Source organism: Luteimonas fraxinea (genome assembly GCF_021233355.1).
GTDB lineage: Bacteria > Pseudomonadota > Gammaproteobacteria > Xanthomonadales > Xanthomonadaceae > Luteimonas > Luteimonas fraxinea.
The window spans coordinates 1,609,506-1,665,803 of record NZ_CP089507.1 but is presented as its reverse complement, the minus strand read 5'-3'; the positions used below and the strand labels follow the sequence as shown (position 1 = coordinate 1,665,803).

The window sequence follows — 56,298 nt, the reverse complement described above, 5'->3', positions numbered from 1 at the left end:
GCGCGCCTGGTTCGCCGGTGACGTCACCAGCACCGCGAGCAGCGGACGTTCTTCGTAGCTGCGCCCGATCTCCTCGACATGCACGCGGTCCGACAGCCGTTCGAGTTCACGCAGATAATCGACGATGCGGTCGTGACGCGTGTAGTGCGTGCCGATCGGATAGCCGAGGAACTGCTCGGGCGTGGGGATCGCGGGGTCGTGCGAATCCGGCGCAGCATCGGGGAAGTAGTAAGCGGTCTGTGCGGATACGGCGAACGGCAGCAGGAGCAACGCAGTCAGTAACAGGCGGCGCGAGGATGGAAATCGAAGCATCAGTGGTGTCCTGCAGAAAAGTGTGTCGCACGTCAGGATCGGAAGTCGCCGCGATTTAATTTCCCCGTCATTCCCGCGAAAGCGGGAATCCAGCGACTTGAGCCACCGAAGCCAGAGACACTGGATTCCCGCCTACGCGGGAATGACGGAATCAAAAAATTCCGCGATCCGAAAAAGCATGTTGGTTCGCAATTAAGGCGGACCTGCAAAACCATCAGAACCGGTAATCGAACCCCACCTGGAAATACCGCCCACGCAGGTCGTACTGGCTGAAGTCATACGGCGCGCGAATCCCGGGGAACGAGGCGTCGTGCGGCGGTTCTTCATCCAGGAGGTTGTCGACCTTGGCGTACAGCGTCAGGCCCTCGATGCCCGACCAGCCGGCGTAGAGATCGAGCTGGTCGTAGGCATCGACGCGCGACTGCACCGCGGTCGCCGCGACGCTCGCCTTCTGGTCATAGCCGCCGGTGCGGTACCAGGTCAGCGCGGTTTCGAAATCGCCGGTCGACCAGCCGAAGCGCGAGGTCAGCTTGTTGCGCGGCAGCGACGGGCCGAGGTTGCTGCCGGCGTAATCGACCAGCGGACCACCGACGACCTGCGGACGGCTGTAGTCGAGCACGTGGGTGTAGACGCTGGCGATCCTGAAGTCGCCCGCGCCGGTGCGGAAGGTCTGGTTGAACTCCGCGTCCAGGCCCGAGGTCTTGAGCGCGGTGAGGTTCTGGTAGCGGTTGTAGACGGCGACCAGCTTGCCGCGCGCGTCGCGGATCACATCGGCGGGATCGTTGTTCTGCACGATCGTCGTCGAATTGTTGGTGCCGATCAGGTTGTCGAGTTCGATGCGGTACCAGTCCAGCGACAGACTCGTGTCGGCCCAAGGCGAGACGACGAAGCCGACGTTGTAGGACTTCGTGCGTTCGGGATCGAGTTCGGTGTTGCCGACGGTGAAGAAGGTCGGGCTCTGGCGCGAGCCGGCGATGTCGGGATCGAAAGGATCGACGACGCTGCCGTAGGAGATGTTGGTCGAGGCCGAGTTCTCCGACAGCGACGGCGCGCGGAACCCACGCGACGCCGAGGCGCGCACCAGCAGGGTGTCGAGCGCCTGCCAGCGAATGCCGGCCTTGGGCGAGAAGGCGCTGCCGAAATCGCTGTAGTCGTCGCCGCGACCGGCGAGCTGCAGGTCCAGACCCTTGACGATCGGCACGTTGAACTCGGCGTAGAGCGCAGCGACGTCACGCTCGCCGTCGACCGCAGCGATCGCAGGACGCACCTGCAGGCCGGCGTCGATCTGCCATGGATTGCGTGAGGTCAGCGATTCGGTGCGCGCCTCGATGCCGGCGGCGAACCCGACCGGGCCGGCCGGCAGATCGAACAGATCACCGTTGAACTTGAAGTCGAAGCCGTGCAGCGACGACTGCGCCTCGCGCACCGTCGACAGGCGGATCGCATCGAGCACCGCCGGCGCGGTCGCGCCGGGCTCGTGCAGGTTCAAGGAACCATCGGCCAGCGACTGCGCCAGCGGCCAGCGGTTGGCGAAGCCGCCGGCGACGGTCTCCTCTTCGGTGCTCTTGGCGAAGAAGCCGGTGAATTCCCAGTCGAAGCGTTCGCCGCGGCCGCGCGCGCCGCCGAGGATGCGGAACGAATCGGAGCGGTTGGTCTTCAGCGACTGGCCGAGATCGAAGAACGTGTATTCGATCTGCGTCGGCACGCCGTAGGGGTTGTAGGGATTGCCGGCCGGCAGCAGGTTCGACACCGGCTCGGCGAGCCCGGTCTGCGCGTTGAGCGCGAAGCGGCCGCCTTCGAGGGTGAAGTACGGGCTGGAGCCGAAGATCGACGCGCCGCGGATCTGGCTGACCAGCGCTTCGCCGAACAGGTCGACGTCGTCGGTCAGGCGCACGGTGCCGTTGACGAAGGCCTGGTAGCGCTCGGTCGACGGAATCAGCGTGGTGTAGGGCGCGAGGTTGATCGCGCAGGTGTCGCCGGCGAGTCCGTCGATCGGCGCGCTCGGCGTCAGCGTCATGCCTTCGGGGCAGTTGCCCGCGGCGTCGAGGAACGGCACCGAGCGGCCGCCGACGAGGAAGCGCGCGCCCTTCGCCGACCAGCCGTTCCAGCGCCCGCCGGGCAGATCGCTGTAGATGCCGGACGCGGTGAGGTCGCGCTGGTCCTGGTCGAGGCGTTCGCGGTCGTAGGCTTCGACGCTGACCAGCAGGTTGTAGCCGTCGGTGTCGAGATCGCCGATGCCGCCGACCAGTCGTGCGCGGCGCGTGTCGAGGCCGCCTTCGTCCGACGTGCCGTAGCTGCCGCCGACTTCCAGCCCCTGGAAGTTCTGCCGGGTGATGATGTTGACCACGCCCGCGACCGCGTCCGATCCGTAGACCGCCGACGCGCCGTCCTTGAGCACTTCGATGCGCTCGACCGCGACCAGCGGCAACGCGTTGAGATTGACGAAGGTGTCCGACAGGCCGCCGGCCGGGAAGCCGTAGTTCGCCAGGCGCCGGCCGTTGAGCAGCACCAGCGTGTTCTTCTGCGACAGCCCGCGCAGGCCGATGCCCGCCGAGCCCGAGGCCCAGCCGCTGTTGCTGGTCTCGTTGGTCGCGTTGCCGGTGTTGGCCGAGATCGAGCGCAGCACGTCGGCGACGGTGACCTTGCCCGAGGTCGCCAGTTCCTCGGCGTCGATGACCTGCACCGGATTGCTGCCCTCGGCTTCCGCGCGGCGGATGTTGGAGCCGGTCACCGTGACCGTGTTGAGCGTGCGCGCCTCACCGGTCGCCGGCGTTTGCGCCGATACCGCAGCGGGGACAACGAGGGCCGCCAGAACGGCGGCGGCGAGACGCGAGGATCGTGGCATTTGCTGCACCGCAATAAGTCCGTGGGGCAGGCAGTGAGCCACGGGTGCCGCGTGTCAAAAAATGGTGATGTGGACTTGTGTCAGTCCGATCCGGACTGTCGACCGTTGAACGCCGGCAGCGGCAAATGCCGGCGAACCGCGCTGTGACCGCATCGCTGTGTCCGCGCCGCGATCGCCTGCGGACGGATCGGCATGTCCGGATCGTTCGATCCGGATGGACGGATATGTGCGGCGGGGCGGTCGGCGGTATGCGCCGGAGGCGTGATCTGCGCGTCGGCTGTGCCGGCTCGCGACTCAGCCGCGGTGTTCGCGGGCCAGGTATTCGGCGCTGCGCATCTCGATCAGGCGCGACGCGGTGCGCTCGAACGCGCCGGTCAGACGTTCGCCCGAGTACAACGCTGGCGGTTCGGCGGCCGCGGTGCAGACCAGATTGACGTGGCGGTCGTAGAGCTCGTCGATCAGGGTGACGAAGCGGCGCGCGGCGTCGTCGCGGGTGGCATCCATGTGCGGGATGCCGCCGAGCAGCACGGTGTGGAATTCGGTTGCGACCTGGATGTAGTCGCTGGCGCCGCACGGGCCTTCGCACAGCGCGTCGAAATCGAACCACGCCATGCCCGGCGTGCGTGCACGCACGCAGATGCGGCGACCGTCGATCTCGACGCCGGCATCGCGGTGCTCGTCGTCGCCGCCGAGTTCGTGCCAGCGCGTGTCGAGCCAACTGTCGGAGTCCGCATCGAGCGGCGTGCGGTAGACCGGCGAACGCGTCAGTGCGCGCATGCGGTAGTCGGTGTCGCTTTCCAGATACACCACGCGGGTGTGACGTTGCAGCAGCTCGATCGCCGGCATGAAGCGCGCGCGCTGCAGGCCATCCTTGTAGAGATCCTTGGGGTCGACGTTGGAACTGGTCACCAGCACGATGCCGTCGGCGAACATGCGGTCGAGCAGGCGCGCGAGCAGCATCGCGTCGCCGATGTCGCTGACGAAGAACTCGTCGAGCACCAGCACGCGCAGGCCTGCGTCGCGCCAGCCGCGAACGATCGCCGCGAGTGGATCGCGCTCGCCGCTGTGCGCGCGCAACGATTCGTGGACCTCGCGCATGAAGCGGTGGAAATGGGTGCGGCGTTTGCGGCCGAGTTTCGGATCGGGCGTCGCGTGACGCGCGGGATCCTTCACCGCCGGTGCGGGCGTCGCATCATCCGACGCCGCGGAGCGCATCGACTGCAGGGGCAATCCGTCATGGAACAGATCGATCATGAAGGTCTTGCCGCGACCCACGCCGCCCCACAGGTACAGACCGGCCGGCACGTCGGGCGCATCGCCGCTACCGAACAGGCGGCCGAGCATGCCGCGTCGCGCAGGCGGTTCGATCAGCGCGGCATGCAGGCGGTCGAGTTCGACCAGCGCCGGCTGCTGCGCGGGATCGGATTGCCAGTCGCCGCGGGAGACACCCGCTGCGTAGCGTTCGGAGGGTGTCGGCAGTGCGCTCATGCGCAGCGCGTCCGGCGCGCGTGCGCCCGAAGCGGCCACGCGCGCATCAACCCGCGGCCTGCGTCAGGTGCGGCGTGGCCCAGTGCTTCACCACGCCGCGCAGATCGATCATGCGGCGGTGGAAGAAGTGGCTCGTCTCGGGCATGCGCACGAGTTCGGCCTGCGCGCCGCTGTCGTCGAGCCAGTCGTACACGGCCTGCGGATCGACGATCTCGTCGGCCTCGCCCTGGATCACCAGCCACGGACAGGTCGGCAGCACGATCGACTCGAAATCCCAGCGCCCGGCTGGCGGCGCGACCGAGATCAGCACGTCCGGCTGCAAAGCATCGGCTGCGCGCAACGACACGTAGGCGCCGAAGCTGAAACCGGCGAGCCACAGCGCGTGGCCGGGTCGCTCGCGGCGGACCCATTCGACGACCGCAGTAAGGTCGTCGATCTCGCCGATGCCGTCGTCGTAGGTGCCATCGGACGTACCGGTGCCGCGGAAGTTGAAACGCACCGTCGCCGCGCCGAGTTCGCGCAGCGTGCGCGCGACCATCGTGACGACCTTGTTGTGCATCGTGCCGCCCTCGGTGGGCAGCGGATGGCAGACCACGGCGACGAACGGCAATGCCGCGACATCGGCATCGGGCAGATCGATCGCGGCTTCGAGGTCGCCGGCGGGACCGGGCAGCAGCAGCGGCCCGGATTGCGTGGGGAACGTGGGGGACGTCATGCGCCCATGATAACGGGGCGGTCGCGATGGGGCTGTGGGTGGGATCGAACCGCCTCGCGAAATCAACCCCTCCCCCGCTTGCGGGGGAAGGCTTTGATCAAGCGTCAGAGGGCCTCATTGGCTCAGCGACCGCGCAGCCGCAGCCCCACCACCAGCGGATCGTGATCCGAACTGCGCCACGGTCCGGCCGCTTCGCGTTCGCGGGTGTCGACGGGTTCGTCCGCGTTGCTGTGCCACTTCGCCGCGCCGGCCACGCGCGCGGCGAGGGACGGGCCGAGCAGCAGGTGGTCGAGGCGACCGGCCTGGCCGTCGAACACGAAGCTGTAGTGCGTGTCGCCGTCGCCGCCGGCGAACGGGTCGCGCCAGCCGGCGTCGGTGAACACGCGCACCGGGTCTTCCATCGCATAGGCGTTGAAGTCGCCGACCACCGCGACGCGATCGCCAGTGCCGGTGGGCGCAGTGGCCAGCCAGTCGCGCAGGCGCTGCGCGGAGTCGACGCGGGCCGCGTTCCAGCACGCCTGGCCGTCGCGCTGATCCAGATTCGGGCCTTCGGCTTCGCCGCAACCCTTGGACTTGAAGTGCACGGCGACGACGCTGAAATCGAGGCCGTTCGCGCGTCCATTGCGCAGCGGCACGAAGGCCTGCGCCAGCGGCACGCGGCTGAGTTCGGCGAACGGGCCGCCGTCGAGCGTCGCCGGCTGACCCTTCGTGCGCACGCGCGTGTCGCGGTAGATCAGGCCGACGCGGATCGCATTCGTCCCCGGACCTTCGCCTGCATCGACGAAGCGCCAGTCGTGCGCGGGGCCTTCGGCATTCAATGCGTCGACCAGCGCGGCGATGCTCGACTGGGCGTCGTAGCCGTCGTTCTCGAGTTCCATCAACGCGGCGACATCGACATCGAGCGCGGCGATCGTCGCGACCAGCCCTTCGATCTGGCGCGTCAGTTCCTCGGGCGTGCGCGCGCCGCGCGGGGTCGGGAAGCCACCGCCGCGGCCGTCGCCGTTGAACAGGTTCTGCAGATTGAACGCGGCGATGCGCACGTCGCCGCCGACCACCGGCGCTGGCGGACGCGAGGCCGGCTGCGGTTGCAGCGGCGCGGTGAGCTGCAGGCGCCAGGCGCCGTGGCGATGGTCGACCACGCCTTCGATGCCGGTCAGCACGCTGCCGCTGCGCAGGGCCTGCGCGGTGTCGGGCAGATACCAGAGCTGGCCATCGGTCGGTGCATCTTCGCGGCCGTCGTCGAGCAGCACGCGGCGACGCGCATTGTCGGAGGCGACGCGCGCGGCATCGGCGCCGGGGCGTGCGATCTCGGTCGGCGTGAAAAGCCGGCCGTCGAAACTCGCGGCCAGCGTGCCGCGACGCGCGCGCTCATGCTGGCCGGTCAACGTCAGCGGCGCGTCGATGCGCACCCAGGTGCCGGCGAGCGCTGACCAGTCCGCCGGCGGCGCATCGAGCACGCGCGCCGCGATCGCCGGCGCGGGCGTCGGCAGGACGTCCACACGCTGGGCGCGCAGATGCACGGTGTCGCCGTCTTCGCGGAGGCCGAGCGCGCGCACGTGCGCGCCCAGGGCCGGGAGCGGGAGACCGGTCGGCACCTGCACGAACACCGCATCGGGCGTCGTTGCATCGCCGTCACCGGCGTCCTGCACGAAGAAGCCGCCCAGACCTTCGAAGCCTGCGGTCACGCGGCCTTCGATCTGCGCAGGTCCCGCCATCGGCACGCGGTGCAGTTCGCCAATGGTGATGGTGGCGCTGCCCGGTGCGGGCGCGGTGGACTGGCAGGCGGCGAGCAGCGCGACGGCGAGCAGGGCGGCGGTCGGTCGGAACATCGGAACTCCATCGGCCCTTGGTGGCCTCACACGAAAACGCCGCCCGGAGAGGCGGCGTCTGGGACGGGCAACGTACCCGGCGAACGTTACTTGAGGTTGTCGACCATCCAGTCGACCGCGGCGTGCATCTGCTCGTCGTTGAGCGCCGGATTGCCGCCGCGAGCGGGCATCACGCCGGCCGCGCCGGTGAAGCCTTCGATCGAGTGGCGGTACAGCGTCTCGGTGCCCTGGGCGATGCGTGCATCCCAGTGCTGGTGATCGAGCGTTGGCGCGCCACCGGCGCCCGAGGTGTGGCAGCCCGCGCACAGGTTCTGGTAGATCACCGAACCGTCGGTGGTGCCGCCGTAGGCGACCTGCGCAGCTGCAGCCGCCGCGGCGGCGGCAGTGGCCGCTGCCTGCGACGCGGCACCGGTCGCACCAGCATAGACCGCGCCGACCGGCGCGATGCGCGCCTCGGTGCGCTTGGCGACATTCGGCGGCACATCCGTGGGCAGCGAGTTGTGCAGATACCAGGCACCCACCATCAGGCCCAGCGTCACGATGGTCAGAAAGCCCAACACCATCGAGAAGCGCTTGAGGAACTCGAGATCGTAATTACGCACGAAGCACCCTTGGCGACATGGCCCGCGGCCACAGCTGCGCCCGAGTATACGGGCAGGTTTTCAAGAATGCTGCGTCCGGCCGGCAGTGCCGGCATGGACCTTACATCCCTGCGTAGTTCGGACCGCCACCGCCCTGCGGTGCGACCCAGACGATGTTCTGGGTCGGATCCTTGATGTCGCAGGTCTTGCAGTGCACGCAGTTCTGCGCGTTGATCCGCAGGAACGGGCCGTCCGGGCCGTCGAGGAATTCGTAGACCGCGGCCGGGCAATAGCGCGCTTCGGGCCCGGCGTAGGTCGCCAGGTTCACGTCGACCGGCACCGAGGCGTCCTTCAACGTCAGATGCGCCGGCTGATCCTCGTCGTGGTTGGTGCTCGAGAGGTACACCGAACTCAGACGGTCGAAGGTCAGCGCGCCATCGGGCTTCGGGTACTCGATCTTCGTGTGCTGCGCGGCGGGCTCGAGGCACGCGTGGTCGGCCTTGTCGCGATGGATCGTCCACGGCGGCACGCGCATGCCGAGTTTGGGCAGCAGCCACTGCTCGATGCCGGTCATCAGCGTCGCGGTGGTGCGGCCCTTCTTGAACCACTGCTTGAAGTTCTTCGACTGCGACAGCTCGGCGTGCAGCCAGCTGGCCTCGAACGCGACCGGATACGCGGCCAGTTCGTCACCACTGCGGCTCTCGCCGAGCGCGGCGAATGCAGCCTCGGCGGCGAGCATGCCGGTCTTGATCGCGGCGTGGCTGCCCTTGATGCGGCTGGCATTGAGCGTGCCGGCCTCGCAGCCGACGAAGGCGCCGCCCGGGAACACGAGCTTCGGGATCGACAGCAGGCCGCCGGCGGTGATCGAACGCGCGCCGTAGCCGATGCGCTTGCCGCCTTCGAGATACTTGCGGATCGCTGGGTGCGTCTTGAAGCGCTGGAATTCCTCGAACGGGCTCAGCCAGGGGTTCCTGTAATCGAGGCCGACCACCAGACCGATCGCGAGCTTGCCGTCCTCGGCGTGATAGACGAACGAGCCGCCGTAGGTGTCGCCGTCGAGCGGCCAGCCGGCGGTGTGCACGACCAGGCCCGGCTCGTGCTTCGCCGGATCGATCTGCCACAGCTCCTTGATGCCGAGACCATAGCTCTGCGGGTCTCGGCCTTCGTCCAGCGCGAACTTCGCGATCAGTTCGCGACCGAGCTGGCCGCGCGAGCCTTCGGCGAAGATCGTGTACTTCGCGAGCAGTTCCATGCCGAGCTGGAATTCACCGGTCGGCTGTCCGTCCTTGCCGATGCCGAGGTTGCCGGTCGCGACGCCGCGCACGTGTCCGTCTTCGGCATACAACACTTCAGCGGCCGCGAAGCCGGGGAAGATTTCCACGCCCAGCGCTTCGGCCTGCGTGGCCAGCCAGCGCACCAGCGCGCCGAGGCTGATGATGTAGTTGCCGTGGTTCTTGAAGCAGTCGGGCAGGAAGAAATCCGGCGTCGACTTCTGGCCGGTCTCGTCGAGGAACAGGAACTCGTCGCGGGTGACCGCCTGCTTCAGCGGCGCGCCTTTCTCTTTCCAGTCCGGAATCAGTTCGGTCAGCGCACGCGGGTCGATGATCGCGCCCGACAGGATGTGCGCGCCCGGCTCGGAGCCCTTCTCCAGCACGCAGACCGACACCTCGCGGCCCGCTTCGGCGGCCAGCTGCTTGAGCCGGATCGCGGTCGCCAGTCCGCCGGGGCCTGCGCCCACGACGACGACGTCGTACTCCATCGATTCGCGTGGGCCGTGGGTGTCGAGCAGTGCCTGGGGAGTGGTCATCGTTGCCTTGGGCGGTACGCCTGGGTGACGGCGCGCGGGGCCAGCTTCGCAGCCGGCGCGCGACGGCCGCGTGGGCCGGCGAGTGTAACGCGGTGCCCCGGCGGGGCCGCGTCGTGCAGGGGTCAGCGCGGCCGCGCGGGCAGCGGAAACGGCGTGACCACGGCCTCGCCGGTGGACGCGTCGCGGATCGCCGACGGGCCTTTCTTCTCGACTTCCTCCACGCGGAGCACGCTCTGCATCGGCAGGTGCAGTGCGCGCGTGCCGGCGAACTCGTCGCGCAGGCGTTCCTCGGTCGGGTCGACGACGAGGCCGTCGTGGACATCGAACACCAGCTCGGACACTTCGACGAAGCCCCACAGCCGGCCGCTTTCGACCTGCCGCGCATACAGCGCGTAGACCTTGCCGTGGCTGAGGAACGTGACCCTGTAGAGCGTCTTGCCTGTCATGCGCCGATTATAGAGCGCCGCTCAATAGCCCTTGAGCCGCCGCAGCCGCTGGCCGATGGCGTGCCGCGAGATCAGCGCGAACACCACGCCGAACAGGAAGCCGGCCAGATGCGCGGTCCACGCCACGGCGCCGAAGGCCGGGCCGATGTAGGCGAAGATCACCTGCAGCACCGCCCACACGCCGATCAGCAGCGAAGCCGGCGCTCGCACAAATTCCAGGAACAGGCCCAGCGGCACCACCACGCCCAACCGCGCGCGCGGGAACAGCGCGAGGTACGCGCCGATCAAGGCCGACACCGCACCACTCGCGCCGATGATGAGCCGGTCCGGCGCGCCGATCGCCAGCACCGCCGACAGATTCGCCAGCGCCCCGCCGACGATGAAGAGCACCAGCAGCCGCCACGCGCCCATCAGGCGTTCCGCCGGCAGGCCGAAGATCAGCAGGAACACCAGGTTGCCGAGCAGGTGCGCCCAGTCCGCATGCAGGAACAGCGCGGTCACCAGGCGCAGCCACGGCCCGGCGTCGAGCCAGTTCACCAGGGTGCCGTCGGTCCCGACCGGCCCGCCATACAACGCGCCCCAGTCGAGCAGCAGCGTGTAGTGCTCGTTGGCCGAGCGCGTGCTCGCCCACAGGAATGCCAGCCACAGCAACGCGCACAGCATCGGCACCGCCCAGCGGAAGGGGGTGCGCGCATGCCGGTTGGGGATCGAGACGAACATCGGGCGACCATTGTCGAGGGCCGTCGCAGGGCCGGTAAAGCGGACGGGAAAACAGGCCCCGGGAATGCCGCATCGCAGCAAGTTTTCCACACGCAATCGTACGGTATAGTGCGCCCGCTACGCGCGTTCGGGAGGGGAATTCCGACAGGTGGTGGCGGACGGAGGGGGCCCCGTCCACGCCAGGCGCAGCATCACCACAACACCTGTTCGGGAGAGAACACGACACATGGCTACCACCCCCCGCTACACGCAGAACACCGTCCTCGCTGTCGGCATCGCCGCCGCGCTGGCGTTTGCAGGCCAGGCCAACGCGGCCGGCTTCCAGCTCAAGGAAAACAGCGTCAAGTCGCAGGGCAGCGCCTTCGCCGGCACCGCCGCCAAGACCGGCGACAGCTCGGTCGTGACCAACAACCCGGCGGTGATGACCCAGTTCACCGGCACCACGGTGCAGGCCGACCTGACCGTCATCGACCTCAACTACGAGTTCCAGGGCAGTGGCACCGACGCGCTCGGCCGTCCGCTCACGGGCAGCAACGGCGGCAACGCCGGCGACGTGACCCCGATCCCCGCGCTGTCGGTCGTGCACAAGCTCGACAACGGCGTCGCGCTCGGCGCGATGATCAGCGCGCCGTTCGGTCTGAAGACCGAATACGACGCGGGCTGGGTCGGCCGTTATGCCGCGCAGACCTCGGACGTGAAGATCGTCGACCTGACCCTGTCGGGCGCGATCGACATCACCGACCGCTTCTCGGTGGGTCTGGGCGTCATCGCCTCGCGCGCCGACGTCACCCTGTCGAAGGCCGTGGACTTCGGTTCGCTGCTGTTCGCCAACCCGCAGACCCGTCCGCTTCCGTTCGCGCGTCCGCAGGCTGCTGACGGCCTGGCCGACGTGCAGGGCGACGACAACGGCTTCGGTTACATCCTCGGCGCGAACCTGCGTCCGACCGACAATCTGTCGATCGGCGTGAGCTACCGCTCCGAGATCGATTACGAGCTGGAAGGCACCGTCGACTGGACCGTGCCGGGCAACGTGCAGGCCGTGCTGGCCAGCAGCCCCACCACGCGTCCGTTGTTCCAGAACGGCGCCGTCGCGGCCGAGCTGACCACCCCGTCGATCCTCAACGTCGGCGCCGCCTGGCAGGTCACCGATGCCCTGCAGCTGTCGGCCACGTACGCCCGGACCGACTGGTCCTCGCTGCGCGAAGTCCGCATCCAGTTCGACAACCCGGATCCGGATTCGGTCGAGCCCTTCGAGTGGAAGGACACGTACTTCGCCGCCGTCGGCGCCGAGTTCAAGCTCAACGACAGCTGGAAGCTGCGTGGCGGCGTCGCGTACGACGAAACCCCGACCAGCCTCGAGCACCGCACCCCGCGCCTGCCCGACGCGAACCGCATCTTCTACTCGGTCGGTGCGACCTGGGCGATGAGCGACGCGTTCGACGTCAACTTCGCGTACACGCACATCGCACCGCGCGATCCGAAGATCGACACCACCAGCGGCGGCAGCCGCGTGGCCGGCAACTTCGACGGCGACGCCAACCTGTTCGGCTTGTCGGCGCAGTACCGCTTCTGATCCAAGTGACATCGTGACAAGAGAAAGCCCCGCTTCGGCGGGGCTTTTTTTGTGGGCGTTCCGGCGTGCCTTCTGAAACAGTTCGCGCGGTTCCCCACTTTCGTAGGATGGGTAGAGCACAGCGAAACCCATCACCCGGCACCGTCGTCGTTACACGAACCGCCCCAGCACCCACGCCCACGCCGGCAACGTCACCAGCGACAGCAGGATTCCGTAACCGACCAGTGCTGCCGCGAGCCGCGGCGCCAGTCCCTGCGCGATCGCCAGCGCCGCGGCGGTGATCATGCTCGGCATCGCCGACTCCAGCACGTTCGCCTGCAGCATCGTCCCGGACATGCCGAACAGCAGCGACAGCGGCAGCGCGATCGCCGGCATCACCAGCAGTTTCAGCACCAGCCCGGCCGCCAGCGGGCGGATCTCGTCGCGCGGCATGCGCAGCTGGATCGACAGCCCCACCGCCAGCATCACCAGCGGCAACAGCGCGCCGGCCAGATTCTCCAGCGCCGAGGCGATCCAGGCCGGCGGCGCGGCCGGCATCAGCGTCAGGCCGAACGCGAGCGCCCACACCGGCGGAAACCGCACGATGCGCCGCGCGATGTCGCGCCAGCCCGGCGGCGTGTCGCCGCTGTAGCGCGCGAGGATCGTCAGGCCGAACGTCGACAGCAGCACGAAGGTGCCGAACTGGTCGTAGACCACCGCGTAGGCGACCGCGTCCTCGCCCAGCAACGCGGCGACCATCGGATAGCCGATGAAACTGCTGTTGCACAGCGCCACGCACAGCAGCAGCACGGCGGTCTCGTCGCGCCGGAACTTCAGCCAGCGCGCCAGCGGCAACACCAGCGCGAGCGTCGCGACCGCGAGCAGCCACGGCGTCGCCGCAACGCCGAGCAGCGTCGTATCGAAGCTCAGCTTCGGCACGTGCACCAGCACCGCGGCCGGCAGACAGACGTAGAGTACGACGAGGTTGAGCACCTCGGCGGCATTGGCCGGCATCACCCGCAAGCGGGCGAACAGCATGCCCAGCGCGAGCATCGCCAGGATCAGGGCAAAGGCATCGAAGGCCATCGGGGCCGTGAGGGATGAAGTGGGGAATGCAGAATCTTAGCCGCCGCGTGCGAACGCGTCGGCCTCGCGGCGCGCCTCAAGCCCCTCTCCCTCCGGGAGAGGGGTTGGGGTGAGGGCCGCTCACGATCAGAGCATTTTGCTGATCAAAAGATTTCACTCAGCGAGCAGCATTCCGGCCGAACGAATCGCGGCGAACTATCTGCCGCGACCAAAGCGCCGCTGACAGCCGAAGCGCAGCGGGCACTCATCATCGCGCGCGGCATGCCGCGCAAGCCGCGATTACTCGCCGAGCGTCAGCAGCGACGCGTTGCCACCCGCTGCCGTGGTGTTGATGGTCACGGTCTTTTCGGCGGTGAAACGCGGCAGGTAGTGCGAACCGCCGGCCTTGGGGCCGGTGCCCGACAGGCGCTGACCACCGAAGGGCTGCACGCCGACGACCGCGCCGATCTGGTTGCGGTTGACGTAGACGTTGCCGACGCGGGCGCGCGCGCTGATCTTCTCGACGGTCTCGTCGATGCGCGAATGGATGCCCAGCGTCAGGCCGTAGCCGGTGTTGTTGATCGCATCGATCACGGCGTCGAGCTGGTCGGCCTTCCAGCGGATCACGTGCAGCGCCGGGCCGAAGTTCTCGCGCTGCAGCTGGGTCAGCGACTGCAGTTCCCACGCGCGCGGCGCGAAGAAGGTGCCGTGGGCAACCTCGGGGCCGACCGGCGTGGTCGCGATCAGGCGCGCTTCGCTGGCCATGCGCTCGGCGTGCGCGTCGAGCATGCGCAACGCATCGGCATCGATCACCGGGCCGACGTCGGTCGACAGCAGCGCGGGATCGCCGACGGTGAGTTCCTGCATTGCGCCCGACAGCATGCCAATCACCTTGTCGGCGATGTCGTCCTGCACGAACAGCACGCGCGCGGCCGAGCAGCGCTGGCCTGCCGAGGTGAACGCCGAACCCAGTGCGTCCTTGACCAGCTGTTCGGGCAGCGCCGAGGAGTCGGCGATCAGCGCGTTCTGGCCGCCGGTCTCGGCGATCAGCGTGCCGATCGCGCCGTCGCGCGCGGCAAGCGCGCGGTTGATCGCCAATGCGGTTGCGTTGGAGCCGGTGAACACGACGCCGGCGACGCGTGGATCGGCAGTGAGCGCGGCGCCGACGCTGGCGCCATCGCCGGGCACGTACTGCAGCACGTGCGCCGGCACGCCGGCTTCGTGCAGCAGCTTCACCGCGGCGTGGCCGACCAGCGTGGTCTGCTCAGCGGCCTTGGCGATCACGGTATTGCCCGCGGCGAGCGCGGCGGCGATCTGGCCGGCGAAGATCGCCAGCGGGAAGTTCCACGGGCTGATGCACACGAACACGCCGCGGCCGGAGAGCTGCAGGCTGTTGGATTCGCCTGTCGGGCCGGGCAGCGCCTCGATGACGAACAGGCGGCGCGCCTCGGCGGCGTAGTAGCGCAGGAAATCCACCGCTTCGCGCACTTCGGCCACGCCGTCGGGAATCGTCTTGCCGGCTTCGCGCGTGCACATCGCGATGTAGTCGGGCGTGCGCGATTCCAGCAGGTCGGCGGCGTGCTCGAGGATCGCCGCACGCGACGCGGCCGGCACCGCATTCCAGTCCGCGTGCGCCTCGGTCGCATTGCGCAGCGCCTGTTCGACGGTCGCGCCGTCGGCGGCCTGCCACTGGCCCACGCGCACGCGGCGGTCGGCGGGGCTGGTGACCTCGACGGTCGCGCCGGCGCTGGTCGCGCCCGGCACCAGCGGGCCGGCGGTCCACGGACCGGTCGCGGCCTGGATCTGCGCGGCCAGCGTGGCGAGCTGTGCGTCGTTGGCGAGATTGACGCCCATGGAATTGCTCCTGTCTTGGAACTGGCTGCGGAAGAGATCGACCGGCAGCGGAATGCGGGGATGGGGAATGGATTCGAAACCGGCGACGACCTCGACCGGGTCGCGGATCAGATCGTCGATCGCGACATCCTCGTCGCTGATGCGGTTGACGAAGCTGGAGTTAGCGCCGTTCTCGAGCAGGCGACGTACCAGATACGGCAGCAGGTCCTCGTGCGAGCCGACCGGCGCATAGACGCGGCAGGGCACGTCGAGACGGTCGGCCGGGATGACCTCGGCGTACAGGTCGTCGCCCATGCCGTGGAGCTTCTGGAATTCGTAGGGCTTCGCGCCGGCGCCGTTGCGCAGCGTCATCCCCAGCCTGTGCACCGCCGCAATCGTGTGCGCGTTGTGCGTGGCGAACATCGGGTAGATCGCATCGGTCGCCGACAGCAGGCGGCGCGCGTTGGCGAGATAGCTGACGTCGGTATTCGGCTTGCGCGTGAACACCGGGTAGCCCGGATGGCCTTCGACCTGGGCGCGCTTGACCTCGCTGTCCCAGTACGCGCCCTTGACCAGGCGCACTGGAATGCGACGGCCGTGCGCGCGGGCCAGTGCGGCGATCCAGTCGATCACGAACGGCGCGCGCTTCTGGTAGGCCTGCACGACGATGCCGAAACCATGCCAGCCGGCCAGCGAGGCATCGGTGAGCGCGGCTTCGATGACGTCGAGCGACAGTTCCAGGCGATCGGCTTCCTCGGCGTCGACGGTCAGGCCGATGCGGTAGCTCTTCGCGCGCTGGGCGAGGTCGAGCACGCGCGGTGCGAGTTCGGCCAGCACGCGTGCGTGCTTGGCATGTTCGTAGCGGGGATGCAGCGCCGACAGCTTGACCGAGATCGACGGGGCGGTGATCTCGTCCTCGAACGGGCCGGTGCGGCCGATCGCGTCGATCGCATCGCGGTAGGCCTTCAGATACCGGTCGGCGTCGTGCTGGGTCAGCGCGGCCTCGCCGAGCATGTCGAACGAATAGCGGTAGGCGGCGTTGTCGCCCTTGCGCGAGCGCGTCAGCGCTTCGCCGATCGTGCGGCCCATGACGAACTGGTGGCCCATGATCCGCATCGCCTGGCGCACCGCGAGACGGATCACCGGCTCGCCGACGCGGCCGATCAGGCGCTGGAAGGCGTTGTGCACGTTGCGCTTGGTGTCGTCGGCCAGATCGACCAGACGCCCGGTCAGCATCAGGCCCCAGGTCGACGCATTGACCAGCACCGAATCCGACTGGCCCATGTGCTTGCGCCAGTTGGCTTCGCCCAGCTTGTCGCGGATCAGCGCATCGGCGGTGTCTTCGTCCGGAATGCGCAGCAGCGCTTCGGCCACGCACATCAGCAGCACGCCTTCCTCGCTGCCGAGGTCGTACTGCTGCATGAAGGCCTCGATCGCGCCGCGGTCCTGCGCGCGCAGGCGCACGCGGCGGACCAGATCGGCGGCCGTCGCCTGGATCGCGGCGCGGTCGGCGTCGGGCTGGCGTGCTTCGGCCAGCAGCGCATGGACGCGCTCGGTTTCATCGCCGGTCCAGGCGGCGGTGATCGCGTCGCGCTGCGGCTGAAGGGAGGCCGCAGGCGCGGCGGGCGACAGACTGGCGTTCAAGGCGTGACGACCGGCAGAGACAGAAGCGGAATTCTAGCCTGCCGGCCGGCTCCATCACTGTGCGAAACACGCCCGGAAACGGGCGTCGTGTTCAGGCGATGACGGGCGCGTCGTAGGTCCGCATCGCGAAGCGCACGCGGGCATGGGTGGCGGCCAGTGCGTTCAACGGCTGCAGCAGCCGCGGCATGCAGGCCGCCAGTTCGACCATCGCCGCGCCGTGCGCAGGCGGCAGCGTGCCCGCGCGCGGGTGCCAGTGGCCGCCGCAGAAAGTCTCCAGCGTCACGCTTTCGATCATCGGCGCGTCGCCGTGCGGCTGTTTCCATTCGATCAGCAGGCCGTTACCCCGGGCAGTGCCGCTGCGATCGAGCGGATCGAGGTACAGCCGTGTGCGATGCAGGCCGATCACCGATTCGGCCACGGCCAGGCACTGCGCGGCGGCGTCGGCGAAGCTGCCTTCGAGCAGGTCAGGTAGGCGCACGCGCGGGCCGTGCTCGCCATGCCGCCGCGCACCGGCGCCGAGAATGTCGTCAGCGGTGAAGCTGCCGCCCTGACCGTCGGCATCACGCAGGTCCAGCCGCAGCCGCTGGCGCGTGGGCAGCAGACCCCCGAAACCCCGGCGCGTGGCCGTGTTCGAGGCGGGCAGGGCGCGCAGGGTCTGCGACCGGCGCACACCGCCATCGACAGGCATCGGCGGAGAAACGGGAGAACGGTGGGCCATGGGGGTATCCTCGGGCTGCGTAAGACAGGCTATAGCCCGCGCCGGCGCCTCTCGACACCCGGGCCGACCCGAGGGGTCGCAGCGGTTGCGGCAGCGCGGCTTGCCCCTGCCGAACGCCGACAGCTACCATTCATGCGTTATTCGCAGCACGCCGCCGCTCCTGCGATATCTCCCGGCACCCATTGCCGGGCGAGGACGGACGCGTTCCCGCCAGCACCAAGGCCAGCTCAGGTATGGGGTCCGATGTGAAGCAAGGCGCTTGTTCCAACAGGTACGCGTCCAGACTGTGGATGGGGGGCGCTGCCGCGCTTCTGGCATCGACGAACGTTCTGGCGCAGTCCGCAGATCCCAAGCCGTGGCAGCTCAACATGGGCCGCGGTGTCACCACCTCCGCCCAGCACGCCTACGACGCGCACATGCTCGCGCTGTGGGTGTGCGTCGTGATCGGCGTGCTGGTGTTCGGTGCGATGGCGGTGGCGATGTTCCGCTTCCGCAAGTCGCGCGGGGTCACCGCGGCGCAGTTCACCCACAACACCACCGCCGAAGTCATCTGGACCGTCGTCCCGATCGTCATCCTGGTGCTGATGGCGGTGCCGGCGACGCAGAAGCTGATCGCGATGTACGACACCCGCGACGCGGCGATGACCGTCAAGGTCACCGGCGTGCAGTGGATGTGGAAGTACGAGTACATGGGCGAGGACGTGGTGCTGACCAGCCGCCTCGACCGCGAGAGCGACCGCCTGCGCCAGAGCCGCGACACCACGCGCGCTGAGCTCGATGCGCACGGCCACTACCTGCTCGACGTCGACAACCAGCTGGTGCTGCCCACCAACACCAAGATCCGCTTCGTTGTGACCGCTGACGACGTGATCCATTCCTGGTGGGTGCCGGCGTTCGGCTGGAAGCAGGACGCGATCCCGGGCCTGGTCAACGAAGCCTGGACCGAAATCCTCGAGCCGGGCGTCTACCGCGGCCAGTGCGCGGAACTGTGCGGCAAGGACCACGGTTTCATGCCGATCGTCGTGCGTGCCGTGTCGCCGGAGGAGTTCGGCACCTGGCTCGCCGCCGAGAAGGCGAAGAACGCGCCCGCCATCCCGACGCCGGGCGAGCCCGGCCCCGCCGACGCCGCACCCGCACCGTCGCCTGACGCCGCGCCTGCCGAGGCTGCCGCCTCCGCCACGCAGTCCCCGTCCGCCCCTGCCGCGCCCGCGGCCGGCTGATCGATCGAGGCACACCGCACATGTCGACGACGCACCCCGCCACCGCTGACGCGCACCACGACGATCACCATGCCCAACCGCAGGGGTTCGTCCAGCGCTGGTTCTTCTCCACGAACCACAAGGACATCGGCACGCTGTATCTGCTGTTCTCCTTCATGATGTTCGTCATCGGCGCGGCGATGAGCGTGATCATCCGCACCGAGCTCGCCGCACCGGGTCTGCAGCACGTCAGCCCGACGTTCTTCAACCAGATGACCACCATGCACGCGCTGGTGATGATCTTCGGCGGCGTGATGCCGGCCTTCGTGGGCCTCGCGAACTGGATGATTCCGCTGCAGATCGGCGCGCCGGACATGGCGCTGCCGCGCATGAACAACTGGTCGTTCTGGATCCTGCCGTTCGCGTTCACGCTGCTGCTGATGACGCTGTTCCTGCCCGGCGGTGGCCCGGCCGGTGGCTGGACGCTGTATCCGCCGCTGTCGTTGCAGGGCGGCAGCAGCGTGTCGCTGACGATCTTCGCCATCCACATGATGGGCATCAGCTCGATCATGGGCGCGATCAACGTCATCGCCACCATCCTCAACATGCGCGCCCCGGGCGTGGACCTGTTGAAGATGCCGATCTTCTGCTGGACCTGGCTGATCACCGCATTCCTGCTGATCGCGGTGATGCCGGTACTGGCCGGCGCGGTCACGATGCTGCTGACCGACAAGTTCTTCATGACCTCGTTCTTCAACGCGGCCGGCGGCGGCGACCCGGTGATGTACCAGCACATCTTCTGGTTCTTCGGGCATCCCGAGGTCTACATCATGATCCTGCCGGCGTTCGGCGTGGTCTCGGAAATCCTGCCGACGTTCTCGCGCAAGCCGCTGTTCGGCTACCAGGCGATGGTCTACGCGACCGCATCGATCGCGTTCCTGAGCTTCATCGTGTGGGCGCACCACATGTTCACCGTCGGCATGCCGCTGGGTGGCGAGATCTACTTCATGTTCGCGACGATGCTGATCGCGATTCCGACCGGCGTGAAGGTGTTCAACTGGGTGTCGACGATGTGGCGCGGCGCGATGACGTTCGAGGCGCCGATGCTGTGGGCGATCGCGTTCGTGATCCTGTTCACCATCGGCGGATTCTCGGGCCTGATGCTCGCGATCGTGCCGGCCGACTTCCAGTACCACGACACCTATTTCGTCGTCGCGCACTTCCACTACGTGCTGGTGACCGGCGCGCTGTTCTCGATCATCGCGGCCACGTACTACTGGTGGCCGAAGTGGACCGGGCGGATGTACAGCGAGTTCTGGGCGAAGGTGCATTTCTGGTGGACGATCATCTTCGTCAACCTGCTGTTCTTCCCGCAGCACTTCCTCGGTCTGGCCGGCATGCCGCGCCGCATTCCCGACTACAACGTCGTGTTCGCGGACTGGAACCTGATCAGCTCGATCGGCGCGTTCGGCATGTTCGCCACGCCCTTCATGATGTTCGCGATCCTGCTGCACTCGAAGCTGCGCGGTGCGCCCGCCGCGGCGCGTTCGTGGGAAGGCGCACGCGGTCTGGAGTGGACGGTGCCGTCGCCGGCCCCGCACCACACCTTCGCCAAGCCGCCGGTGATCAAGCCGGGCGATCTGGCCCACGACGACATCAGCCACTGATGCAGTTCGCGATGACCACGCCCGATCCCGGTTCCGATCTCGCTGTCCGCCGCCGCCGTGCGCGGCGTACCGCGGTGGTCGTCGGCGCGATCGCGGCGCTGGTGTACATCGGCTTCATCGCGCGCGGGGTGCTGCTGTCATGAGCGACGACCTGCGCACGCCGGACACGCGGACCGACACGCGGCCGAAGTCGGCGACCGTCGGCATCGGCAAGCTGGTCGGCATCTCGATCGTCGCATTCGCGTTCACGTTTTCGCTGGTGCCGCTGTACCGCATCGCCTGCGAAAAGGTGTTCGGCATCCGCCTGGAGAACAGCGCCGTCGCCGCGCCGGCGACGAGCGCGACGCCGGCCGAGCGCTGGGTCACGGTCGAGTTCGACGCGACCGTGAACTCGCATCTGCCGTGGTCGTTCCGTCCCAACGAAACCCGCATGCGCGTGCGCGTCGGCGAGCAGTACGAGACCACGTACTACGCGCACAACGACAGCATCGCGGCCGTCGTCGGCAGTGCCACGCCGTCGGTGGCGCCGGCGCGCGCGTCGGGCTTCTTCCAGAAGACCGAATGTTTCTGCTTCACCGCGCAGACGCTGCAGGCCGGTGAGACGCGCGACATGCCGGTGCGTTTCATCATCGACCCGTCGTTGCCGAAGGACGTCAACACGGTCACGCTGAGCTACACCTTCTTCAAGAACGATGTCCTCACTTCGCGTCTGACCGCCCATGCGGCGCCGGCACGCGGCAATCCCGGTGTGGCCGCGGCGCCCTGAGCCCGCAGCGCGCCTTCCGCCACCACGCATTCGACGATCCGGACACCGCCATGGCCCACGCCAAGCCCGAGCAGGACCCCGACCTCTATTTCGTGCCCCACGACAGCAAGTGGCCGGTGTTCGCGTCGGTCGCGCTGTTCGTCACGATGCTGGGCCTGGCCAGCTGGTTCAACGAACACACCTGGGGCCGGCCGATGTTCTTCGTCGGCATCGCGGTGCTGGCGCTGATCCTGTTCAAGTGGTTTGCCGACGTCGTGCTCGAATCGGTGTCGGGCTACTACAACAAGCAGGTCGACCTGTCGTTCCGCATGGGGATGGTGTGGTTCATCTTCTCGGAGATCATGTTCTTCGCCGCGTTCTTCGGCGCGCTGTTCTACGCGCGCACTTTGTCGCTGCCGTGGCTGGGCGGCGAAGGCTCGGGCGCGATGACCAATGCGGTGCTGTGGGACGGCTACAGCGCGGCGTGGCCGTCGGCCGGCCCCGGCGATATCGGCGGGGCGTTCCAGACGATTCCGGCCTGGGGTCTGCCGCTGCTCAATACGCTGATCCTGCTGGCGTCGGGTATCACGATCACGATCGCCCACCACGCGCTGCGCGCCGCGCACCGCACCCAGCTGCTGGTGTTCCTCGGCGCGACGATCCTGCTCGGCTGCGTGTTCCTGTTCTTCCAGATCGAGGAATACGTCCACGCCTACCGCGATCTGAACCTGACGATGGGCTCGGGCATCTACGGCTCGACGTTCTTCATGCTCACCGGCTTCCACGGCGCGCACGTGACGCTCGGCACGATCATGCTGATCGTGATCTGGCTGCGCTGTTATCGCGGCCACTTCACCAAGGAGAACCACTTCGCGTTCGAAGCGGTCGCCTGGTACTGGCACTTCGTGGACGTGGTCTGGCTGATCCTGTTCCTGTTCGTCTACGTCGTCTGACGACGCGTCGACGCCGGGCGGCGCTTCGTCGCCGCCCGCTTCCCACTTCCGGCCTCAGCCGTAAACGCCATGCGGCTTGATCCAGCCCATCCAGATCGCCAGCAGCACCAGCAGGATCAGTCCGACCGACAGGCCGATGCGGCGCGTGAGCGCTTTCACCGTGCGGTCGGTCGTGCCCTTGTCGGTCATCATGTAGAACAGCGCGCTGCCCAGGTTCCACAGGATCAGCAGCACGAAGGCGATGATCAGCAGCAACTTCAGCGAATCGTTCATCACCATCGCAGGCTCCGGAACACTGGGTGTGTCGGCCGATTATTGCAGTCCGCGGAGCGCCGCGCGTGAGTCTGCGTCGGACCCGCATCATCGGCTGGACGCTGGCGGTGCTGACGATCGCGGCCTTCGTGACGCTGGGCCAGTGGCAGCTGTCGCGGATGTCCCAGAAGCAGGCGATGCTCGACGCCGTCGCAGTGACGCTCGAGGCCCGCACGCCCGTGTCGCTGACCGCTGCCGGCGACGTCGCACGCGCCCGTGACTACGACTGGAGCGCGGGCCGCGGCCAGTTCGTCGACCGGCCGGCCTTCGTGCTCGACAACCAGATCCAGGCCGGCGTGCCCGGCCTGCGCGTGTATCGCCTGTTCGCGCCCGACGACGCACCGCCGCTGCTGGTCGATCTCGGCTGGACCGCACTCGTCGATCGCACGACGCGGCTGCCCGATGCCGCCATCGTGCGCGGCGACGGTCTGCTCGGTCGCGATCTCGACCTGCGCGGCCTGCTCGCACCGCCGCCGTCGCCCGGGCTCGCGCTCGGGCCGGCGCTCACGCCGGGCGACGCGGTGCTGATGACCCGCATCGACATCCCCGCGATCGCCGCCGAAACCGGCCTGCCGGCCTTGCCGCCACGCGTGCTGCGGCTCGATCCCGCGCTCGACGTCGGCTATCTCCGCGATCTGGATGTCCTGCCCAACACGCTCACGCCCGACAAGCACCTCGGCTACGCGGTGCAGTGGTTCGGGCTGGCCCTCGCGGTGCTCGTCATCGCCCTCGTGCTCACGTTCCGGACCCGTCGCCGATGAATCCGTCTCCCGCGCAGACGCTGCCGCCCGCGCAGCGCAACCGCAATCGCCTGCTGCTGGTGCTGATCGTGGTGCTGTTTCTCGGCAGCGCAGTCGTCGCTGGCGCCCTGCGCTTCTCCGGCTGGCGTCCGGCGGGCATGCAGAACAAGGGCGAGCTGCTCGATCCGCCGGGTGACCTGCGCACGCATCCGCTGCACCTCATCGATGGTGGCAGTTACGACTGGCGTCCGGCCGAGCGGCGCTGGCGGATTCTCGTCGCGCCGCCGCGCGACTGCGCGCAGACCTGCGTCGAACTGTCGCGGCAGCTCGATCTGGTGTGGCAGCTGTTCGGCCGCAACGCCGACCACGTCGACATCCTGTGGGCGGGCGCGGTGCCCGACGGCGCGATCCGCAATCCGGCGTGGCGGATCGTCGAAGCTGACCCGGCGCTGCGTGCGACATTACCGCGCGTCGACGGCGGGCCCGGCGAGGCGGACAATGGCGTTCCCGCCTATGTCGTGGACCCGAACGGGTTCGTCATCCTGCGCTACGCCCCGGGCTTCGATCCGGGCGATCTGCGCAGCGACATGGCCAAGCTGCTGAAACTCAAGTGATGACCCACACGCCCCCCGCGCGCGCGACATCGTTCCGTCCGTCGACCCACAAGCATTTCCACCGCATCGCCTGGCTCGCCACCGCGCTGACGCTGTGCGTGATCGTGTTCGGCGCGTTCGTGCGTCTGTCCGATGCCGGCCTGAGCTGCCCCGACTGGCCCACCTGCTACGGCCGCGCGGCATGGCCCAAGGCCGCCTCCGAGGTCGTCGACCACGCCGCGAGCGCGATTCGCGAGTTCGAATCGGACAAGGCCTGGCGCGAACAGGTCCACCGCCACTTGGCAGCAACACTCGGCGTGCTGGTGCTCGGTCTCGCGCTGCTGGCCGCACGCCGTCGCCGCTTCGGCATGCTGCAGATCATCGGCGCGTCCGCGCTGGTCGCGCTCGCGATACCGCTGTACATGCAGGGCCACGTCATGGCCGCGCTGGGCATCGCCGCGCTCGGCGAAGCGCTGCTGCTGATCGCCGCGCTGCGCTGGTCGAACATCGATCTCGCCCGCGCGGCCGCGCTGACGCTGGCGGTGGTGATCTTCCAGGCGCTGCTCGGCAAATGGACGGTCACCATGCTGCTCAAGCCGGTGATCGTCATGGGCCATCTGCTCGGCGGCATGCTGACGTTCTCGCTGCTGCTGTGGATGGCGTGGCGCGCGACGGTGCAGCCGATCGTGCTGGTCGACGCACCCACGCTGCGACGCTGGACGCTCGGCGCGATTGGCCTGGTCGGCGTGCAGATCGCACTCGGCGGCTGGGTCAGCGCGAACTACGCCGCACTCGCCTGCGGCGCCGGCGGCTGGGTCACCGATGCGCACCACTACGTCGATTTCCCGAAGTGCGTCGGCGAATGGTGGCCGCAGGCCGACTTCCGCGAAGGCTTCGTGCTGTGGCGCGGTGTGGGCGTGGATTACGAAGGTGGCGTGCTCGACGGCGCGGCGCGCGTGGCGATCCAGCTCGCCCACCGGGTCATGGCGATCGCGGTGTTCGCGTACCTGATCGCATTCGCCGCGCGTCTGCTGCGCACGCCGGGCCTGCGCGGCTGGGCGGTCGCGCTCGCGCTGCTGACCTGCGCGCAGGTCGCGCTGGGCATCTTCAACGTCAAGCTCGCGCTGCCGTTGCCGGTCGCGGTGATGCACAACGGCGGCGCCGCGTTGCTGCTGTTCGTGCTGGTGTCGCTGCTCGCCCGCCTGAAGCGGCCGGACTGACATGGCGATCCAGGCACGCGACTACTGGGCGCTGACCAAACCCCGCGTGGTGGCACTGATCGTGTTCACCGCGCTGGTCGGCATGTTCCTCGCCGTGCCCGGCCTGCCGCCGTGGAAGGAAACGGTGTTCGGCCTGCTCGGCATCTGGCTGGCCGCGGCATCGGCGGCGGCGATCAACCATCTGATCGACCAGCGCATCGACAAGGTCATGGCGCGCACCGCGCACCGGCCACTCGCGACCGGCGCGCTGCGCCCGGTGCAGGTGCTGGTGTTCGCGCTGGCGCTGGGCGCGCTGTCGATGGCGATCCTGGTGCTGCTGGTCAACATGCTGACCGCGCTGCTCACCTTCGCCTCGCTGATCGGTTACGCGGTGATCTACACCGGCTGGCTCAAGCGCGCGACGCCGCAGAACATCGTCATCGGCGGCATCGCCGGCGCGGCGCCGCCGCTGCTGGGCTGGGCCGCGGTGACCAACATGCAGGGCCAGTGGGACTGGGCGCACGCGCTGCTGCTGGTGCTGATCATCTTCGTGTGGACGCCGCCGCATTTCTGGGCGCTGGCGATCTTCCGCCGCGACGACTACGCGCGCGCGCTGGTGCCGATGCTGCCGGTCACGCACGGCGTGGCCTACACGCGCTGGCAGATCCTGATCTACACCGTGCTGCTGGTCGTGATCACGCTATTGCCGGTCGCGATCGGCATGAGCGGGGTGTTCTATCTGGGCGGCGCCGTCGTGCTGGGCCTGGTATTTCTCTGGTACGCGTGGCGTCTGCTCGATCCGCCGGACGAGTTCTTCGCGATGCGGATGTTCAACTATTCCGTCGTGTACCTGATGGCGCTGTTCGCGTTCCTGCTGGTCGACCACTGGCTGCTGCCGTGGTTGCCGGGCGCCGGCGCTGCGGCGGGCGGGCTGGATTTCCAGCGCATCAGCTGACGACCGCCGCATCCGCTCCGGCGGGCGCATGGCCCGCCGGAGCAGTGGACATCAGGACTTCTTCGCGGCCTTCTCGGCCCGCTTTTCCTTCAGGGTCTTGACCGGCTTCTTCTTGGTCTCTTTCTTCTTGTCGAGGCTCTTGGCCATCGTCGCGCTCCGCTGGGATCTCTGGGGCGGCGACGGAATCGGGTTCCGTGCCGGGGTCTGATCCGGCATGCAGCTTCCGGATCACGACGCATCCTACGCCGAGTCGCCCGAAGCGCCCATCGCCGGTGTCGTGTATGCGTGCGTTGCGAGGCGCACGACGCTCATCCGCCGATGATGGCCGCGTACGCATGTCGCTGCAGCCGATGCCGGCATGCAGCGACACCTCGAGCCGAATCAACCGCCCGCGATTACGGTGGAGGTCGGCGTAGCCTGCAGGCAGGCGTCCGGATCACCGTCGAGACCGGCCGGCATCTCGCAGGCGCGCGGTTCGAAATCGAGCGTGGCCTGCCAGCCGGCCTTGGTGTTCGGCGTCAGCGCGACCTGCACGTCGACATCGCGGATCGTCACGCGCGCGGTCTGCTGTGCATCGTTGCGTGCCGCCCAGCCGTCGAGCGTGTGGGCGAGGGCGGGATCGAGCAGGCGGTTGGCTTCGAGCAACTGGCGGGTCTGCGCCAGCGCGTCGGGATGGTCGAGCGCACCGCCGCCGGGCTGGATGTTCACGCCGACCAGCAGGCCGCCCTGCTGCTTGAACGCGACGCGATCGGCCGGCAGGACGATCTGCTGTCCATTGGGCAGGCGCAGGGTGACGTCGCGCGACTGGCTGATCGTGTGTTCGGCGGCCAGAGTGCCGTCTTTCTGCGGCCAGGCGAGATCGACCTGTTCGGCGACCGGCGCGGCGAGATCGATATGCAGGGGTTTGGCGAGCGCGGGCGGGGTGTCGATCTTGGCGCAGGCGCCGAGCAGCAACGCAGCGGAGAGGGCGAGACCGGCGCCGAGGCGCGCGGACGGAAGGCGGGTGAATCGGATCATGGTGACGACCTGTCGGGGAAGGAAAAGGGAGGGGGCACCGCGCCGGACCCGTCTACGCGGACTCGGCGGACACTCGGTGCTGGACGGACAGGTCGCCGTGACGCAACTGCGCCATTCCGACCGGTCGATCCCCCTGCGGCGATCAGACCAGCGCGAAGGTTAAGGAATCGTCACCGGGATGTAAGCGCTATGTATCTGAAAACGCTTACATTTCGGAATCAGCGGGCGCGCTGGAGCAGCAGTTCCCGCAGCGCCTGCTTGCCGGCGGCGTCGAGCGTGCCCTCGCGCTGCTGGCCGAGCAGGTCGTCGATGCGCTGCTGCAGCACCTGGCGGTCGAGTTGCTTGATCGCGTCGCGCAGTTCCTGTTCCCACGAGGCCTCGTCGCCGGCGAGATCCTGCGTCGCGAGCTTGCGCAGCGCTGGCGCTTCCTCGCGTTCCTCGAACTGTGACAGCAGCACGCCCGTGGTGATGTCCGGGCGGACGCTGCCGATGGCGATCAGCTCGGTCAGCAGTTCGATGCCCGGCTGGCGCAGGGCGACGAAGGGATAGGGCGGCGGCAGTTGCGCGGCCAAGCCGGGCTTCTGCAGCAGCAGGGCGATCGCATGGCGCACCACGCTGCGCTTGGGCGGCGGCGCGCCGCGACCACCGCGCAACATGCGGCTGGGCGCGGCCTGTTGCGCAGGCGCGGCGCCGCCGAGGCCGGTGAGCTCGCTGAGCCGCTGGCGCATCAGGTCGGCGAAGGCGCCGTCGGGAATCTGCGCCAGCATCGGCTTGGCGCGTTCGGCCAGCCGCGCCTTGCCGTCCAGCGTGGACAGGTTGATGCCGTCGCCCAAGGTGTCGAAGAAGAACGTCGACAGTGGCGTCGCCTGGGTCAGGCGGGCCTCGAAACCGGGCGCGCCTTCGGTGCGCACGATGGTGTCGGGGTCTTCGCCGTCAGGCAGGAACAGAAAGAACGCCTGGCGGCCATCACGCATGCGCGGCAGCACCGATTCCATCGCGCGCGTCGCGGCGCGGCGGCCCGCGGCGTCGCCATCGAAGCAGAAGAACACGTCGGGCGCATTGCGGAACAGCAGCTCGGCATGGTCGGGCGTGGTCGCCGTGCCCAGGGTCGCGACCGCCTGCGGCACGCCGAACTGGAACAGCGAGACCACGTCCATGTAGCCCTCGACCACGACCAGCCGTTCGATCTTCTGGTTGGCCTGGCGCACCTGCCACAGGCCGTAGAGTTCGCGGCCCTTGTGGAACAGCGGCGTCTCGGGCGAGTTGAGGTACTTGGGCGAATCCTCGGGCTTGAGCACGCGGCCGCCGAACGCGATCACGCGGCCGCGGCGGTCGTGGATCGGGAAGATCACCCGGTCGCGGAATTTGTCGTAGCTGTGGCCGCGGTCGTTCTTCGACAGCAGGCCCACCTTCTCCAGCACCGCGATGCGGCGTGCGTCGTCCTTGCCCAGCGCGTCCTTCAATGCCGAGAAGCCATCGGGCGCGTAGCCGATCGCGAACTGCTCGCGGATCGTGGCGTCGACGCCACGGCCATCGAGATAGCTGCGCGCGGCGTCGTTGCCTGCGAGTTCGCGAACGAAGAAGCGCGACGCCGCATCGAGCGCGTCGTACATCGGCGCACTGTCGGGCCGCGCCTCGCGCTGCTGGGTGTCGCGCGGAATTTCCATGCCGGCGCGCTTGGCCAGCTCGTCGACCGCATCTAGAAATTCGAGGCGGTCGTAATTCATCAGGAAGCTGATCGCGGTGCCGTGCGCCCCGCAGCCGAAGCAGTGATAGAACTGCTTGGTCGGCGAGACGGTGAAGCTCGCCGAGCGCTCGTCGTGGAACGGGCAGCGCGACGAATATTCCTTGCCCTGCCGCTTCAGCGGCACGCGCGCGTTGATCACTTCGACGATGTCGGTGCGCGCCAGCAGGTCGTCAATGAAGGCGTCGGGGATGCGCGCCATCAGCGGGTTCCACGCAGGCAGACGCACACGACCGCAGGGCGGGCGCGGGGCAGGCGGGGCAGGGTGGGGGCGACGCGGATCATGCGGACGCTAGGATGCCACGCGCCGCGCGGATCGCCGCATCCGGCGCGCTTTCTTCAAACCGCGGGCGGCGGCCCCTTCGCAAGCGCAGCCGCCTGGCGCTCGGCGCGCTTCTGCAATGCACGGTCGACCGAGCTGCGGCGCACACGTTCGTCGACGACCGCGGTGATCAGCGCGCCGACGAAGAAGATCGTCGCCGCGTAATACATCCAGACCAGCAGGATCACCAGCGTGCCGAACGAGCCGTAGGCGCTGCCGGGCGCGGCGTGGGTCATGTAGATGCCGATGCCCCAGCGCCCGACGACGAACAGCACGGACGTCACCACGCCGCCGAACAGGGCCTGGCGCCAGCGCACGCGGCGGTCGGGCAGATAGTGGTACAGCACTGCGAACGCGAACGAATAGAGCACCAGCATCAGCGTGTTGCCGACCAGCGGCAGGATCGACGGCACGTTGGCGAAGATGAACTCCACCGCGGTCGTCATCAGCGTCGACACCAGCACCAGAAAGCCCAGTGCGAACACCACGCCGGCGGAGAACACACGCTTGCGCAGGAACACCATCAGGCCGCCCGGCAGGCGATCGCCGTCGGTGCGGAAGATCAGGTTCAGCGTGCCTTGCAGCTGCGCGAACACGACCGTCGCACCGACGAACAGCAGCAGTGTGCTCCACAGACCTGCAAGCGAGCCGATGTCGGGCTGCTCGGTGGCGTTCTGGATCACGGTGCCGGCGACATCGCGGGCGCCGGCGCCCGCCAGCGCACCGATCTGCTCGAGCAGCGCTTCCTGCGCGGATGGATACAGCGACGCGGTGATCCACAGCACCAGCACCAGCATCGGCGCCAGCGAGATCAGCGTGTAGAACGACAGCGACGCCGCCTGGGTCAGCAGGTCGGCATCGACGAAACGCTTGACCATCGCCGCCGGCAGACTTTCCTCGAAGCGGGTCACGCCCTTGTCGACGCGTGTGCGAAGACGGCCCCAGCGCGTGTGGCGCACGGGTGCATCGGTGTCCTGGGTGTCCTGTGGCGACGTGCTCATGCGTGGCGATTCTTGAAGGCCGACGTGTGGAGCGCGTGCGTCCACTGCGGCGTTGCCGTCACCTTATGCACGAGGTCGTAGCAGCGCGTGAAGCGCCGTGCGTCTCAGCGCGTCGTCTTCGCGAGTGGGCGCAGGGCGTCGCCTTCGACGCGCTGCACGGTCCAGCCGTCCTGCGGCTGCGCACCGAGCGCACGATAGAAACCGATCGCCGGCGCATTCCAGTCGAGCACGGTCCATTCGAAGCGACCGCAGTCGCGCGCGACTGCGAGCGCGGCGAGATGCCGCATCAGCTGCGTGCCGATGCCGCGGCCGCGATACGCGGGGCGCACGAACAGATCTTCCAGATACAGGCCGCGACGGCCGAGGAAGGTCGAGAACGTGTGGAAGAACAGCGCGAAGCCGGCGGGCGTGCCGTCGACTTCGGCGATCACGACTTCGGCCGCGGGCGCGTCACCGAACAGGGCGTCGGCGAGCAGGTCCGTATCGGCGACGACGGCATCGGACAGGCGCTCGTACTCCGCCAGTTCGCGGATCAGCGCGAGCACCAGCGGCACGTCGTCGGGACGTGCCGGGCGCAGAACGATGCCGTCGCCGGCGGTCATCAGCCCAGCGACTGCTTCACCAGACGCGAGACCACGCCCATGTCGGCCTTGCCGGCCAGCATCGGCTTCAGCACGCCCATCAGCTTGCCGATGTCGGCCGGGCTGGTGGCACCGGTTTCGGCCTTGGCGCTGGCGATCGCGGCCAGGATCTCGTCTTCGCCGAGCTTCTCCGGCAGATAGCGCTCGATGATGACGATCTCCTCGCGCTCGACCTGGGCCAGATCCTCGCGGCTCGCCGCTTCGAACTGGCTGACTGAATCGCGGCGCTGCTTGACCATCTTCTCCAGCGCGGTCAGCACGGCGGCGTCGTCGAGCTCGATGCGCTCGTCGACTTCGCGCTGCTTGATCGCGGCCAGCATCAGGCGGATCACGCCGAGTGCGTGCTTGTCGCCGCCCTTCATCGCGGCCTTCATGTCTTCGGTGAGTTGCTGCTTCAGGGTCATGGCGGGCTCCAGGTGCAACGGGTGCGGGACGTGCCGGGACCGGGCGGGCCCACGGCGGAGACGACAAAAAGCCGGCGGCGCAATGCGCTGCCGGCTTTTTGCTTCATCGAACGGTCGAACCGGGGAAACCCCGGCCCGGGCCGGTCAATACAGGCGCTGGCGCTTGGTGACGTCGCGCGAAACGCGACGCGACTGACGCTTCACAGCAGCAGCTGCCTTGCGCTTGCGCTCCTGGGTCGGCTTCTCGTAAAACTCGCGCTTGCGGGTTTCAGCGAGCACACCGGCCTTCTCGCAGGTGCGCTTGAAACGACGCAGCGCAAACTCGAAGGGCTCGTTTTCGCGGACTTTGACGCTTGGCATGGAATCTCCGGGGATCTGATCGTCCGGTCCTGACGGCCGGCTCGAATCGAATTTCGAATGCGATACCACCGGGCTCAGGCCCGGCGAGCCGCGTATCATAGCGGTCCCCTGCAGCGGTGTGCAAGCCGTGGGGTCGCCGCGCGCCACGCGGCCTTCCGTTTCCGCTTCGAAGGCAGTCCCCCGATGAAAGTCCTCGGCATCGAAACCTCCTGCGACGAAACCGGCGTCGCCGTGTACGACACCGCGATCGGCGGCGTCGACGGCCTGCGCGCGCATGCGGTCTACAGCCAGATCGCGCTGCACGCCGAATACGGCGGCGTGGTACCCGAACTCGCCAGCCGCGACCACGTGCGCAAGCTGTTGCCGCTGGTGCGGCAGACGCTGGACGAAGCCGGCCTGTCGACCGACGACATCGACGGCGTGGCGTATACCGCCGGTCCGGGCCTGGTCGGCGCGCTGCTGGTCGGCGCCGGTGTCGCGCGCGCGCTGGCCTGGGGTCTCGATGTGCCGGCGATCGGCGTGCACCACATGGAAGGCCATCTGCTGGCGCCGTTGATGGAAGACGATCCGCCGGCTGCGCCGTTCGTCGCGTTGCTGGTGTCGGGCGGACACACGCAGCTCGTCGCCGTCGACGCGATCGGCAGCTACCGCCTGCTCGGCGAGACGCTCGACGACGCCGCCGGCGAGGCCTTCGACAAGACCGCGAAGATGATGGGCCTGCCGTATCCGGGCGGTCCGCAGCTGGCGGCGCTGGCGGAACACGGCACGCCCGGCGTGTTCAAGTTTCCGCGGCCGATGACGACGCGCCCGGGCCTGGATTTCAGCTTCAGCGGGCTCAAGACTCAGGTGCTGCTGGCCTGGCAGGCCAGCGACAAGACCGACACGACGAAGGCCGACATTGCCCGCGGTTTCGAAGACGCGGTGGTCGACACGCTGGCGATCAAGTGCGCACGCGCGCTGGATGCCACGGGCTTCGACACGCTGATCGTCGCCGGCGGAGTCGGCGCGAACACGCGTCTGCGCGAGAAGCTGCGCGCCGACGCACAGCGTCGCGGTGGTCGCGTCTGTTTCCCGCGTCCGGCGCTGTGCACCGACAACGGCGCGATGATCGCGTTCGCCGGCGCGTTGCGTCTCGAAGCCGGCCAGTACGGCGATGCCGCGGTGCACGTGGTGCCGCGCTGGGATATGGCGACGTTGCCGCCGCTCGCCGCGGCGTGATCAGCCACGCGACGCCACCGCATCGCTGCCGCTAAGCTGCGGACTTTCCGCCGCATGCAATCGCCGCCATGGACAAAGTCTTCATCGAAGGCCTCGAGATCGAGGCGCTGATCGGCATCTACGACTGGGAGCGGCGCATCCGCCAGCCGCTGGTCTTCGATGTGGAGATGGCGTTCGACAACCGCGTGCCCGCGGCCAGCGACGACATCCACGACACGCTGAACTACAAGGCCGTCAGCAAGCGGCTGATCGACTACGTGTCGGCATCGGAATTCGGTCTCGTCGAGACGCTCGCCGAGCGTTGCGCGGCGATTGTGATCGAGGAGTTCAAGGTCGATTGGGTACGATTGAAGCTCAGCAAGCCGGGTGCGGTGCGTGGTGCACGCGCGGTCGGCGTCCATATCGAACGTACGCGCCAGACCTGATGCAACGCGGGCTGGCGTAGCGCCTGCGTGGCGCGCGACCCGGAGATCCCCGCACGATGCAGACACAACTCGAACGCCTCCGCGACGTCCTTGCGCCGTATCCCTGGGCCTATACCGTCACGGTGTTGTGCGCGTTGCTGCTGCTGGCGTGGATCGCGAATTTCGTCACCAAGCACGTGCTGCTGCGGGGACTCCGGCAGCTTTTGATGAAGTCGCCGCTCGGCGGCGCGCAGCACGACCAGGAAGTGCGGCTGCGGGTGATTCCGCGTCTGGCCAACGTCGTGCCGGCACTGGTGATCTCGGCCGGCATCTCGATCGTCCCCGACCTGCCGCCGCAGCTGGTGACCGTGGTCAAGGCGCTGTGCCAGGTGTTCGTGGTGGTGACGATCGCGATGGCGATCTCGAAGGGCCTCGACGCGATCAACCGCAACTACGAGCGCCGCCCCGACGCGCAGAACAAGCCGATCAAGGGCTACTTCCAGGTCGCGAAGATCATCATGTTCGTGCTGGTCGGCATCTCGGTCGTCGCGACGCTGATCGGCGCGGAATTCCTGCACATCGTCACCGGCCTCGGCGCGATGACCGCGGTGCTGATGCTGATCTTCCAGGACACCATCCTGTCGCTGGTCGCCAGCGTGCAGATCAGCAACGACGGCCGCGTGCGTCTCGGCGACTGGATCGAGATGCCGGGCCAGAACGCCGACGGCGACGTCATCGACATCGCGCTGCACACGATCACCGTGCGCAACTGGGACCGCACCGTCACCACGGTGCCGACCAAGAAGCTGGTCAGCGATTCGTTCAAGAACTGGCGTCACATGTCGGAAGGCGGCGGCCGCCGGATCAAGCGCGCGCTCCATCTCGACCAGCGCAGCGTGCGCTTCCTGGAACCGGCGGAGATCGAACACTTCCGTCGCTTCAGCCTGCTCGACGGCTATCTGGACCGCAAGGAACAGGAGCTGCAGGAATGGAACGCGCGTCTGGCCGCGAACGGCGCCGAGCCGGTCAACCACCGGCGCGTCACCAATCTGGGCACGTTCCGCGCCTACATCGAGCATTACCTGCGCAACCATCCCGGCATCAACCAGGATCTGACGATGCTCGTGCGCCAGCACCAGCCCACCGAGATGGGTCTGCCGCTGGAGATCTGGGCGTTCACCTCGAGCACCGCGTGGGGCGTCTACGAGGGCATCCAGTCGGACATCTTCGACCACATGCTGGCGATCCTGCCGGAGTTCGACCTGCGCGTGTTCCAGGCGCACAGCGACGCGCCGCTGGACGTCAATCTGCGCCGGCTCGACGATGCGGGCGATCCAGCGCACACGCGTGGCCCGCGTGTGCGCGCCGAACCGCCGGTGCCTGCGCCCGACGCCGGCTGAGCCAAGCGCCACGCCTCGCGCGGACGCGGGGCAATCGGCGATCATGGCGCCCCCACCGGAGCGCGCCATGCCCATCGCCCTGCTCAGCCTCGGCAGCAATGTCGATCCCGAGACCCATCTGCGCGCGGCGATCGCCGCGTTGCGGGCGCGCTTCGACGATTTGGTGGTCTCGGCGGTCTACCGCTTTCCGGCTGTCGGCTACATCGGCCCGGATTTCCTCAATGCCGCGGCGACGCTGCGCACCGACCTCACGCCGGCCGCGTTGAACGACTGGCTGCACACACTCGAGGACGCGCACGGGCGTGATCGCAGCGGTCCGCGCTACAGCGATCGCACGCTCGATATCGACATCGTGCTGTTCGACGACGCGGTGCTGAGCGGCGCCGGCAATCTCCGGATCCCGCGTGACGAACTGCGCCACGCCTTCGTGCTGCGACCCGCTGCGGAAATCGCACCCGACTGGACGCATCCGGTCGACGGCACGCCGCTCGCGCAGTTGTGGAACGCGCACGCGGATCGCGACACGGTGTTCGCACGCGTGGATGGACTCGACGCGGACGCGCCCGGCTGATGGATGCGCCTGCGGGCCTGCGCATTCTCGGGACCGGCTGCCATCACCCGGCGCAGCGCGTGGCGTCGACGGTGTTCGATACGCGCCTGGGGCTTGCGCCGGGCAGCAGCGAAGCCGCGACGGGTGTCGCGATGCGCGGCGTCGCGGGCGATGACGAAACCGCATCGTGGATGGGGGCCCGCGCTGCCGAAGCGGCGCTTCACGCGGCCGGCATCGACGCCAGCGCGCTCGATGCGATCGTTTCGACCTGTGCCGTCATGGAGCAGCCGATTCCCTGTCAGGCCGCGCTGGTGCAACGCGCGCTGGGTCTCGGCGGCTCGGGCATTCCGGCCTTCGACATCAACGCGACCTGCCTCGGCTTTCTGGTCGCGTTGGATCTGATCGCTGCATCGATCGCGGCCGGCCGGTATCGACGCGTGCTCGTCGTCGCGAGCGAAGTGCCGTCGCGCGGCCTGCGCGCCGACGATCCGGTGACTGCACCGTTGTTCGGCGACGGCGCGGCGGCGGTCGTGCTCGGTGCCGCGGCGCCCGGTGAGGATTCGGCGCTGCTGGCTTGGCGCATGGAGACCTTCGCCGACGGTGCGGATGCCTGCCGCATCCGCGGCGGCGGCACGCGCATCGCGCCGGGCGATCCGCGCAACGACGATCGCGATGCCTATCGTTTCGAGATGGACGGCCCGGCGACGTTCCGCACGGCTGGCCGTCGTCTGCCGCGCCTGCTGACGCGCCTGCTCGAATCGGCCGGTCTCACGACCGACGCGCTCGACTGCATCGTCCCGCATCAGGCTTCGGGCGGTGGTCTCGACCGCATGATGCAGGCGCTGCGTCTGCCTGAAGCGCGCACGGTGCGCATCCTTGGCGAACACGGCAACCAGGTCGCGGCCTCGCTGCCGCATGCGCTGCACCACGCGATTCATGCCGGCCGCCTGCAGCGCGGGCAGACCTGTCTGCTATTGGGCACCGGCGCCGGCCTGTCGGTCGGCGGCGCGGTGCTGCGGTACTGACGTGCGCGTCGACCTGACCCTGTTCGATGTCGGCCAGTGCCGCCACTGCGAGCGCGTCACGCTGGCGGGTGGACGCTGGGGCAACGTGACGTTTCCGTCGATGGTCGCGCTGATCGTGCATCCCACCGAGGGCGCGATCCTCTACGACACCGGCTACGCGCCGCATTTCATGGACGCGACCGCGGGATTCCCCGAGCGTCTGTACCGATGGGCGACGCCCGTCGACCTGCCGCAGGCGCAGCGGCTCGAGGTGCAGCTCGCCGCGCACGGCCTGCGACCGTCCGACATCCGCTGGTGCCTGGTCTCGCATTTCCACGCCGACCACATCGCCGGCCTGCGCGACCTGCCGAACGCGCGCTTCATCTGCATGCGCGAAGACCTGGAGTCGATGCGCGCGATGTCGCGCGTGCGCGGTCTGCGCAACGGCTGGCTGCCGGCCCTGCTGCCGACAGATTTCGATGCGCGCGTGCGCTACGCCGGCGATGGCGTCGCGCGCGCGCTGCCGGCGCCGTGGGAGACCCTGGGCGAAGGCGTGGACCTGTTCGGCGACGGCAGCCTGTTCGCGGTGCCGATGCCGGGCCACGCGCCGCGGCAGATGGGCCTGTGCCTGCGCGATGCGCAGGACCGCGCGGTCCTGTTGTGCGCCGATGCCTGCTGGTCGCATCTGACGTTCCGCGAGCGGCGTCTGCCGACATGGCCGGCGCGGCTGGTGACCCACGACTGGGCGGCCTACGTGCGCACCGTCGAACGGCTGCACACACTCGCGCACGCCGCGCCCGATGTCGCGATCCTGCCGTCGCATTGCCAGGCCAGTCTCGACACGTATCGCGCGGCGACGCATGGAGGTCCCGCATGCGCATCCTCGTGACCGGTGCATCCGGCTTCGTCGGTGGGGCGTTCCTGCGACGTCATGCGGGTCGCGACGATCTGCAACTCCTCGGCACCGGGCGCCGCGCAACCGACCTGCCGGATTACATCCGCTGCGATCTCAGCCAACCCTTCGATCTGCCGGTGCAGCCCGACGTGGTCATCCATGCCGCCGCACGTTCGTCGCCGTGGGGCACGCGCGCCGAGTACATCGCGCAGAACGTCGACGCGACGCGGCACGTCATCGACTTCTGCCGTCGCAACGGCCATCCGCGCCTGGTCTATCTGTCGTCGAGTTCGGTGTTCTATCGCGAAGCGCACCAGGTCGACCTGCGCGAGGACAGCCCGGTCGGCCCGACGTTCGTCAATACCTACGCCGAGACGAAGTACGCCGGCGAACAGCTGGTGCGCGCCTATCCCGGCGAGTACGTGATCGTGCGGCCGCGTGCGGTGTTCGGTGTCGGCGACACGGTGCTGTTTCCGCGCATCCTCGAAGCCGCGCGCCGCGGTGCACTGCCGCTCTTCACCGGACAGGACCGGCCCGTGATCGGCGACCTGATCCAGATCGACACGCTGTCGGATTACCTGCTGCGCGTCGCGACGATGGCGAATCCGGCTGAGAGCTACAACCTGACCAATGCGCAGCCGGTCGACATCCAGGCTTTGCTGCTCGACGTGCTGGCGCGCCTGGATCTGCCGCCGCCGAGACGCCGCGTGCGCATCGGTGCGGCCCTGCGCATGGCGACCGTCGCCGAATGGCTGTGGCGTGGGCTGCGACTGCGCGGCGAGCCGCCGTTGACGCGCTTCGGCGTCGGCGTGTTCGCGTATTCGAAGACCTTCGATCCCGCGCGTATGCTCGCCGATCTCGGCCCGCCGAGCGTGTCGATCGACACCGGCATCGACGACTTCATCGCCTGGCAGCGGGCGCAGTGGGCGGCTTGAGCCTCGCCGCGGTACTCGCCTGCGCATACGGCGCATTGCTGGCGTCGCGCGCGGTTTGTGCATGGCGCGAGATCCGTCGCCAGTCAGCGTTGCCAACGCCGAATGCTGCTTTCGCGATGCACGAGGTCGCGGTGCTGCAGCCGATTCTCGGAGGCGATCCGCGGCTGATCGACGTATTGGGCGTGACGCTCGATGCACTGCCCGATGCACGCTTCCACTGGCTGATCGATGACGGCGACACGCACGCGCAGTCGGTGGTCGCGGCGCTGCAGGCGACGCATCCGCATGCCTGCATCGTCGTGCACGTGAATCCGTCCGCGCCGGACGGCGTCAATCCAAAGAGCTTCAAGCTCGACCGTGCGCTGGCGGCGGTCGAAGCGCCGGTGTGTCTTGTGCTCGACGACGACGCCACGCTGTCGGCGGACGCGCTGGCGCGTCTAGTCGCGGCGCTCAACGGCGCCGACATCGCGACTGCGCTGCCCGGCTATGTCGATGATGGCGAACGCCTGCCGGGTCGGCTGCTGGCGCAGTTCGTCAACGACAACGCGGCGCTGACCTATCTCGCGCCGCTGGCGTGGGCGTCGCCGGTGTCGATCAACGGCATGTGCTACGCGCTGCGCACCGCACGCCTGCGCGCGCTGGGCGGATTCGCGCCGCTGCTGCACGCGCTGGCCGACGATCTGGCGATGGCGGATCAGGTCCGCGCACGCGGCGGTCGGATCGCCCAGACCACCGCCCCGGTGCACGTGCGCACCAGCATCGACGGCCCGGCGCATTACCTGCGCCAGATGCATCGCTGGATGCTGTTCGCGACCCTGTTGCTGCGACGCCAGCCGATGCGGATGCGCGTCCTGATCACGGTGTTGCATGGTCTGCCGCCACTGCTGCTGTGGGCGATGGGCGTGGCGCTGTCGGTGCAGCCCACGATGACGGGTGCGCTCTGCGTGATCGGCGTGCTCGTGCTGCGTGCCGCCGTGCCCGCATGGCTCCAGCGCAGGCTCGGCGTCTCCGCGCCGCAGCGCCCGCTGCTGTCGCTCTTGGCCGAACTCCTGCAGCCGCTGCACCTGTTGCATGCGACGTGCGTGCGCACGGTGCGCTGGCGCAGCCGACGCTATCGCGTGCATGCCGACGGCGGCTTCCATGTCGTCTGATATCGCCACGCCAATACGCATTGCGTTCCTGACCGGACGCAGCGATCCGTCGCGCTGCGGCCTGAGTCCGGAGCAGCAGGGCTTTCTCGATGCGCTGCGCGCGCCGGGCCGCGAACCTGTCGATCGAAACTTTCCATATGTCGCGCCAGAAGCCGGGCACGTCGCCGCCGCACTGCCGCTGGCGGCGTGGCGCAACCTCGGCGATTACTTCGGTGCGCGTCGTCCCGCATTCGCCAGCCGTCACCGCGCATCCGTAGCCTCCGCGTTCGACGGCGATGGGACGGTCGTGCTGCTGGCCGGCAGCTGCGGGCTCGAACTGCTGGCGAACCTGCATCTGGACGCAGCGCTGCGCGCGCGCCTGCACGTCTTCGCCTATGGCCCGGTCGCGCGACACGCGCCGGACGTCGCCCGCCTGCTGTGCGTGCAGGGCCGCAGCGACTGGATCTCGCGCGCGGGCTGGCGTGGGCCGGCACACCGCGTCGACGGCGGCCATATGGACTACCTGCGCCAGCCCGAGGTGCGCGCGCTGTGCGACGACTTCATCGCGGCGACGCCATGCGCATCGACCTGATCGCGCCGCCCTACAGCGGTCATCTGCATCCGGTGCTCGCGATGGCCTGCGAACTCGCCACGCGTCACCAGGTGCGCGTGCTGTCGACGCCGTCGGCGATGGCGCAGGTCGCGCGCGCCGGCCTCGTCGGCGTGCCACTGCTCGATGCCGACGCCGAACGCGCGCTCGATGCGATCTCCGACCCGCGCCATGCCGTGCGCAGCCATCCGCTACGCATGCACCGGCAACTGCGCGCCGCGCTCGACGTCATGGCGCGCTTCGCGCAGGCGCTGCGCGATACGTATGCGGATGCGGCGACGCGACCCGACCTGGTCGTTGCCGATTTCACCGTGCCGGCCGTTGGCGCGGTCGCGGAGTCGCTCGGCATCCGCTGGTGGACCAGTCTGCCGTCGCCGTGCGTGCTCGAATCACCCGATGGGCCGCCGGCCTACATGGGCGGCCTGTCGCCTGCGACACATGCCGGCCAGCGTCTCCGGCACGCGCTGGCGCGGCTCGCCGTGCGCGGCTTCAAGCGCGGCGTGCATCGCGCGTACCGGCGGCGCATGACCGCGTTGGGTCTGCCGCAGCTCTACCGCGACGACGGCAGCGAGGCGGTCTACTCGCCCGAACGCATCCTCGCGCTCGGCATCGAGGCGCTGGAATTTCAGCGAACCTGGCCGGCCGCGTTGCGCTTCGTCGGGCCGCAGTTACCGGCGCCCGGCACCGAGACGCCGTGGCTGGCGCCGCGTCCGGCGCCGCAATTCGTCGAAGGTCGCCGCCATGTGCTGGTGACACTCGGCACGCATCTGCGCTGGGCCAAGGACGCATTCGATCTGCGTCTGCGCGCGCTGGCCGCCGCGATGCCCGACGTGGAATTCCATTTCACCGATGGCGACGCCGCTGCGGATCACCACGCGCACGCCGGCAACCATCAACGCCTGGCCTACGTCGACTACGCGCGCTGGATCGGCCGCTATGACCTCGTCGTGCATCACGGCGGCGCCGGCATCCTCTACCAGTGCCTGGCGGCGGGACGGCCGGCGATCGTCTGCCCGCAGGACTACGACCAGTTCGATCACGCTGCGCGCCTGCAGCACGCGCGCGCGGCGTTGTGGCTGCGCGATCCTGCGGGCCTGGAGGTCGCCGTGCGACGTGCGTTCGCCGAGCCGGCGCTGTTCGCGGGCCTCCCAGCGCTGCAGGTGGCGGTGCGGGCAGCGGCCGCGGCGCAGCGGTTGGTCACAGAGGTCGCCGACGATACGTCGTGGTAGTGCCTGAGCGCAGAAGGTGACCTCTGTCACTGGGCATCGCGCCCGGCGGGCGGGACCATCCAGTCGACGTCCGCATGCCGGCGTCGCGTACATACAGGGGAGACCGATCATGTTCGACAAGCTGTCGCGGAGCTGGGATCTGGTGAAGGCGAGCGCGGCCGTGCTGCGTTCGGACAAGGAACTGATGCTGTTCCCGATGCTGTCGGGACTGGCCACGCTGGCGGTGCTGGCGACCTTCGTGCTGCCGCTGTTCGCGCTGCGCGTCTTCGAGCACGGCATCGGCTTCGCCGGCCTGCTGCTCGCCTTCGTCTTCTACTTCTGCCAGTACACGGTGATCGTGTTCTTCAACTGCGCGCTGGTCGGCGCGGCGATGATCCGCCTCGACGGCGGCGATCCGACACTGTCCGATGGTCTCGCCGCGGCGAAACGCCGGCTGCCGGCGATTCTCGGTTACGCCGCGATCGCCGCGACCGTCGGCGTGCTGCTGCAGTCGCTCAAGCACAAGGAAGACAATGTCCTGGTGCGGCTGATCGGCAGCGGTCTCGGTGTGGCCTGGACGCTGGCGACGTTTCTGGTCGTACCGGTGCTGGTCAGCCGCGACATCGGCCCGATCGACGCGCTCAAGCAAAGTGTGACCCTGCTCAAGCGCACCTGGGGCGAGAACGCGATCGGCAACGTCGGCATCGGCGCGGCGTTCGGATTGCTGACCACGCTGGTCGCGATGATCGGAGTCGGCGTGACCTTCGTCGCGCTGCAGAGTTCAGTCGTGCTGGGCATCGCCATCGGCGTTGTCTGTGCGCTGGGCGTGCTGCTGCTGGGCGTCTACCAGGCAGCGCTGACCGGCATCTATTCGGCTGCGCTGTACCGCTACGCGGTGTCGCACGAAGTGCCGGACGGGTTCTCCGGCGCGCAGCTCGAACACGCATTCGAGCCGAAGGCCTAGGCGTGCCCGCACGGGTCAAGCGGGTGAGCGCTAGAGCGAACGTCCGCCGTCGAGCCGCAGCACCTCACCCGTGGTGAAGCCGCCACGCAGCAACCAGGCGACGGCGTCGGCGATTTCCTCGGCGCTGCCGAGCCGGGCCAGTGGCGTCGCATCGAGAATGCGCGCCTGCTGCGCGGCATCCTCGCCGTCTTCCGGCCACAGGATCGCGCCTGGCGACACCGCATTGACCCGCACCTCCGGCGCCAGCGCAACCGCGAGGCCGCGCGTCAGGCCCAGCAGTGCAGCCTTCGAGGCTGCGTAAGCGACCAGATCGGCGCGCGGACGTTCGGCATACAGATCGCCGATGTTGACGATCGCCCCGCGCGCCGCGCGCAGATGCGGGGCTGCGGCCTGCGCGAGCAGGAACGGCGCGCGCGCATTGGTCGCCATCAGCGCGTCGAAGGCATCGGCACCCGTCGAATCGAACGCCGTCGGCGTAAAGGTCGCGGCGTTGTTGACCAGCGCATCGAGACGCCCGAAGTGCGCGACGGTGTCCTCGACCAGCGTCGGCAGCACGGCCGCATCGGCCAGATCGCCCTGCAGCACGTGCACGCTGCCGGCGCGTTGTGCATCGAGTTCGGCAGCCAGCGCATCGGCGGCGCCGCGCGAGTGATTGCAGTGCAGGGCGACCGCATAACCATCTGCATGCAGACGACGCACGATCGCCGCGCCGATGCGTCGGGCAGCGCCGGTGACGAGAACGACGGGGGCGAATGCGGACATGCCTGTAAATGCGGTGGCGAAGGGTGGTCACCTTACGCCACCGGTCGCTCCCAGTCCCGTGGGCCGGAGGCGGTCATCGTCCCTCTCCCGCCGGGTGAGGGGTTGGGGTGGGGGCAGAAGCTTCGCGGCCGACCGCAATTGCCCATCGACGCCTTTTGCGTGCCGAAAGCGCGTGCGTGACGGCAGGCCGTCAGGTGGGCTCGCGTATCCTGATCCGTGACTGTTCCGGAACCCCTGCATGTCCAGCCAGCCCCACGCCCCGAGTGACGATGCGCTCGCTCACAGTGAACGCCTGCGCGCCCTGATCCACGCCCAGATCGACGAGGCGGGCGGCGCGATTCCGTTCTGGAAGTTCATGGAGCTGGCGCTGTACGCGCCGGGCCTGGGCTACTACAGCGCGGGCGCGGCGAAGTTCGGCGCTGCCGGCGATTTCGTCACCGCGCCCGAACTCGGGCCGCTGTTCGCCGAATGCATCGCCGAGGCGTTCGCGCCGGTGCTGCGCGAGATCGGCGCGGACGCGCAGTTCTTCGAGATTGGTGGCGGCAGCGGTGCGTTCGCCGGCGATGCGCTGGCGCATCTGGCGGCGCTCGATGCGACGCCAGCGCGCTACGCGATCCTCGAACCCAGCGCGGATCTGCGCGAGCGCCAGCGCGCGCATCTGCAGCAACGCCTGCCGGCGGATCTGTTCGCGCGCGTGGACTGGGTCGACGGCCCGATGCCCGGCGATTGGCAGGGCGTGCTGTTCGCCAACGAGGTCGTCGATGCGCTGCCGACGCCACGCTTCGTCATCGGCGAAGGCGAGGTGTTCGAGGAATACGTCACCCGCGATGGCGACGGCTTCGGCCGCACCGTGCATCCGGCCGATGCGCTGCTCGGTTCGGCCGTGCGCCACGTCGAGCGTCAACGCGGTGGGCCGTTGCCCGATGGCTACCGCTCCGAATTGTTGCCGCAGCTGCCGTACTGGGTGCAGGCGGTCGCTGGCGGCTTGACCCGTGGCGCGATGCTGTTCGTCGACTACGGCTATGCGCGGCGCGAGTTCTACCGCGACGATCGCGACGCCGGCACGCTGCGCGCTTTCCATCGTCACCAGGTGACCGGCGATGTGTTCGCGCTGCCGGGCCTGCAGGATCTGACCGCGTCGGTCGATTTCACCGCGCTGGCCGAGGCCGGTACGCACGCCGGCTTCGAGTTCGCCGGGTACTGCAACCAGACCTCGCTGCTGCTCGGCAACCGTCTCGAACAACGCTTGGCCGCGCACGAGGCATTGGCGACGGACGAGGCCGGCCGTTACACGCTGCGCCAGCAGGCGAAGCGGCTCACGCTGCCGGGCGAGATGGGCGAGGCCTTCCAGGCGATCGGATTCGCGAAGAATGTGGAGTTCGACCACGCCTTCCTGATCGGCGACATGAGCCATCGTCTGTGAGCACGTACGCATGAACCGGCGTCCGCGCTTCGGCCGTTCGTTCAAGCCGCTGCGTCGCCCGGTGCTGTGGGGCGGGCTGTGGATCGCGGCGATCGCGGCCGTCGTGGTGCTGTCGCTGGCGCCGTCGGTGCCGATGCCGGACGTGCCCGATGGCGACAAGCTCGGCCACTTCCTCGCCTATTTCGCGCTGGCCGCCGCCGCGGTGCAGCTCTACGCGCGCTGGCCGGCGTTGCTCGGGGCCGGCGTCGGCCTGGTGCTGCTCGGAATCGGTCTGGAATACGCGCAGGGCGCATTGACCCAGACGCGCATGCAGGATTCCGCCGACGCATTCGCCAACACGCTCGGCGTGATCGTCGGTCTGTCCACGCGACTCACCCCGTTCCGCGATGTGCTGCTGCAGTTCGACACGCGCGGGCTCGAAGGCGTCGGGCGCTGAGCGCGGCGTCGATTCCCCGATAATCCCCCCATCCCCGACCTGGTCCACCGCATGTCCGCTGTCCTGCCTGCCAACGCGTCCGCCGCGCCCGCCGACGATGCCGCCCGTGCCGATGCGCGCCTGGCCTGGGCCCGCGAGGCCAGCGGCGATGCCACGCTGACGCTCGAACGCGCGTCGATGGATGCCGGATTCCGCAGCTATTGGCGCGGCGAGGCGAACGGGCTTTCGCGCATCGTCATGGATTCGCCGCCGGATCTGGAGGATGTGCGCCCGTGGCTGCGCATCCGCGATCTGCTGGAACTGCACGGCGTGCGCGTGCCGCACGTGCGGGCGCGCGAAGTCGAATCCGGGTTCCTGCTGCTCGAGGATCTCGGCGGCGAGACCTGCCTGCAGGCATTGGACTCGCTCGATGCCGACACGCTGATGGACGCGGCCTTCGGGCAACTGCTGCGGCTGCAGGCGATCGCGCCGCCGGACGATCTGCCAGCCTTCGATGCGGCGATGCTGCGGCGCGAACTCGCGCTGTTCGACGACTGGTTCCTCGGCCGGCATCTCGGCGTGACCCTGTCGGACGCGGAACGCGCCGATTGGGAATCGGTGCAGGCGCATCTGGTCGACGCCATGCTCGCGCAGGCCCGGGTGCTGGTGCATCGCGACTACATGCTGCGCAATCTCATGCCCGTCGAAGGCGGCGTCGCTGTGCTGGATTTTCAGGATGCGGTGCGTGGGCCGATTGCCTACGACGTGGCCTGCCTGCTGCGCGATGCGTTCCACAGCTGGCCCGCCGCGCAGGCGGATGCGTGGCTGGCGCAGTACCACGCGCGTGCGCAGGCCGGCGGTCTGCCGGTGCCTGCGCTCGCGCAGTTCGCCCACGATGCCGCGCTGACCGGCGTGCAGCGGCACCTCAAGGTCATGGGCATCTTCGCGCGCCTGCACCATCGCGACAGCAAGCCGAAGTACCTTGCCGACGCATCGCGGTTCCTCGCCTATCTCGACGCGGCGGTGCCGCTCGATCCCGCGCTCGCGCCACTGGGCGCGTTGCTCGATCGTCACGTGCGCCCGCGGCTCGCCGCGGACTGATCCCAAGGACACATCGCCATGCAGACCGTGATCCCGCAGCTGCGCATGACCGACGCCGACCGCAGTCTGGCGTTCTACGCCGCACTCGGCTTCACCGTCGACTGGGAACATCGCTTCGCCACCGGCATGCCGCTGTTCGCGCAGCTCACGCGCGAGGGTCAGACGATCTTTCTCAGCGGGCATGCCGGCGACTGTGCGATCGGCGGCGCGATCTACTTCAAGGTGCGCGACGTCGACGCCTGCGCGCGCGCGTTCGCCGCCGCCGGTGTGCCGATCGTGACGGCGCCTTGGGACACGGACTGGAGTACGCGTGAGATGGTGCTCGTCGATCCCGACCACAATCGCCTGCGATTCGCGCAGCATCCCGACTGATCGCGCCGCGGCGCGAGGAGATTCCGATGGACGACCTGTTCGCAGACGCACCCGTGCCCGTCCACGGTATCCGCACCGGTATCGGCGGCTGGGCATACCCGGAGTGGCGCGACAACTTCTATCCCAAGGGTCTCGTGCAGAAGCGCGAGCTCGAATACGCGAGCCGCCGGCTGACCGCGATCGAGATCAACGGCACGTTCTACGGTGCGCAGAAACCGGCGACCTATGCGAAGTGGGGCAGCGAGACGCCGGCGGGCTTCGTGTTCTCGCTCAAGGCGCCGCGCCACATCGTCGGCGCCCGCGCGCTGGCCGGCACCGCGAAGCAGATCGCGGGCTTCATCGAAGGCGGTATCGCCGAACTCGGCGACCATCTCGGTCCGTTGCTGTGGCAGTTCGCGCCGCAGCGGCGTTTCGATGCCGAAGATGTCGAAGCCTTCCTCGACCTGTTGCCCGAGGCCGTCGACGGTCTGCCGCTGCGGCATGCGGTCGAAGTGCGGCATCCCTCGTTCCAGAGCGAGGCCTGGCTGCGCCTGGCGCGTGCGCGCGGCGTGGCGACGGTGTTCACCGACTCCAGCGATTACCCGTCCTTTGCCGACATCACCGGCGATTTCGTCTACGCCCGGCTGATGGCCAGCCGCGCCACCAGCACCACCGGCTATCCGGGCCTGCAGCTCGATGCCTGGGCCAAGCGCGCGCTGCAATGGGCCGCGGGCGAAGCGCCCGCCGACCTGTCGTACGCCGGACCGCGCGACGCCGCGCCGGTCGTCCCGCGCGACACGTTCGTGTTTTTCATCTCGGCGGCGAAAGAGCGTAATCCGGCCGCGGCGATGGCGTTGCAGCAGCGGCTGCAGGCCGCTGCGTGACATCCGCCGCGCTGACGTTGCGGGCGGTCGGGTGTGACGACGCGGATCTGCTGTTCCGGCTGATGCAGTACTACTTCTTCGAAGCCTCCGCGTGGAGCGGCGAACGGATCGGTGCCGATGGCCTGTTCGACTGCAGACGTGCCGATGTCGCTGCAGCGATCGAGGATGATCCGCACTGGGCGCGCCTGCTCGAATGCGAAGGAGAAGTGGCCGGGTTCGTGCTGGTGGAGCCCCTTGCGCTCGACGATGCGGACGCCGCGCCTATGCATGCATGTCTGCAGGCGTTCGCCCCCGGCGCGACGTGTGGGCCGATGGAACTGGCCGACCTGTTCGTGCTGCCGGCATGGCGGCGACGGGGGCTGGCGCTGGAGACGGTGCGCCGACTGCTTGTCCCCGGCATTGGCCCCTGGCTGATCGCGACGTTCCGTGAGGACGCGGCCGCGCATGCGTACTGGACCCGGACGCTGCCGCGATCGGGACTGCGTCACGAGGCGCTGCCGGACGGCATCGACGCCCGTTTCAGACTGTTCGCCGTCGAGGCCCCGACGGACTGAGCCGGGTCACCCCGCCTGTCGGGCTGCGGCGATGGCCGCGATCCGCGCCGTGCGCAGCGCGTCGCCGATCGCGGGGCCAGTGATGCCCTCGGCCGCGATGTCGCGGGCGTTGACCGCGAGCGCGGCGGCGTGGGCCCGGCGCAGGATGTCGGCCTGCGGATAGGCGTCCTCGGCACTGCCGAGCCGGCCGCGCTTGTCGCATTCGCAGACCAGCGCGAGCTGGTCGATGCGCGCGGGCTTGCGGAAGCCGTCGCAGCGGGCGATCAGGTCGTGCAGCGTGGCGCCGCGCAGTTCGGCGATGCGGTGCACATTGAGGTGTTCTCGGCAGGCGACGATCGCGAGTTCGCGCTGCGCGGCGGGCACCTTGAGGCGTGCGCACAGGGCATCGAGCGGCGCGAGTCCCGCGTGTTCGTGGCCCACGTGGCGCGGCAGCTTGTCTGCCGGCGTCAGCGCCTTGCCGAGGTCGTGGGTCAGCGCCGCGAAGGCGATCACCGCATCGCCGGGCGCGAGTCGCGCCGCCATGTCGACGACCAGTTCGATGTGCACGCCCGTGTCGACTTCGGGGTGGAATTCCGCACGCTGCGGCACGCCGTACAGCGCATCGACTTCCGGTAGCACGACGGCCAGCGCGCCGCAGTCGTGCAGCGTGCGCAGGAACGCGGATGGGCGCGCCGACGCCAGCGCACGCGACAGCTCCTGCCACACGCGCTCGGGCGTCAGCGTTTCGAGTTCGCCGGCCTCGACCATGCCTCGCATCAGCGCCATCGTCTCGTCGGCGACGGTGAAGCCGAGCGGGGCGAATCGGGCCATGAAGCGTGCGGCGCGCAGCACGCGCAGCGGATCTTCGGAGAATGCATCGCCGACATGGCGCAGCACACGCGCTTCGATGTCGCGCGCGCCGCCATGGGGATCGACGAGCGTGCCATCCGGCACTTCTGCGATCGCATTGATCGTGAAATCACGGCGGCCGAGATCCTGTTCCAGCGTCACCGATGGATCGGCGTCGACGACGAAGCCGCGATACCCGCGCCCGGACTTGCGTTCGGTACGTGCGAGCGCGTGTTCTTCTTGAGTCCTGGGATGCAGGAACACCGGGAAATCACGGCCGATCGCGCGGAAACCCGCTGCTTCCATCGACGCTTGGGTTTCGCCGACGACGACGTGGTCGCGGTCGCCGGCCGGTTGCCCGAGCAGACGATCGCGGACCGCGCCGCCGACGAGGTAGATCTCCATCGGCGTCAGTCCGGGCAGGCGAAACGCTTGTTGCGCTGCGCTTCGGCGCCGCGCATGCGCGGTTCCAGCGGCGCAGCCTGGCCGTACATGCGCCAGTCGTAGAGCACGCTGAAGGCGAGCACGCGCGCGACGTATTCGCGCGTTTCGCGATAGCTGATCGTCTCGATCCAGATATCCGGGTCCATGTCCGGGCGCTGCGCGAGCCAGCGGCCGGTCGGTGTCGGGCCGGCGTTGTACGCGGCGATCGCCACGTAGGGCAGCGTGTACATGTCCTTCTTCTCGCGCAGGTACGCGGTGCCGATGGCGACGTTTGTCGCCGGGTCGTACAGGCTGTCCGGGCCGCCGTAGGCGATGCCCAAGCGACGCGCGACCGCCGCGCCGGTGGCCGGCATCACCTGCATCAGACCGCGCGCATCGGCGGGCGAACGCGCATTCGGATTGAACGTGCTCTCGGCGCGGATCTCGGCCGCGACCCATGCGGGATCGAGTCCCTGCCGCTGCGATTCGCGTTCGATCAGCGCCTGCTGGGTCAGCGGGAAGCGCAGCGTGTACAGGCGCGTCTCTTCCGGCTGGCGACCTAAACCGAACACGCCGCGGTCGTACCAGCCGCTTTCCTGCGCGACCTGCACCGCGATGCGGCGCTGGCTGTCGTCGAAGTTGCGAAGCGCGGCGGTCCATTCGCGCGTGGCCCAGCCGGGGCGGTCAATGCGATACAGCGCGAGCGCACGCGTCAGGCCCGGATCGGCGGCGATCTTCGCGCGCGCATCGTTCGACGGCGAGAAGTCGAGCGGGCACAGCGCGTAGGGCTGGTCGACGCGATCGGCCGCGAGAAAGCCGTGGAAATCGGAATTCTTCGCCGCCTCGCGGAACAGCGGCGTCGCGCCGGCACGATCGCCGGTGAGTTCGGTCGTGCGCGCCTGGAACCAGGTCCAGCGCGACTGGCCGCGCTGTGTGGCGCCCATCTTCCTGATCGCAGTCAACGCGGCCGGCCAGTCCTTGCGCGCAAGCGCTTCGCGCACGCGCCATTCGTGCAGCCGTTCGTCGTAGGCGCTCTCGGGCACGCGGTTGAGCAGCCGCGCCGAATCGGGCAGATACGACGCCACCGTCCACAGCGCGGCCTGGTACAGCACGCGGCCGTTCTCGGTCTCGCCGAAGCCGAGCGCATCGGCGAGCGCCGGCAGCTGGCGTTCGGCGGCCAGCGGATCGGCCTTGGCGAACTTCGCCAGGCCGTGCGAGGCGACGAGCCGGCTGCGTGCGGTCTTCGGCCATTGCAGCGCGCGCGCATGCGGCGCGGCCATGTAGGCGGCGTAGTCCTCGGCCAGTGCCTGCTGGCCGCTGGTGAGGCCGCGCGCGACGCTGCGCATGACGCCGACGTCCTGCTCGGCGACGGCGAGATCGAACCGTTCCCAGCGCAGCTCGTCGCCAAGCCCGCCACGCGACGCCAGCGTCGCGAACGGTGCATCGCATTCGTTGGGCAGCGAACTGCCGCTGCTGCGCCACAGCGCCTGCGCGTCGCGGGTCCACTGCGCGTCGGTGGCGCCGGTGCGCGCGCGTGCGTCGAGCTCGATGCAGCGCAGCGTCGCGTTGGTCGTGCCGGGCACCCAGGCCTCGCGTACGGCCGCCCATTCCTGGCGCTTGGCCAGCGCGCGCAGCCAGCCTTCGCGGAACACTTCGGCGACCGGCTGGCCCTGATGGCGCGTGATGAAATCCCGGCCCTGCGCGAGCGGCAACGTGTCGAGATTGCGACGCAGTGCGGCGAGTTCCAGCCACGCGCCGGCGGGATGCGACTGCATCGCCGGTGCGACCGGCTGGCCACGTTCGGCCGCCAGCATCGCAGCGCGGAATGCGGCGTCGTCGCCGGCCTGTGCGCAGGCCACGCCGGGCAGCGCGAGTGCGAGCGCAGGCAGCAGGACACGCAACGCGCGGACGCGCAGCGGACGGAAGATCGAAGGCGTTTCGCGGCGGTTCTGCGGCATCGGCACAGGCATGTCGAGGGCGGCGGCCGACTATAACGGAGGCGGGCTGAAGCGCCCTTCGCAGGCGGCGCTTGCGCGAACGGAATCGTCTGCATCACCGACTGTGCATGCACGACGGCCGGAGCCGCCGGCGCGGACGCTTTAGAATTGGCGTCCCCAACCGCTTCCCGGCCCGCGCACATGATCACTCTCGGCACGCCCCTGTCTCCCCCCGCCACCCGCGTGCTGCTGCTCGGCTCGGGCGAACTGGGCAAGGAAGTGGCGATCGAGCTGCAGCGCTTCGGCGTCGAAGTGATCGCCGCCGATCGCTACGCCGATGCGCCGGCGATGCAGGTCGCGCATCGCAACCACGTACTCGACATGCTCGATCCGGCCGCGCTGCGCGCGTTGATCGCCAGGGAGCAGCCGCACCTCGTGGTGCCGGAGATCGAGGCGATCCACACCGACACGCTGGTCGCGCTGGAGCAGGACGGCCTCAAGGTCGTGCCGACCGCGCGTGCCACGCGCCTGACGATGGACCGCGAAGGCATCCGTCGCCTCGCTGCCGAAACGCTCGGCCTGCCGACGTCGCCGTACCGCTTCGTCGATACGCGCGAGGAGTACCGCGCCGCGATCGACGCCGTCGGCCTGCCGTGTGTGGTCAAGCCGGTGATGTCGTCGTCGGGCAAGGGCCAGAGCACGGTGCGCTCGGATGCCGACATCGACGCCGCGTGGGACTACGCGCAGACCGGCGGCCGCGCCGGTGCGGGCCGCTGCATCGTCGAAGGCTTCATCGATTTCGATTACGAGATCACCCTGCTGACCGTGCGCCATGCCGGCGGTACCGCGTTCTGTGCGCCGATCGGCCACGTGCAGATCGCCGGCGATTACCGCGAGAGCTGGCAGCCGCAGCCGATGTCGCCGGCCGCCCTGCAGCGCGCGCGCGACGTGGCGCGTGCGGTCACCGATGACCTCGGCGGTCGCGGCGTGTTCGGTGTCGAGCTGTTCGTGAAAGGCGACGAAGTGTGGTTCAGCGAAGTCTCGCCGCGCCCGCACGACACCGGTCTGGTGACTCTGGCCTCGCAGGATCTCAGCGAGTTCGCCCTGCATGCGCGCGCGATCCTTGGCTTGCCGATCCCGGTCGATGCGGACGATGTGGTGCAGCACGGCGTCGCCGCGTCCTGCGCGCTGCTGGCGCAGGGCACGGGCGTGCCGGTGTTCTCGAACATCGACGCCGCGCTGCAGTCGCCCGACAGCGCGCTGCGCCTGTTTGGCAAGCCGCGTGTCGAAGGCCAGCGCCGTGTGGGCGTGACGCTGGCGCGCGGGGCGGATGTGGATGCGGCACGGGCGACGGCACGTGAGGCGGCGGCTGCGATCAAGATTGATTGGGTTTGATTTACCGCGTGGTGTTGGCCCTCTATCCCCGAGCGCAATGCAGCACCTTCCCCCGCTCGCGGGGGAAGGCTGGGTTGAGGATGAACGATCCGTTTGCTGCTCTGCGTGATCCCAAGTCCGATTTACCGCTTGTGTCCGATTGCCGTAGCGACCTGACGGTTCTCCCCCACCCAACCCTCCCCCGCAAACGGGGGAGGGCTCCAGTTCGCTGCGTGCGTCGCACACCGCGTTCCGCTGCACAACACGTGTCCAAAGCATGCTGACCTGGTCAATGCTCTGTTTCCCGCTGCTCGGTGCAGTCGCCGGCGTGCTCGCCGGTCTGCTCGGCATCGGCGGTGGCCTGGTGCTGGTGACCGCGCTGGTGTGGCTCCTGCCGCTCTACGGCGTGCCGCAGGACGCGGCGATGCACGCCGCGCTCGCGACCGCGCTGGCGAGCATCATCCTGACCGGGCTGTCGTCAGCGCGCGCGCACCATTTGCGGCGCAGCGTGTTGTGGCGCACGGTCGCGTGGATGGTGCCCGGCGTGATGCTCGGCGGCTGGATCGGCAGCTGGCTCGCGGTGCTGCTCGACGGCGACGTGCTGCGCTACTGCGTGGTCGGCTATTGCGCGGTCGTCGGCACGCAGTTGTTGCTGTCGCGCACGCCGCCGCCCGGTGGCGATGCGGTGGTGCCGACCGGCGTCGGACTGTCGGGCGCGGGTGTCGGCATCGGCGCGCTGTCGTCGATCGTCGGCATCGGGGGCGGCGGCATGACCATGCCGTTGCTGGTGTGGCTCGGCGTGTCCCCGGTGCGCGCAGTCGGCACCTCGTCGGCCTGCGGCATCTTCATCGCATTTGCCGCCGCGGCGGGCTATGCGCTGCAGGCGCCGGCGGATGTGCTGCCGGGCGTCTCCTGGGGCTATGTGTATCTGCCGGGCGCGATCGGCATCGCGCTGGCGTCGGTGATCGCCGCGCCCTGGGGCACGCGGCTAGCGCATGCGATCAGCGGCGCCGCGCTCAAGCGCGTGTTCGCGGTGTTCCTGTACTGCGTCGGCGCGAGCCTGCTGTTCCTGTGATTCTTTTCCTTCTTCCGTTGGACCGTCCATGACCACTTCCGCACCGAGCATTCCCGACTCCATTGCCGCGCTGGCGCCGCAGATGACTGCATGGCGCCACGAGATCCACGCGTGGCCGGAACTCGGCTTCGAGGAAGTGAAGACCTCGGCGCTGGTCATCCGCGAGCTGCGTGCACTCGGTCTCGAGGTACACACGTGCCTGGGCGGCACCGGCGTGGTCGCGGTGATCGACAGCGGCGCGCCGGGCCTGTCGATCGGCCTGCGCGCGGACATGGACGCGCTGCCGATGGACGAGGTCGCCGACGCGCGTGGCGAACTGCCGTACCGCTCGCAGCGCCCGGGCGTGGCGCATACCTGCGGGCACGACGGTCATACGTCCGCACTGCTCGGTACCGCGCGACACCTGATGGCGCATCCGCCGGCCAGTGGCCGCGTGGTGCTGATCTTCCAGCCGGCCGAAGAGGGTGGGCGCGGTGCGATCCGGATGATCGAGGACGGCCTGTTCGCGCGCTGGCCCTGCGACGAGGTCTACGCCTTCCACAACATGCCGGCGCTCAAGACCGGCGAGGCGAGCGTGCGCAGCGGCGCCACGCTGCAGTCGCTGGCGGTGTTCGAGATCGCGATCGAGGGCGTCGGTGGCCACGCCGCCGCGCCGCATCGTGCGAACGATCCGCTGCAGGTCGCGGCGCGTCTGGCCGTGGACATCGGCGCGATCGTCGGCCGTCACATCGACCCGATGGAAGCGGCGCTGATCAACGTCGGTTCGCTGCAGGCCGGCACCACGCACAACATCATTCCGTCGACCGCCACGCTCAGCGGCACGATCCGCTCGCTGTCGAAGGATGTGCACGACGAACTGCTCAAGCGCCTGCGCGCACTGTGCGAGGGCCATGCGCAGATCTCGGGCTGCAGCATCGCGCTGGAGATTCCGCACTCGTGCCCGCCCTGCGTCAACGCACCCGAGCAGGCCGCGCTGGCGGCCGAGGCGATCGCCGACGTGCTCGGCGCGGACCACGTCAAAACCGATCTGCGCGCGTATCCGTTCTCCGACGACTTCTCCTACATGCTCGAACAGTGGCCCGGCGCCTACCTGTTCCTCGGCATGGACAGCGCGATGTGCCACCACCCGACCTTCCGCTTCGACGACGGCCTGCTGCCGGTCGCCGCCGCGGTGTTCGACCGCATCGTGCGGCGTCGTCTGGGCTGAGCGGGACCGGCGCGCTGCTGTGGCGCGCGGACCGGCGTAAGCTGTGCGCCGCGCCGCGGACCCATCGCGGCCGTCGACATCTCCACGCGAGTGCCCCATGTCCCAGCGCGACTGGGTGGCCCAGGCCATCCGCAAGATCGAAGCCGATTTCAACCGCTCGGCCGACACCCATCTGATTCCGCTGGCGCTGCCGGGCTTTCCCGGCATCGACGTCTATCTCAAGGACGAATCCAGCCATCCGACCGGCAGCCTCAAGCACCGGCTCGCGCGCTCGCTGTTCCTCTACGCGCTGGCCAACGGCTGGCTGCATGCGGGCAGCACGGTGGTCGAGGCGTCGAGCGGTTCGACCGCGGTTTCGGAAGCGTATTTCGCGCGACTGCTGGGCCTGCCCTTCGTCGCGGTGATGCCGGCGTCGACCTCGCCGGAGAAGATCGCCGCGATCGAATTCCACGGCGGCCGCTGCCATCTGGTACCCAGCGCCTGCGGCATCGGCGAGGCCTCGGTGCAGCTCGCCCGCGAAACGGGCGGTCACTTCATGGACCAGTTCACCTATGCCGAGCGGGCGACCGACTGGCGCGCGAACAACAATATTGCCGAGTCGATCTTCAAGCAGATGTCGCAGGAAGCCCATCCGGTGCCGCGCTGGATCGTCTGCAGCGCCGGTACCGGTGGCACCAGTGCGACGATCGGCCGCTACGCCAGCTATCGCGGCTATGACACGCGCGTGCTGTGCGCCGATCCCGAACACTCCGCGTTCTTCGCCCATTACGCGCGCTGCATCGACGGCGACACGTCCGGCGATGCCGACGCCGTCGCGCCATCGTCGCGCATCGAAGGCATCGGCCGCCCGCGCGCGGAAGCCAGCTTCATTCCCGGCTGCGTCGACGCGATGCTGAAAGTGCCCGACGCGCTGAGCCTCGCGGCGATGCGCTGGACCAATACGCGTCTGGGTCGTCGCGTCGGCGGCTCCACCGGCACCAACGTCATCGGCGTGCTGCATGTCGCGCATGCGATGCGCGCGGCCGGTCGCAGCGGTTCGATCGTCAGCATCCTGTGCGATGGCGGCGAGCGCTATGCGCACAGCTACTACAACCCGGACTGGTACGCGGCCCACGGCTTCGACATGGACGCCGCCGACACGCTGGTGCGCGCGGTGGCCGAACAGGCCGCAGCGCTGCCCGTGCTCGCGACGGCTGGTGATACCGCCGACTGAGCGCCACGCGTCAAGCTGGGGTTGACCCCAGGTGCGGGCAGGTTAAGGATTCGTTACAACGAATCGCCGGCGGCACAGGGGCACCGGCACGACCTTCCGCACCATTCGGAGTTGCACACATGACGATGCCTCGCCACCGCCTGGCCGCCGCAGTCCAGCTGTCGCTGCTGCTTGCCCTGCCCGCCGCCGCCAATGCCCAGGCGCCCGCGCCGCAGCCCGAGGCGCGCACGCTCGATACCGTCCAGGTCACCGGCTCGCGCATCCGCAAGGCGGAACTGGAAACCGCAGTGCCGGTGCAGGTGCTCACGCGCGAGGACATCGACCGCAGCGGCTTCACCTCGGTCGCCGATATCGTGCAGAACCTCACCGCCAGCGGCGCGGCGCTCAATACCAAGTTCAATTCCAGCGGCAACTTCGGCTTCCCGCCCGATGGCGGCGGCGTGGGCGCGGGCGCGGCGACGGTCGATCTGCGTCATCTCGGCGCCAAGCGCGTGCTGGTGCTGGTCGACGGCATCCGCTGGGTCAACGAATCCTCGGCCTCGGGCGTCGGCTCGGCGGTCGATCTCAATACGATTCCGCTCGCGCTGATCGACCGAATCGAAGTGCTGGAAGACGGCGCCTCGTCGATCTACGGCTCCGACGCGATCGCCGGCGTGGTCAACATCATCACCAAGCGCGATGCCGAAGGCGGCACGCTCGACCTGCATTACGGCGAGTACGACGATCTCGGCGGTGCGACCTGGGGCGCGGATCTGGGTTGGGGTGGCAGCAGCGAACGCGCGCAGTGGTTCCTCGGCGCTTCGTACTACAAGCAGCGCGAAATCGCCTCGTCGAAGGTCGCCAACGCCAGCGTGCCGGTGCCCGGCACCGGGCTCGCGAACGGCAGCTCGGCGACGCCGCAGGGCCGCTTCGTGTTTCAGGATCCGAACACCGGCGAGTCGTTCAATCTGACGCCCAACGACGGCGCCACGTCGCCGTTCTACGACCCGGCGCAGACCGGCTGTACCCGCACCGACGATTTCCATT

General features: G+C 68.9%; 54 protein-coding genes (2 of these 54 running past the window's edge). 32 read left to right on the top strand and 22 right to left on the bottom strand.

Annotated elements, in window-relative coordinates; genetic code table 11:
* The 9 genes from LU699_RS07470 to LU699_RS07430 form a co-directional block, all read right to left on the bottom strand.
* A protein-coding gene (locus tag LU699_RS07470; RefSeq protein ID WP_232580538.1) for a M14 family zinc carboxypeptidase crosses the window boundary here: on the bottom strand, positions 1–312 show its beginning. 2,268 nt of this gene lie to the left of the window's left edge; 312 of the gene's 2,580 nt are visible here — the first part of the coding sequence; the start codon lies at positions 310–312; its stop codon lies off the left edge, out of view.
* 214 nt (positions 313–526) lie between these two features.
* Entirely contained in the window at positions 527–3,157 is a 2,631-nt protein-coding gene (locus LU699_RS07465; RefSeq protein ID WP_232136279.1) for a TonB-dependent receptor plug domain-containing protein, read from the bottom strand.
* Between the two features lie 294 nt (positions 3,158–3,451).
* The gene (zapE, locus tag LU699_RS07460) at positions 3,452–4,645 is read right to left on the bottom strand and encodes a cell division protein ZapE (RefSeq protein WP_232580537.1); all 1,194 of its coding nucleotides are present in this window, start codon (positions 4,643–4,645) and stop codon (positions 3,452–3,454) included.
* A gap of 46 nt (positions 4,646–4,691) precedes the next feature.
* On the bottom strand, positions 4,692–5,360 hold the full coding sequence (locus LU699_RS07455; RefSeq protein WP_232136277.1) for an alpha/beta hydrolase: 669 nt from the start codon (positions 5,358–5,360) through the stop codon (positions 4,692–4,694).
* Between the two features lie 122 nt (positions 5,361–5,482).
* Positions 5,483–7,189, bottom strand: a complete 1,707-nt coding sequence (locus LU699_RS07450; protein ID WP_232136276.1) for an ExeM/NucH family extracellular endonuclease — start codon at positions 7,187–7,189, stop codon at positions 5,483–5,485.
* An 86-nt stretch (positions 7,190–7,275) separates the two neighbouring features.
* Entirely contained in the window at positions 7,276–7,791 is a 516-nt protein-coding gene (locus LU699_RS07445; RefSeq protein ID WP_232136275.1) for a c-type cytochrome, read from the bottom strand.
* Positions 7,792–7,891: 100 nt separating this feature from the next.
* Positions 7,892–9,577, bottom strand: coding sequence for an electron transfer flavoprotein-ubiquinone oxidoreductase (locus LU699_RS07440; protein ID WP_232136273.1), 1,686 nt, complete (start codon positions 9,575–9,577; stop codon positions 7,892–7,894).
* Positions 9,578–9,699: 122 nt separating this feature from the next.
* A complete protein-coding gene (locus tag LU699_RS07435; protein WP_232136272.1) occupies positions 9,700–10,023 on the bottom strand; it encodes a DUF1820 family protein in 324 nt (107 codons plus the stop codon).
* A gap of 21 nt (positions 10,024–10,044) precedes the next feature.
* On the bottom strand, positions 10,045–10,743 hold the full coding sequence (locus LU699_RS07430; RefSeq protein ID WP_232136271.1) for a rhomboid family intramembrane serine protease: 699 nt from the start codon (positions 10,741–10,743) through the stop codon (positions 10,045–10,047).
* Positions 10,744–10,969: 226 nt separating this feature from the next.
* Between LU699_RS07430 and LU699_RS07425 the strand changes: the two genes are divergently transcribed.
* Positions 10,970–12,316 (top strand): OmpP1/FadL family transporter, encoded by a 1,347-nt coding sequence (locus LU699_RS07425; protein ID WP_232136270.1) that lies wholly within the window; start codon positions 10,970–10,972, stop codon positions 12,314–12,316.
* Between the two features lie 150 nt (positions 12,317–12,466).
* Here LU699_RS07425 and LU699_RS07420 read toward each other — a convergent pair whose 3' ends face one another.
* The 3 genes from LU699_RS07420 to LU699_RS07410 form a co-directional block, all read right to left on the bottom strand.
* On the bottom strand, positions 12,467–13,381 hold the full coding sequence (locus LU699_RS07420) for an AEC family transporter (protein WP_232136269.1): 915 nt from the start codon (positions 13,379–13,381) through the stop codon (positions 12,467–12,469).
* A gap of 279 nt (positions 13,382–13,660) precedes the next feature.
* On the bottom strand, positions 13,661–16,837 hold the full coding sequence (gene putA / locus LU699_RS07415) for a bifunctional proline dehydrogenase/L-glutamate gamma-semialdehyde dehydrogenase PutA (RefSeq protein WP_232580536.1): 3,177 nt from the start codon (positions 16,835–16,837) through the stop codon (positions 13,661–13,663).
* A 91-nt stretch (positions 16,838–16,928) separates the two neighbouring features.
* Positions 16,929–17,555: a hypothetical protein gene (locus LU699_RS07410; RefSeq protein ID WP_232136267.1), complete on the bottom strand. Its 627-nt coding sequence runs from the start codon at positions 17,553–17,555 to the stop codon at positions 16,929–16,931.
* 290 nt (positions 17,556–17,845) lie between these two features.
* On the opposite strand from LU699_RS07410, the gene coxB reads away from it, so the two are divergent.
* The 5 genes from coxB to LU699_RS07385 are packed head-to-tail and all read left to right on the top strand — an operon-like array spanning position 17,846 to position 22,119.
* Complete coding sequence (coxB, locus tag LU699_RS07405) at positions 17,846–18,775, top strand: cytochrome c oxidase subunit II (protein WP_232136266.1); 930 nt, start codon at positions 17,846–17,848, stop codon at positions 18,773–18,775.
* A gap of 20 nt (positions 18,776–18,795) precedes the next feature.
* Positions 18,796–20,421 (top strand): cytochrome c oxidase subunit I, encoded by a 1,626-nt coding sequence (gene ctaD / locus LU699_RS07400; RefSeq protein WP_232136265.1) that lies wholly within the window; start codon positions 18,796–18,798, stop codon positions 20,419–20,421.
* Positions 20,421–20,564 carry a hypothetical protein gene (locus LU699_RS07395; RefSeq protein WP_232136263.1) on the top strand — a complete coding sequence of 48 codons (144 nt, stop codon included), beginning with the start codon at positions 20,421–20,423 and terminating at the stop codon, positions 20,562–20,564. The genes ctaD and LU699_RS07395 overlap by 1 nt, the downstream gene beginning before the upstream one ends.
* A complete protein-coding gene (locus tag LU699_RS07390) occupies positions 20,561–21,187 on the top strand; it encodes a cytochrome c oxidase assembly protein (RefSeq protein ID WP_232136262.1) in 627 nt (208 codons plus the stop codon). Before LU699_RS07395 ends, LU699_RS07390 begins: the two co-directional genes overlap by 4 nt.
* Positions 21,188–21,237: 50 nt before the next feature.
* Positions 21,238–22,119 (top strand): cytochrome c oxidase subunit 3, encoded by an 882-nt coding sequence (locus LU699_RS07385; RefSeq protein ID WP_232136261.1) that lies wholly within the window; start codon positions 21,238–21,240, stop codon positions 22,117–22,119.
* A 54-nt stretch (positions 22,120–22,173) separates the two neighbouring features.
* Here the strand turns inward: LU699_RS07385 and LU699_RS07380 are convergent, their stop codons facing one another.
* The gene (locus LU699_RS07380; RefSeq protein WP_232136828.1) at positions 22,174–22,392 is read right to left on the bottom strand and encodes a twin transmembrane helix small protein; all 219 of its coding nucleotides are present in this window, start codon (positions 22,390–22,392) and stop codon (positions 22,174–22,176) included.
* Between the two features lie 65 nt (positions 22,393–22,457).
* Here LU699_RS07380 and LU699_RS07375 point away from each other — a divergent pair, with 65 nt between their 5' ends.
* The 4 genes from LU699_RS07375 to cyoE are packed head-to-tail and all read left to right on the top strand — an operon-like array spanning position 22,458 to position 25,918.
* Entirely contained in the window at positions 22,458–23,192 is a 735-nt protein-coding gene (locus LU699_RS07375) for an SURF1 family protein (RefSeq protein WP_232136260.1), read from the top strand.
* Complete coding sequence (locus LU699_RS07370; protein WP_232136259.1) at positions 23,189–23,785, top strand: hypothetical protein; 597 nt, start codon at positions 23,189–23,191, stop codon at positions 23,783–23,785. Before LU699_RS07375 ends, LU699_RS07370 begins: the two co-directional genes overlap by 4 nt.
* Complete coding sequence (locus LU699_RS07365; protein ID WP_232136258.1) at positions 23,785–24,984, top strand: COX15/CtaA family protein; 1,200 nt, start codon at positions 23,785–23,787, stop codon at positions 24,982–24,984. Before LU699_RS07370 ends, LU699_RS07365 begins: the two co-directional genes overlap by 1 nt.
* A gap of 1 nt (position 24,985) precedes the next feature.
* The gene (gene cyoE / locus LU699_RS07360) at positions 24,986–25,918 is read left to right on the top strand and encodes a heme o synthase (RefSeq protein ID WP_232136257.1); all 933 of its coding nucleotides are present in this window, start codon (positions 24,986–24,988) and stop codon (positions 25,916–25,918) included.
* A gap of 381 nt (positions 25,919–26,299) precedes the next feature.
* Here cyoE and LU699_RS07355 read toward each other — a convergent pair whose 3' ends face one another.
* From LU699_RS07355 to rpsU, 6 genes are all read right to left on the bottom strand, one after another.
* Entirely contained in the window at positions 26,300–26,935 is a 636-nt protein-coding gene (locus LU699_RS07355; protein ID WP_232136256.1) for a hypothetical protein, read from the bottom strand.
* A gap of 218 nt (positions 26,936–27,153) precedes the next feature.
* A complete protein-coding gene (gene dnaG, locus LU699_RS07350) occupies positions 27,154–28,881 on the bottom strand; it encodes a DNA primase (RefSeq protein ID WP_232136255.1) in 1,728 nt (575 codons plus the stop codon).
* Positions 28,882–29,018: 137 nt separating this feature from the next.
* Complete coding sequence (locus tag LU699_RS07345; protein ID WP_425491063.1) at positions 29,019–29,879, bottom strand: YihY/virulence factor BrkB family protein; 861 nt, start codon at positions 29,877–29,879, stop codon at positions 29,019–29,021.
* Positions 29,880–30,106: 227 nt separating this feature from the next.
* Positions 30,107–30,604: a GNAT family N-acetyltransferase gene (locus LU699_RS07340; RefSeq protein WP_232136253.1), complete on the bottom strand. Its 498-nt coding sequence runs from the start codon at positions 30,602–30,604 to the stop codon at positions 30,107–30,109.
* Positions 30,604–31,047 carry a GatB/YqeY domain-containing protein gene (locus LU699_RS07335; RefSeq protein ID WP_232136252.1) on the bottom strand — a complete coding sequence of 148 codons (444 nt, stop codon included), beginning with the start codon at positions 31,045–31,047 and terminating at the stop codon, positions 30,604–30,606. Before LU699_RS07335 ends, LU699_RS07340 begins: the two co-directional genes overlap by 1 nt.
* Positions 31,048–31,191: 144 nt before the next feature.
* The gene (rpsU, locus tag LU699_RS07330; protein ID WP_101926061.1) at positions 31,192–31,407 is read right to left on the bottom strand and encodes a 30S ribosomal protein S21; all 216 of its coding nucleotides are present in this window, start codon (positions 31,405–31,407) and stop codon (positions 31,192–31,194) included.
* A 183-nt stretch (positions 31,408–31,590) separates the two neighbouring features.
* On the opposite strand from rpsU, the gene tsaD reads away from it, so the two are divergent.
* From tsaD to LU699_RS07275, 11 genes are all read left to right on the top strand, one after another.
* A complete protein-coding gene (gene tsaD, locus LU699_RS07325) occupies positions 31,591–32,625 on the top strand; it encodes a tRNA (adenosine(37)-N6)-threonylcarbamoyltransferase complex transferase subunit TsaD (RefSeq protein WP_232136251.1) in 1,035 nt (344 codons plus the stop codon).
* A 68-nt stretch (positions 32,626–32,693) separates the two neighbouring features.
* Entirely contained in the window at positions 32,694–33,050 is a 357-nt protein-coding gene (gene folB, locus LU699_RS07320; protein ID WP_232136250.1) for a dihydroneopterin aldolase, read from the top strand.
* Between the two features lie 56 nt (positions 33,051–33,106).
* Positions 33,107–34,429: a mechanosensitive ion channel family protein gene (locus LU699_RS07315; protein ID WP_232136249.1), complete on the top strand. Its 1,323-nt coding sequence runs from the start codon at positions 33,107–33,109 to the stop codon at positions 34,427–34,429.
* 67 nt (positions 34,430–34,496) lie between these two features.
* Positions 34,497–35,000, top strand: coding sequence for a 2-amino-4-hydroxy-6-hydroxymethyldihydropteridine diphosphokinase (folK, locus tag LU699_RS07310; RefSeq protein ID WP_232136248.1), 504 nt, complete (start codon positions 34,497–34,499; stop codon positions 34,998–35,000).
* Positions 35,000–36,004: a 3-oxoacyl-[acyl-carrier-protein] synthase III C-terminal domain-containing protein gene (locus LU699_RS07305; RefSeq protein ID WP_232136246.1), complete on the top strand. Its 1,005-nt coding sequence runs from the start codon at positions 35,000–35,002 to the stop codon at positions 36,002–36,004. Before folK ends, LU699_RS07305 begins: the two co-directional genes overlap by 1 nt.
* 1 nt (position 36,005) lies before the next feature.
* Entirely contained in the window at positions 36,006–36,872 is an 867-nt protein-coding gene (locus LU699_RS07300) for an MBL fold metallo-hydrolase (RefSeq protein ID WP_232136245.1), read from the top strand.
* Positions 36,857–37,813, top strand: a complete 957-nt coding sequence (locus LU699_RS07295; RefSeq protein ID WP_232136243.1) for an NAD-dependent epimerase/dehydratase family protein — start codon at positions 36,857–36,859, stop codon at positions 37,811–37,813. Before LU699_RS07300 ends, LU699_RS07295 begins: the two co-directional genes overlap by 16 nt.
* Positions 37,801–38,964 (top strand): glycosyltransferase, encoded by a 1,164-nt coding sequence (locus tag LU699_RS07290; protein WP_232580535.1) that lies wholly within the window; start codon positions 37,801–37,803, stop codon positions 38,962–38,964. The genes LU699_RS07295 and LU699_RS07290 overlap by 13 nt, the downstream gene beginning before the upstream one ends.
* The gene (locus LU699_RS07285; protein WP_232136239.1) at positions 38,954–39,535 is read left to right on the top strand and encodes a hypothetical protein; all 582 of its coding nucleotides are present in this window, start codon (positions 38,954–38,956) and stop codon (positions 39,533–39,535) included. The genes LU699_RS07290 and LU699_RS07285 overlap by 11 nt, the downstream gene beginning before the upstream one ends.
* Positions 39,520–40,782, top strand: coding sequence for a glycosyltransferase (locus LU699_RS07280; protein ID WP_232136237.1), 1,263 nt, complete (start codon positions 39,520–39,522; stop codon positions 40,780–40,782). Before LU699_RS07285 ends, LU699_RS07280 begins: the two co-directional genes overlap by 16 nt.
* 109 nt (positions 40,783–40,891) lie before the next feature.
* The gene (locus LU699_RS07275; RefSeq protein WP_232136235.1) at positions 40,892–41,725 is read left to right on the top strand and encodes a DUF6159 family protein; all 834 of its coding nucleotides are present in this window, start codon (positions 40,892–40,894) and stop codon (positions 41,723–41,725) included.
* Between the two features lie 30 nt (positions 41,726–41,755).
* On the opposite strand, the gene LU699_RS07270 is transcribed toward LU699_RS07275, so the two are convergent.
* The gene (locus LU699_RS07270; protein WP_232136232.1) at positions 41,756–42,487 is read right to left on the bottom strand and encodes a pteridine reductase; all 732 of its coding nucleotides are present in this window, start codon (positions 42,485–42,487) and stop codon (positions 41,756–41,758) included.
* Between the two features lie 238 nt (positions 42,488–42,725).
* Between LU699_RS07270 and LU699_RS07265 the strand changes: the two genes are divergently transcribed.
* Genes LU699_RS07265 through LU699_RS07240 form a run of 6 tightly spaced genes read left to right on the top strand, consistent with a single transcriptional unit; the run spans position 42,726 to position 47,215 of the window.
* The gene (locus LU699_RS07265; protein WP_232136230.1) at positions 42,726–43,910 is read left to right on the top strand and encodes a class I SAM-dependent methyltransferase; all 1,185 of its coding nucleotides are present in this window, start codon (positions 42,726–42,728) and stop codon (positions 43,908–43,910) included.
* A 10-nt stretch (positions 43,911–43,920) separates the two neighbouring features.
* Positions 43,921–44,346: a VanZ family protein gene (locus tag LU699_RS07260; RefSeq protein ID WP_232136229.1), complete on the top strand. Its 426-nt coding sequence runs from the start codon at positions 43,921–43,923 to the stop codon at positions 44,344–44,346.
* 51 nt (positions 44,347–44,397) lie between these two features.
* On the top strand, positions 44,398–45,426 hold the full coding sequence (locus LU699_RS07255; protein WP_232136228.1) for an aminoglycoside phosphotransferase family protein: 1,029 nt from the start codon (positions 44,398–44,400) through the stop codon (positions 45,424–45,426).
* Positions 45,427–45,444: 18 nt separating this feature from the next.
* Positions 45,445–45,798: a bleomycin resistance protein gene (locus LU699_RS07250; RefSeq protein WP_232136227.1), complete on the top strand. Its 354-nt coding sequence runs from the start codon at positions 45,445–45,447 to the stop codon at positions 45,796–45,798.
* Positions 45,799–45,824: 26 nt separating this feature from the next.
* Positions 45,825–46,661 carry a DUF72 domain-containing protein gene (locus LU699_RS07245; RefSeq protein ID WP_232136226.1) on the top strand — a complete coding sequence of 279 codons (837 nt, stop codon included), beginning with the start codon at positions 45,825–45,827 and terminating at the stop codon, positions 46,659–46,661.
* A complete protein-coding gene (locus tag LU699_RS07240) occupies positions 46,658–47,215 on the top strand; it encodes a hypothetical protein (RefSeq protein ID WP_232136225.1) in 558 nt (185 codons plus the stop codon). Before LU699_RS07245 ends, LU699_RS07240 begins: the two co-directional genes overlap by 4 nt.
* Before the next feature lie 6 nt (positions 47,216–47,221).
* Here LU699_RS07240 and LU699_RS07235 read toward each other — a convergent pair whose 3' ends face one another.
* Together LU699_RS07235 and LU699_RS07230 are read right to left on the bottom strand one after the other, a co-directional pair.
* Positions 47,222–48,448 (bottom strand): multifunctional CCA addition/repair protein, encoded by a 1,227-nt coding sequence (locus LU699_RS07235; protein WP_232136224.1) that lies wholly within the window; start codon positions 48,446–48,448, stop codon positions 47,222–47,224.
* 5 nt (positions 48,449–48,453) lie between these two features.
* Positions 48,454–50,424, bottom strand: coding sequence for a lytic transglycosylase domain-containing protein (locus LU699_RS07230; RefSeq protein ID WP_232580534.1), 1,971 nt, complete (start codon positions 50,422–50,424; stop codon positions 48,454–48,456).
* 180 nt (positions 50,425–50,604) lie between these two features.
* On the opposite strand from LU699_RS07230, the gene purT reads away from it, so the two are divergent.
* From purT to LU699_RS07205, 5 genes are all read left to right on the top strand, one after another.
* Complete coding sequence (gene purT, locus LU699_RS07225) at positions 50,605–51,798, top strand: formate-dependent phosphoribosylglycinamide formyltransferase (RefSeq protein ID WP_232580533.1); 1,194 nt, start codon at positions 50,605–50,607, stop codon at positions 51,796–51,798.
* A 256-nt stretch (positions 51,799–52,054) separates the two neighbouring features.
* Positions 52,055–52,852: a sulfite exporter TauE/SafE family protein gene (locus LU699_RS07220; protein WP_232136221.1), complete on the top strand. Its 798-nt coding sequence runs from the start codon at positions 52,055–52,057 to the stop codon at positions 52,850–52,852.
* 28 nt (positions 52,853–52,880) lie between these two features.
* A complete protein-coding gene (locus LU699_RS07215; RefSeq protein ID WP_232136219.1) occupies positions 52,881–54,059 on the top strand; it encodes an amidohydrolase in 1,179 nt (392 codons plus the stop codon).
* A 97-nt stretch (positions 54,060–54,156) separates the two neighbouring features.
* The gene (locus LU699_RS07210) at positions 54,157–55,272 is read left to right on the top strand and encodes a PLP-dependent cysteine synthase family protein (protein WP_232136217.1); all 1,116 of its coding nucleotides are present in this window, start codon (positions 54,157–54,159) and stop codon (positions 55,270–55,272) included.
* Positions 55,273–55,391: 119 nt separating this feature from the next.
* A protein-coding gene (locus LU699_RS07205) for a TonB-dependent receptor plug domain-containing protein (protein WP_232136216.1) crosses the window boundary here: on the top strand, positions 55,392–56,298 show its 5' portion. The gene runs 1,967 nt beyond the window's last position; only the first 907 of its 2,874 coding nucleotides appear in the window; its start codon is at positions 55,392–55,394; its stop codon lies beyond the right edge, outside the window.

Bases quoted from the DNA above. Each gene is read 5' to 3' on its own strand.
- LU699_RS07465 (WP_232136279.1), bottom strand. From the start codon at position 3,157: ATGCCACGATCCTCGCGTCTCGCCGCCGCCGTTCTGGCGGCCCTCGTT.
- zapE (WP_232580537.1), bottom strand. From the start codon at position 4,645: ATGAGCGCACTGCCGACACCCTCCGAACGCTACGCAGCGGGTGTCTCC.
- LU699_RS07455 (WP_232136277.1), bottom strand. From the start codon at position 5,360: ATGACGTCCCCCACGTTCCCCACGCAATCCGGGCCGCTGCTGCTGCCC.
- LU699_RS07450 (WP_232136276.1), bottom strand. From the start codon at position 7,189: ATGTTCCGACCGACCGCCGCCCTGCTCGCCGTCGCGCTGCTCGCCGCC.
- LU699_RS07440 (WP_232136273.1), bottom strand. From the start codon at position 9,577: ATGACCACTCCCCAGGCACTGCTCGACACCCACGGCCCACGCGAATCG.
- LU699_RS07435 (WP_232136272.1), bottom strand. From the start codon at position 10,023: ATGACAGGCAAGACGCTCTACAGGGTCACGTTCCTCAGCCACGGCAAG.
- LU699_RS07430 (WP_232136271.1), bottom strand. From the start codon at position 10,743: ATGTTCGTCTCGATCCCCAACCGGCATGCGCGCACCCCCTTCCGCTGG.
- LU699_RS07425 (WP_232136270.1), top strand. From the start codon at position 10,970: ATGGCTACCACCCCCCGCTACACGCAGAACACCGTCCTCGCTGTCGGC.
- LU699_RS07420 (WP_232136269.1), bottom strand. From the start codon at position 13,381: ATGGCCTTCGATGCCTTTGCCCTGATCCTGGCGATGCTCGCGCTGGGC.
- LU699_RS07410 (WP_232136267.1), bottom strand. From the start codon at position 17,555: ATGGCCCACCGTTCTCCCGTTTCTCCGCCGATGCCTGTCGATGGCGGT.
- coxB (WP_232136266.1), top strand. From the start codon at position 17,846: ATGGGGGGCGCTGCCGCGCTTCTGGCATCGACGAACGTTCTGGCGCAG.
- ctaD (WP_232136265.1), top strand. From the start codon at position 18,796: ATGTCGACGACGCACCCCGCCACCGCTGACGCGCACCACGACGATCAC.
- LU699_RS07395 (WP_232136263.1), top strand. From the start codon at position 20,421: ATGCAGTTCGCGATGACCACGCCCGATCCCGGTTCCGATCTCGCTGTC.
- LU699_RS07390 (WP_232136262.1), top strand. From the start codon at position 20,561: ATGAGCGACGACCTGCGCACGCCGGACACGCGGACCGACACGCGGCCG.
- LU699_RS07385 (WP_232136261.1), top strand. From the start codon at position 21,238: ATGGCCCACGCCAAGCCCGAGCAGGACCCCGACCTCTATTTCGTGCCC.
- LU699_RS07380 (WP_232136828.1), bottom strand. From the start codon at position 22,392: ATGAACGATTCGCTGAAGTTGCTGCTGATCATCGCCTTCGTGCTGCTG.
- LU699_RS07370 (WP_232136259.1), top strand. From the start codon at position 23,189: ATGAATCCGTCTCCCGCGCAGACGCTGCCGCCCGCGCAGCGCAACCGC.
- LU699_RS07365 (WP_232136258.1), top strand. From the start codon at position 23,785: ATGACCCACACGCCCCCCGCGCGCGCGACATCGTTCCGTCCGTCGACC.
- cyoE (WP_232136257.1), top strand. From the start codon at position 24,986: ATGGCGATCCAGGCACGCGACTACTGGGCGCTGACCAAACCCCGCGTG.
- LU699_RS07355 (WP_232136256.1), bottom strand. From the start codon at position 26,935: ATGATCCGATTCACCCGCCTTCCGTCCGCGCGCCTCGGCGCCGGTCTC.
- dnaG (WP_232136255.1), bottom strand. From the start codon at position 28,881: ATGGCGCGCATCCCCGACGCCTTCATTGACGACCTGCTGGCGCGCACC.
- LU699_RS07345 (WP_425491063.1), bottom strand. From the start codon at position 29,879: ATGGTCAAGCGTTTCGTCGATGCCGACCTGCTGACCCAGGCGGCGTCG.
- LU699_RS07340 (WP_232136253.1), bottom strand. From the start codon at position 30,604: ATGACCGCCGGCGACGGCATCGTTCTGCGCCCGGCACGTCCCGACGAC.
- LU699_RS07335 (WP_232136252.1), bottom strand. From the start codon at position 31,047: ATGACCCTGAAGCAGCAACTCACCGAAGACATGAAGGCCGCGATGAAG.
- rpsU (WP_101926061.1), bottom strand. From the start codon at position 31,407: ATGCCAAGCGTCAAAGTCCGCGAAAACGAGCCCTTCGAGTTTGCGCTG.
- tsaD (WP_232136251.1), top strand. From the start codon at position 31,591: ATGAAAGTCCTCGGCATCGAAACCTCCTGCGACGAAACCGGCGTCGCC.
- folB (WP_232136250.1), top strand. From the start codon at position 32,694: ATGGACAAAGTCTTCATCGAAGGCCTCGAGATCGAGGCGCTGATCGGC.
- LU699_RS07315 (WP_232136249.1), top strand. From the start codon at position 33,107: ATGCAGACACAACTCGAACGCCTCCGCGACGTCCTTGCGCCGTATCCC.
- folK (WP_232136248.1), top strand. From the start codon at position 34,497: ATGCCCATCGCCCTGCTCAGCCTCGGCAGCAATGTCGATCCCGAGACC.
- LU699_RS07305 (WP_232136246.1), top strand. From the start codon at position 35,000: ATGGATGCGCCTGCGGGCCTGCGCATTCTCGGGACCGGCTGCCATCAC.
- LU699_RS07295 (WP_232136243.1), top strand. From the start codon at position 36,857: ATGCGCATCCTCGTGACCGGTGCATCCGGCTTCGTCGGTGGGGCGTTC.
- LU699_RS07285 (WP_232136239.1), top strand. From the start codon at position 38,954: ATGTCGTCTGATATCGCCACGCCAATACGCATTGCGTTCCTGACCGGA.
- LU699_RS07280 (WP_232136237.1), top strand. From the start codon at position 39,520: ATGCGCATCGACCTGATCGCGCCGCCCTACAGCGGTCATCTGCATCCG.
- LU699_RS07275 (WP_232136235.1), top strand. From the start codon at position 40,892: ATGTTCGACAAGCTGTCGCGGAGCTGGGATCTGGTGAAGGCGAGCGCG.
- LU699_RS07270 (WP_232136232.1), bottom strand. From the start codon at position 42,487: ATGTCCGCATTCGCCCCCGTCGTTCTCGTCACCGGCGCTGCCCGACGC.
- LU699_RS07265 (WP_232136230.1), top strand. From the start codon at position 42,726: ATGTCCAGCCAGCCCCACGCCCCGAGTGACGATGCGCTCGCTCACAGT.
- LU699_RS07260 (WP_232136229.1), top strand. From the start codon at position 43,921: ATGAACCGGCGTCCGCGCTTCGGCCGTTCGTTCAAGCCGCTGCGTCGC.
- LU699_RS07255 (WP_232136228.1), top strand. From the start codon at position 44,398: ATGTCCGCTGTCCTGCCTGCCAACGCGTCCGCCGCGCCCGCCGACGAT.
- LU699_RS07250 (WP_232136227.1), top strand. From the start codon at position 45,445: ATGCAGACCGTGATCCCGCAGCTGCGCATGACCGACGCCGACCGCAGT.
- LU699_RS07245 (WP_232136226.1), top strand. From the start codon at position 45,825: ATGGACGACCTGTTCGCAGACGCACCCGTGCCCGTCCACGGTATCCGC.
- LU699_RS07235 (WP_232136224.1), bottom strand. From the start codon at position 48,448: ATGGAGATCTACCTCGTCGGCGGCGCGGTCCGCGATCGTCTGCTCGGG.
- LU699_RS07230 (WP_232580534.1), bottom strand. From the start codon at position 50,424: ATGCCGCAGAACCGCCGCGAAACGCCTTCGATCTTCCGTCCGCTGCGC.
- purT (WP_232580533.1), top strand. From the start codon at position 50,605: ATGATCACTCTCGGCACGCCCCTGTCTCCCCCCGCCACCCGCGTGCTG.
- LU699_RS07220 (WP_232136221.1), top strand. From the start codon at position 52,055: ATGCTGACCTGGTCAATGCTCTGTTTCCCGCTGCTCGGTGCAGTCGCC.
- LU699_RS07215 (WP_232136219.1), top strand. From the start codon at position 52,881: ATGACCACTTCCGCACCGAGCATTCCCGACTCCATTGCCGCGCTGGCG.
- LU699_RS07210 (WP_232136217.1), top strand. From the start codon at position 54,157: ATGTCCCAGCGCGACTGGGTGGCCCAGGCCATCCGCAAGATCGAAGCC.